This is a genomic window from Lysinibacillus sp. NPDC096382 (assembly GCF_044762845.1).
Taxonomy (GTDB): Bacteria; Bacillota; Bacilli; order Bacillales_A; family Planococcaceae; genus Lysinibacillus.
In genome coordinates, this window is the sequence record NZ_JBIWFC010000002.1 from 189,407 (window position 1) to 247,077 (window position 57,671).

Consider the following 57,671-nt stretch of genomic DNA (forward strand, 5'->3'; position numbering starts at 1 on the left):
AATCGTAAAGCATTAGATCCGCGGGGTTTACATGTCATCTTTAAAGATGTATTGAAAAAGGCTGGACTCCCACCTACCCGCTTCTCGCTACTTCACTTACGGCATACTTTTGCAACATTGATGTTACAGCAAAACAAAGAAAATGTTGATTTACGAATACTTCAATAACTACTCGGCCATGAAAGTATTACATCAACTCAAGTCTATACACACGTTGAATTTGAACAGAAAAAGAAAGCAATTGATTCTTTTGAATTTTTTGATTTCCTCCTAGGGAAGAAACTACCCATAATTATTGGGTAGTTATCTGATTAGTTATAGAATGCTGTTGATATGGATAATTAATATTTGTTGATGGCGTTGTAAATCCTTCTTGTTGATATCCGACTTGTTGATGATTAGTATTAGGGTTTTACTCCAGCGAACTGAAATGGTGATATTTCAATATTACCTTCGATTGAACTAGTAAAATAATTAGTAGAGTAAGTACTTGGATTCGATACCATTGCGTGTTCCATTTTCGAAAAAGTAAAACGAATTAGCTGATCTTTAAATACAATAATATAGGATGAATTTTTTAATAGGTTTTCATATGCATTAGGTAGTTGTTCATAGATAGATTCCAAATCCATTGGTACACCAAATCTATCTTCCATTTCTAATGCAGTCTCTATAACTGTTTCCAATAAAATCTGGGCTGCACGTAGCTGTTTATATTCTCTAGAAAATCTAAAAATATAGCGACTTAAAGGACCTAAAGACTGTTTTTTAGAATGTAAAAGTAGCATGCGAATAGTTCGACTCCAATATCGTGAAATATGCCCGCTATTGAATAACGTAATCCATGTGGTGTGAAATACTTATTGGTCTTAATTTTCTTTTTCATGTCACTTCCATCGGAGACCGGCATTTCTACAATCCATCCTAGATGTTCACAAATTTTTTTCACAATGTAATTCATCTGTTTGTTGGAAAAGGCCTTTCCTTTTAACCCATAAAGTAAAGGATCTTAAAGGTGACTTTCCTTTAGAATATTCACAAAGTACGGCCATTGCTTTTTGTGGTATTGGAAGTACGCCTTCCCTATTTTTTGAATTAATAATTGGTGTTTCTCTATCCTCTCTATCTTCTTTATCTTCTTTATCAAGAATAATATTAATAGAACATTCTTCCCTTTCAAGTGACTTAACCTTTAATTTAATTAAATTCGTGGAACGTAATCCAGTATAAATATCTAACAGCATTGGCGCGAGAATATTAACTCCAACTGCTTGTAATTCATGCGCAGCTTTGTATACTTGGTACAGCTCCATAATATCTAAGTCTTTTGATAAATGCGTATCACCTGAATAATCTTCAATGGTTACGTTCAAAAACGGATTATTATTTATAACTCCCTCATTATTTAAATGTCTAAATAGAGAAGTCATTGTACTTTTTTGTTGGTTAAGTGTACTTGGTTGGTAGTTTCCATAATGATCTTTTAACCATTTTTTGCAGTATGTTCCGAAATCTTTTTAATATTTCTTCGATATACGTTCTTCGAATTTTGTGACCATACACTATCCAGTTCTTGACCTAGATATGCTTCTTCCAACGTGCTTTTTTTAGTAATCGTGTTATTCATAATAAATCCCTCTTTCCTTAAAATCACACGAAAAAACCCCAAGTTAAATACAAATTAACATTTAGAAATAACGTTAATTTGTACAACTTGGGGGTTTCCCTTGTTTATATTAGATTGTTGTAATCATCACATATATGGACTATATGTCAATTAAATATGGCGTTTTTTCCATTGATTGTTGTTTTTATTGTCCTTTGATGATAAATAAAGTTTATTCTACAAACATTTGTGAAAGATAACTTTAAATATAATATTCGTGTTTTATATAATCTATGAAGTGTTCAGCCGATGGGCGGATAGCACTTTCACCACTTTAATACGAATATTCGGGATTATATAATGCAAAATAGTTCGTTAATTATCTTTTCTATCAGAGGACGGACCGTTTTTAAAATTAAATGTTTTGCTCTTTATAATGTCGATTATATTATTTTCGTACAGCTTCAAATGTAATTAGTTGGCTATCCTTTAATGGTTGCTTTTTGTAAGTATAATCGGCAGAACAAGTAACATCAGAAAAACCAACGCTTTCTAATATAAGTTTAAATTCTTCGATTCCGTACCATCTCATTGCAAACTTCTGTAATTCTGTGTTTACGAGCTTACCTTTACTCCATTTCTCGTATTTTAAATAAGATAAGGTATATTGGTCGACCCAGTTGATTTCAATTGATTTGCTTTCTAATGAAATGCCTTCTTCGTTAGAAAGAGGGAAGGTTGCAGTAGTAATTTCTCCTGTACGCCTATTGCTTGGTAATTCCAAATCAACTATTACACGTCCTCCTGGCATTAGATGCTTATAAAAGCATTTCAGAGCATCTTTAGCATCCATTAAATTTTCAATCAAGCAAAAGGAGCCTGTAGGTATTACGACAGCTTCATATTTTGATTCTAAAGAAAAACTACGTAAGTTACCTTCATATAGCTTCGGATTTAAGCCTCTTTCTTTGCATCGTTTTCGACAAGAATCTAACATTTCAGTCGAATAGTCAATGCCATCAACAATAAATCCATTTTCAAGTAAAGGAATTAAGAATCGGCCTGATCCGACAGCAGCTTCAAGAATCTTCCCTTTAGTCCCTTGTAATCTTTCAAGATAATATTCAATATCACCGTCAATTGAATACCCCACTGGTTTGGTAAAATCATATACTTCCGTACTTAATGCACCATAATAACTAAACATTTCATTTCCTCCGATTTTATATGCGGAAGAATTTTAATTGGATTATAGAAACTTCCGCACCTCAATTTTATTGATTAAAACTTATAATTTCTTTTTAATTGGTACATAAATTTCCATTACTGCATTTTCTAAACCATGACAACGTTCATCGTAAAATTCAAAGTCTATTTTTGCTTCGTCAAAAACATATTCACTGTCTTGAAACCATTCTTCAAAAATGTATTTCCATGTTGCCTTTACAACTTCTGATAATGGGTCTGCATTGTATGTTGCTGCTGTTGCAACATTGTCAACAGGCGGAGTTGTGAAAACGGCATATTCCGCTTTTGGAACCTCAATTGTCATCATATCCGACGTTACCTTAGAATAATCATCAACAATAACACCGAACAAATATTTGACATTACTTTGATCAGGTGAAGAAACGCAAATCCCAACTTCTCCATGCTTTGGTGGATTCAATTGTTCATACATTTTGCTCTCTAGATTTTCACCAGTATAAGTATCCCAATATGCAGCAATATCTTTCGTATACCCATTTGAGATATTGGTTTTGATTCCATAACCTGCAACCTTAAAAGCAGATTTTTTAGTAAAGGTAGGATTCATGTTACAACTTTCAATTTTTAACATATTTTCGCTTCTGCTCAAGCTATTGTTTCTAGCAATATAAACAGTTGGGCTGTAACCAAATTCTTTCCGAAACGCTTTGGAAAATCCACTTGCTGTTTTAAAACCATAATCTAAAGCAATGTCAATGATTTTTCTGTTTGATAGAAGTTCTCCTCTAGCTTGAATTAATCTTTTTTTACGAACAAAATCCATAAGAGGTGTTCCTTGATACAAACTGAAAACTCTACAAAAGTGGAAAACAGAATAGCCGACATGTTCTGCAATCTCATTAGCGGTAAGTTCTTCCTTAATGTGCATTTCAATATATGTGATACTACGCTTAATGTCATCATTGTAATTCAATGTATCAACCTACCTTCTTCTGTATGGCGAATTCATTATAACAATTTGTAAAATGAGATGCTGTTCCGTTTTTGCTAAAAAACTATTTACATTTTTTATTTGCTCTTTAAAATTTCAATATACTACTTTAATCTGAAAAATCTTTAGATAATGAAGAATCGCTGTTGTTCGTTCTATTAATAGAAATATCCACTTTCTTATCCAACCACCTTTAATTCATCCCCTGTAATATCTGTTGTAAAAGGACATAAAGTTTACACAGTTAGTCATCCCCAATTTTTTATAATTAAAATAAGTCTCGCTCTATCTTGGAGTTTTACATTAATTTAAGCTGATATAAGGTGCATATAAAATGTATACGTTCCGTTATGGTTGTTAAAGGACAAATATTTTTGCTACTAAAAAATGTTTAAGTTATTTAACTTTTTTATTTTTACGATAAAAATGACGTTATAAAGTGTATCGAGATTCATTTAGGAGTACCGAATCCTTCATAGGAATCTTTTTGATTTTTTCAAAATGGGAAAGTAAATATGCTCCTCCCCCTACTATCAGTCGTTTAAACAACAGAAAAAAATAAAAACCAATAGTAAAAGCATCTACGAAGAAGGCAGAGATGCTTTTATTGAATGAGCTTGATAGTGCGAACAGTCCCTTCTCTTTAATGGAATTTCAATTTGTTTGTTCATATTATTTTAGATACCGTACAATCATTGTTTTTTAAGAGTAGTTAACAAACACATTAGGTAATACTATGTTTGAATATTAATGATTTATTATGTAATATAGACAAGCCTCATAGTTAAAGGAGTTGATAATGGTGGCACAATTAATCAATATATTAGTTGTTGAAGATGATAATGATATCAATCAATTATTATGTAGTATCGTTGAAAAAAGTGGCTATGTTTCTAAATCGGCTTTCTCTGGAACAGAAGCAATGATTTATTTGGAGAAACAAAATTGGGATATGGTATTACTAGATCTAATGCTTCCTGGTATAAATGGAGAAGAAATTCTTTCAAATATAGCTGAAAAAAGTAATACGCCTGTGCTTATTATTTCGGCAAAACTGGAACAGCAAACTAAAATTAATGCGCTAAGATCGGGCGCGGATGACTACATTACGAAACCGTTTGATATTGATGAAGTATCAGCGAGAATTGACTCCCATTTGAGAAGATATCGACGTATGCAGGTACTTCCGACGAAAAAAGAATTAAGTCACAAAAACATAGTGATTGATACAGAAGCTAAAAAAGTAGTTGTGGAGGGGAAATCACTTGCTTTTACAGCTCGTGAATACAATATTTTAGTACTTCTTCTGTCATCACCCAACAAAATCTTCACGAAAGAGAACTTGTTTGAAAATGTTTGGAATGAACCATATTATGGTGATGATAATACCATTAATGTTCATATGAGCAATTTAAGAAGTAAGCTCTCTAAGGCTAGTCCAGGTGTTGAATATATCGAAACGATCTGGGGAATGGGCTACCGTCTTAAATCTTAAGCTTTTCTTTAGATTTAACTTAAGCTTCTCTTATGTTCTTCTTACTATACTAGGTATATCAAGTAAGGGAGGTAAGTATATGAAAGATTATGTACTTAAGACAAATCAATTATCAAAGCAATATAAAAATCAAGTTGCTTTAAATAAAGTGAATCTATCGATTGAAAAAGGTTCTATTTACGGCTTTATTGGGCAAAACGGTGCAGGTAAATCCACGCTAACTCGTATTGTGACTGGATTAGCAATACCCACATCGGGTACAGTAGAGCTGTTTGGAGAAACGAATGAAAGGAAGTTAATTCAAGCTAGAAAACGTATTGGTTCTATGATTGAACAACCAGCAATATATCCACATATGACAGCTGCTGAGAATTTAGAAGCACATAGACTTTTAAAAGGCGTCCCAGGTAAAGAATGTGTTCAAAAAACACTAGCACTTGTTGGTCTTCATGATACGGGGAAAAAGAAGGCGAAGAATTTTTCTTTAGGTATGAAACAAAGACTTAGTCTTGCGATTGCTCTTTTAGGAGATCCAGAATTTTTAATTCTCGATGAACCGATTAATGGATTAGATCCTATGGGTGTTGTAGAAATAAGAGAGTTGTTAAAAAAACTTAATAGTGAAAAAGGCATTACTATACTGATTTCAAGTCATATTTTAAGTGAACTTCATTTGTTAGCTACTCATTATGGCTTCATTCATAAGGGAGAATTGATTGAGCAAATGACACTTAAACAACTAGAAGAGAAATGTCAGCAATATATCCACATTAAGGTTGATAATACCGAAAAAGCTGCAACCTTAATTGAAACTGTGCTTTCTACTAATGATTTTGAAGTCATGCCAGATGGTGTGATTAGACTATACAAGTATCTTGATCAACCAGCCACAGTTTCCGCAACATTAGTTAAAGAAGGGTTGATCATTGAACAGTTTAAGTCAATGGGTCAAGATTTAGAAAGTTATTTTACGAAGCTAATTGGAGGAGTTCAGCATGGATAATCTATTAAAATCAGAACTATTTAAGTTAAAAAAGGATAGATCGTTTAGAAAACTGACACTGGCATTGATGATAATTGCTGCTCTTTTTCCTCTTTTAGCGAGTATTTATAAAGTAGAGCAATTAAGCGTTAACGAATTATTTATAAGTATCATTGGTAGGAATAATTACGTGTTAAAGTTAATCCCATGTCTTTTAGCTGGTTATTTCATCTCTAGTGAATATTCTATGGGTACAATGAAAAGTATTGCATCTTCGGGCAATAGCAGAATTAGAATTTATATCTCCAAACTAATGGTTTTTTCATTTGGAGCAATCATTTTTTCACTAATATTACCAATTGCTATGACAGGAACTGGTGCTATTTATGCTCAATTCAACGATATGCCTGATTTAAAGTACTTTGTTCAAATAATTATTTTTACTATGTTGTATGCAGCAGCATTTGCATCAATTATGATGGTATTTGCAACAATGTTCACGGATAGTGGCAAAACGATCGGCTCACTAATCTTAATATTCTTACTATTCGATGCTGTAATGTTCATGTTAGCTAGTAAGTTCACCTTATTTGAATATATTTATAATTATTCAGTATTTAAGTTATCATATGACATCATTAATATAAATGCTATGGACAGTATAGAAGTATTTAAATTAGCACTGATCCCTATACTAACGTATTTGGTATTTGGATTATTAGGAGTTTTTACATTCCTAAAGAAAGAAATTAAATAAAAAAAGAAAGGCGAGTGAAAATGATGATCTATATAGTAATTATATCTGTTATAGCTGTATTTTTTATCCTCATTCGCTTTTACTTATTGAAACTGGAACTAAAACGAGTTACTCAACAATTAAATCAGTTAAACAATAAAGTAATCTCAAAGAAAATAGACCTAACTTTTTATGACAAAGATCTTGAGAATTTAACAAAAAATATTAATGACCAAATTGATTTAACTAATGAAGCAATTTTTGAGAAATTAAGAACTGAAAATGAAATGAAGCAGGCAATTGCAAATATTTCGCATGATATTCGTACGCCAATGACATCTATTTTAGGTTATATACAATTTTTAGAATCCGATGATATTGGTCCTGAGAAGAGGATAAAATACCAAGAGAACATTAAAAATGGGGCACTGAGATTAAAGGTTTTATTAGATGAGTTTTTTGAACTATCGACTATAGAATCAGCTGATTATCCATTAAAAGTGGAAAATATCAAATTAAATAAATTGCTAGTTGAAGTTTTAATTGGTTTTTATGATGATTTCAATAAAGCACAAATAGAACCATCAATCCTTATTCCAGAGGATGAAATTTATATTACGGGCGATTCATCGGCTGTTAAACGTATAATTGAAAATTTAATTTCCAATGCGATTAAACATTCGAGTGGCAATGTTACTATTCAACTTGTGAATAATTCGTCATCGGTTCAACTTAATATAATGAATCCCGCTAAAGAATTAAAAGAACAAGACCTCCCTCTTCTTTTTGATCGTTTTTATAAAGTTGATCAAACAAGGACTAAACGAAGTACAGGTTTAGGATTATATATCGCGAAAAGTCTAATGATAAAGATGGATGGGAATTTATCAGCAGAATTAAATGGAGAGCAATTACTGATGAAATGTGAATGGGAAAATTAAGATTTTTCTCCGGTGTGCTTCAAATTCTTATTGTCATGAGAATAAGAAAGAGTATCTCCTGTTGTAGATACTTGATACTTCTAAATAAAATTATCGAGTTGAAAATTCCGATATGAAACCCTAAAAGTGTTCAGTATATTTTTGATACAAAACTAAATTAAGAAAATATGTTGTGAGGAAGATATTTTATGAAAAACAAAGGAATAAAAATTTTAGCTATTTTTGCTGGTACTATTGCTCTAGCTCTAGCGGCTTTTTTCCTTATCGATCAAGGTATGCCTAAGGAATTTAGTGAAGAAGCATGGTCAGATACTAAAGAAAAAGCCATACAAACTACTGTGGAGCATTTTAAAAATGAAAACAATATCGATGTTACAATAAATGAAGTTAGTTCTTCAGGTGAATATGCAACACATGAAGTATATTTAGAAGGTCATGTTGTTGGTAATGAGAATAAGAAAATATCTGCTGTTGTAGATACTTCTGAAAAAAATTACCAAGTAAAATCTGTTAATATGAATGCCTAATCTTTTTTATAGAACCCTTTGAACAGTTAACTTAAATGTTAGCGGTTCTTTTTAATGCACACTTTCTTTCGATTGAACCTCATAATGATCAGTAACCGTATTCGGAATTCTAAGTTACGTTTTACTTCGACAACTCCTTTAAAGATATTAGTTACTTCGAAACTATTCTATGTGTTGTTGCTTAGTTACCATTTTAGAAAATAAAACCTTTTGTAGTCTCTTGTCTTAACTTTTCTTTTATTGAAGCATTCAAAAAGGCTTATGAATATCTCCTAACCCTTTCAATCTTTCTAATTGTATAACGTTTGATTTGAAATCGTTTAAAGGTGGTAAAGTTTTCAAATAAGTGAAGAAATATTAAATGCATAAAAAGCCACGCCTTGTTGGACGTGACTTTATGCATTAATTCAAGTAAATATATACTTCTACAGTATTAGATTCTTCTACGTATACAAAGTCCCGTCTTTCTACTTTGTAAAATGCATTTCCTAACCCTACTTTATCTCCTACATTAGGTAATACAGGTATCGTATTTTCAAATTTATTAATCACATGCCCCTTACCGTTTGCTGCGCAATATATTATAGATAACTTCTTCATAAATAATCACTCTCCATCTACATTAATCATATTGTAGATGGATATCAATAATACTCATGCGATAAAATTACTCTTCCCACCAAAACCCTCTCATCTCATAGCAATTGTTCATTTGTATACATTATTATTTTGATGAATTACCAGTTGATGTGTTAACGGCTGCATTTTGTAATGATTGGTTCATTTGTTGTGAAGATTGATTTGTTTGTTGTTGAGGTTGTTTCGATTGTTGTGAAGATTGGTTCATCTGTTGTAAAGGCTGAGACATTTGCTGCAACGGTTGTGTCATCTGTTGTATTGGCTGCATCATTTGTTGAGCATTCTGTAGATTTAACTTATTTGAAATGTTTTTTGTGAACTGTTGAAAAGTGCCATTTTGCATTCCTCTAGCTACACTTAAAATAACAGCTCCTATTACTCCCCATGTTAGAAATCTCACTAATAAAAGCCTCCTTCCTTAATTAAATATTATTTTAATACAGGTTTAGTATTGGAAATAGAGCTAATACTATACTGAACATTTTTTGGGTTATTTTTATGTATTTCGATGCTCTAACCAATTGTAAAAAGGCACTGAACATTTTTTTACTCCTACCATTCCAACAAGTAATAATACGGTACTGGATTCTTTAAAAGTTGTCCTCTACTTACAGATAAATACCCGAGTATAGGTATAGCAAAACAGATAACTAATTACATTTATCTGTATATTAATAATACATTCACCAGAATGATAATACTAAAGGAGGTTATGCAATGAAGAAAATATTTTATATAGGAGTATTGTCTACATTAATACTAACTGCATGTAATGAGGATGAAGCGGCATCGGAAGAAGCTCCAGCTAGTGAGCAAAAAGAAGCTAAAGAAAAAACTGTAAATGCTTATACTAAAGAAGTTTCTGAGAAGAATCTTAGCGATGAAGCAACTAAGTAGCTTCATCTTATTATTATGAACACAAAAAGATCAGGTACTCACCTTGGTTCTAAGGGTCACTTTTATCCCAAGTGGGCGTTTTGCTTTTACTAAACCGTAAAGGGGAAGCAATTCTGAACTTTAGTGTATGAGGACCAGCAACGGATGCTATTACTTATATATAGGTAACAATTTGCACAAATTAATATTGAGTGTACTGCATACACTTATATAGACTGTGGCGTTGGCGAGCGCCACAGTTTTTTATTGCATTTATAAATGTAAAAACCAATATTTTTCTATTGGAGCATAAAATATTAGTGTCACCAATAAATTTCATCTTCGCAACTTTTTTCATGTCAAAACATTAAAATATTATTGGGCTATAATTGGTCACTCCGATTTAGAAAATGACCATTTTTATTGCGTTGTAATGTTCTCGATTACAATTACAATATTTATTTTGGGATAGCAACTTATTGCATCGCTCCAAACTGTTATCGCACACGCTATCCCTTTATTATACATGTGATGGCGATTTATCCCAATATCTACCGATTCTAAGCTTGGCGTCGTCATACGCTGTGGCTTTTTTTATGTATAATTAACCTTAACTTGCTCACATTAGTATTGAGTGTATCGCACGCACTTATTAGGTTGTGGCGTTGGTTGACCGTCACATCCTCCCTCATTTATTACTTAGGGTCACTTCCAACCTAGTGACCCTTTTTTAGTTTCTTTCCTCATATTGTTCTGAAAAATTCCACTTACACTTCCTTAAAACTGTAAAACAACCTCGAGTTATTGTTTTTTATTTTTATTCGATTTATAAGGCCATCCACTATACAAATCATACTATCGCAACATAATTATAGTAGTGTTAAGCAAATTAGCTTAGCTCTGCACATAACTTTTAGGCTTTGGGTTACTCTGACCCAAGTGACCCTGTTGAATTTATTTATTTTTTACAAGATGGAATAAACTGGATATATTATTCTCGGTTGATGTATATTCATCAGGAATTGGTTTCCCTTTAAATAAGGCATCGCCATTACGCACTAAAATGTCTTTTCCTGACTGTGTCCCCCAAACGCCATAACCGGCACCGGGAGCAATCGCAAATCGAACATCTTTAAAGTATTCTCTGACTAAACCAGATCTTTTTTTTAGGCGCTACCATTTTTTTGAATATAAAGGTCGCGTTTGTTTTAGCATGGAGACTTTTTTAGTGCCAGAGATTTTATTTTCATGGGAGTATAAGAAGAACAGAGACGCTAATTAAACAATCGCGCCCGATCGTTGAAATGATTAAACAGTTCTGCTCCCCTTATCATAGGGTAAAGTATTTCTGAAAACTAAAGATGCCATAAACCAACTTTTAATAATCTCCCTTACTTATACCTACTTAATATTTCTTCTGGAATATGACAATAATCATTTGGACATTTAGCTAACCGATCTTGATGTTCTTCTGCACTTCTCATATAGTTTGTAAGAGGTAATACTTCAACAACTATAAGGTCGTAATCATTTCTCTCACAAAGAAACGCCTTCGCCTCTTTTAAGTGTTCAGGCTTTTCACTATATACTCCGGTTCTATATTTCTCGCCAACATCCTGTCCTTGTTTATTCAAACTGTATGGATCAATGATTTCAAATAAATACCCCATTAATTCTCTGATTGTTACAACTGTCGGATCAAATCTTGTTTTTACACATTCGGCATATCCATCATAATCACCCTCAAGTGTATGACTTGTCCCATTAGCTCTTCCTGCTTCTGTAAACTTAACTCCAGGTAAAGTTTTTATAAAAGCTTGTACTCCCCATAAACATCCACCTGCAAAATATACTACTTCCATATTGCCTCTCCTTATTGTTTAAAAAATAAAAAAATGTAATTACTAAGTCTGCTACATATTAAAATAATAACGAATTTTATTATTCCACATTATGGCCCGATTGTTGAGCACAAGTCAAACGACGCTATTCAATAAACTTGCTCCGTTCGGATTATAAGGTCAACTGGATAAATTTTGTTGACTGTTTTTATTCAATTTATAGATTGATAGTAGCCGGGGTAGAACGGACCTGCCCATGGGTCTTGATCCCGATAACTAAACTGTTCGCCCCCTACTTGTTAACACCTGATTAGGCTGGTTGGGGGCAAAGTGATCCCGTATAACAAGCGAAGATATGAATGACAAGATAGATAGAGGTTACTGGTCAATCCACTTTATAAGGAGGAGGTCATAGCATTTATCGCTCCTTATAGCAGATGCGTAATGAATGCTTTCTTCTGTCCCTTTAATACGTGTAGCCGCTGAAGAGACATTCATAATTTTTCGCCTTTCTCGAAATCATTTTGTCTTAATACTGCTTGAGAACATAAGAGAACATTTCTTACACATGTAATTTGAACTTTTTCCCATAGCTCTTCACTCATATCCATAAATGTACGTTGGGGTATGCCACCACCAGCGTTGTTAACTAAAACGTCAATTTTGCCAAATGAAATAGCTTGTTCAACTATCGAGTTCACTGCTTCTTAATTACTAACATTAGCTTGAATTGGCAATGGCGTATCCATCTTTTTCTTGAATTCATTGGACGGCTTCCATCGCCCCCTTAACATTTTAATTAATAATTATTTTAGCCCCTTTAGATGTCATCAACTCGGCCGTGGCTAGCCCAATAACTGAGCTTCCCACGGTGATGAGAATAACCTTTCCTGACAAGTTATGCATAGCTCCTCTCCTAATAAAATGTTTTAATCGTAATTCTGCTTTTTACATCGTTAAACCTTTAGAAGAAATTTTTATATATGAGCAATTGAGGCTTTTGTTAGATTACTACTTAGCTTAGTTCAGTGTTTCTTGTTAAGCTAACCTGCGTCGTTAGTTTAATAGTGGGGAATTTAATGAAGTCTCTGGATAGATAAATTAAAGGAAATGTTAAGATAATCTGGATATGTTACGTCTTTTTTTAATACAAAACTCTCCTATTTTTACTAATTCAATTGAACATACAAAAAATACAATTCTTTCTGATTAAATCATAGAAAGAATTGTATTTTCAATTTAGTAATTTTGTTAACTAGTAAAATACTCAATGATGCCATCAACAATACCCTGTTGCGTTTTTTCTTGGAATTCTGCTGAATTCATTGTTTTTTCATATCTTCGTTAGATGTAAAGCCTAACTCAATTAAAATTGCTGGTGAAGAATTTTTTCTTAGAACAAGGTAATCGCTACCTTGAACACCTCTATCGCGAGTATCTATATTTTGATTAAAAATAGCTTTTTGTACAATTTTAGCCAATTTCTTATCTTTTCTTTTATTAACTCCATAATGAGTTGTTATTCCTTTTACATTTGTATCCTCAAAAGCATCATGGTGAATGCTAATATATAGATCTGCTGAATGGTCTTTAGACTTTGGTGTCTTCTATTAATGTTTATCTTGTCGCATTTTGTTTATTCAACATAAGTAAAATAAACTAAATTATTTACATGTCCTAAATGAAAGCACACATTTAAATTAGATGTTAATCTCCCATACTTAAATAGTACTTTGTTTTTTTTTCTCTAGAGTCTTTTGCTCAGGAAGTAAAAAGGTGAAAGTTGCACCAATTAATAAAATAATTATCGATAGATAAAAAGAAGAATTATAATTGGCATGGAAATTATACATTAGACCTGGAACATATGCCCCTAATGCAGAACCTATTTGATGACTAAGAAATAGCCAGCCTATAATAAAACCTATTGAATAATTTTTAAAATGTTGGGTTGCTAATAATTGAGTAGGAGCTACAGTTGCAAAATCAACTAAACCAAAAATCATAGCAAAAATTATGAATAGATAAGGATTACTATTATCGAAAAGTAATAAAAGAGAAAGTGGCCGAATTATATATAAGACAATTAGGAACTTACGACTACTCCATCGATCAGCTATAACACCTGAAATTATTATTCCTATTATATTAAATGCGGCTAAAACACTGACTGCTATGCCAGTTATGCTTGTTGAAAAACCACATAACTGTGCAATAGAGATTAAGTGAGTGTCCATTAATCCTGTTGTAGTAAAACCACAAATCGCGAAAGGCAAAATAATGAACCAAAATTGTTTTTTTCGATAAACTTCCCAATTAAAAAATGTGTTATTTTTTTTCTTTTTAATTTTTGTACTGTCTTCTTTACTATGGCCTCCTATAGGTTCCAACTCTTTATCTTCAGGATTATTTCGTATGAAAAACAAGACTATTGGAAAGATTACTGTGGCCAGAATTAAGCCTAATACACTAACAGTTCCTTTCCAACCAATCCAATGTATTAAAGCAAGAGACCCTGGTACAAGTAACATTTGCCCTGCACCAAACCCAGTTTCTACTATTGCTAAAGCAAGTCCCCGTTTTTTATTAAACCAGTTTGTAACAACTACCGTTGCAGCTACATTTGATGCTCCTCCAACCCCAATTGATACAAATAGTCCGTAAATAATCATCAATTGCCAAAAATCATTGACAAAAGCGATCAATAAAAAGCTAATTGCCACTAGAATAGTACTTAATGAAAGTATTAAGCGCGGCCCAAACTTATCAACTAATGTTCCAATAAATGGTTGTGATACCCCATAAACAATAAAACTAATTGTTGAGATAAGTGAAATTGTTCCTCGGTCCAATTGAAAGTCATTTTCCCAAGGCTCAATAAATGCACCAAATGATAAACGAACGCCTTGAACAGCCAATAGATTTATAAATATGACTAGTACAATTATCCACGCATAATGAATTTTCAATTTCTTAATGTCACTTCTTTTCTGTTGGATAAATATTTTATAAAATTTCTTTATCTATGAATCTTTTAATTCGTAGCATGGCTTCTTGTAAAAGTTCAAAACGAGTAGCATAACTACATCTTATATACCCTTCACCACCTTTACCGAATACTGAACCTGGTACTACAGCAACATGTTCATCTATTAGTAGTTTTTCAGCAAATTCTTCACTTGATAAGCCTGTTGAAGAAATATTTGGGAAAACATAAAAAGCTCCTCCTGGTAAATGACAGGAAAGTCCCATTTCATTGAATTCTTTAACAATATAACGTCTACGGTCGTTATAACTTTGTACCATTTTTCTAACTTGCCCCCGTCCATTTCTTAAAGCTTCTATGGCTGCAAATTGAGACATTGTAGGAGCGCACATTATGGAATATTGATGTACCTTCAACATTCCTTGAATAATTTCTGATGGTCCACAAGCAAACCCTAATCTCCATCCTGTCATAGCAAAACCTTTTGAAAATCCATTTATTAAAATGGTTCTACCCTTCATACCTGGGATGGAAACCATACTTGTAAAGGGGGCATCATAAGAAATTTCCGCATAAATTTCATCCGAAAGGACCAGTAAATTATGTTTTACTATTACCTCAGCAATTTTTTCAAGGTCTCTCCTATTTAGGACAGTTCCAGTGGGATTATTAGGAGAGCAAATGATTATTCCTTTTGTACTTTCTGTTATAACTTTTTCTAATTGCTCAGGTTGGAGCTTAAAATCAAAATTAGCCAATGCTTGGATAGTTACTACTTTTCCACCCGCCATTTCAATAATTGGAGAGTACGATACATAGCTAGGTTCTATCACTATTATTTCATCACCAGGATTAACGATAGTTCTTATAGCAATATCAAGAGCTTCAGAAGATCCTACAGTTACTAAAATTTCATTTTCAAATGAATATTTTGCATTAAATTTATTGTATAAATAGTCAGAAATTTCTTTTCGAAGTTGAATAAGCCCAGCGTTAGGAGAATAAGCCGTGTAACCTTTCTCTAATGATAAAATGCTTGCTTCACGAAAATTTAATGGCGTTACATAATCAGGCTCACCTACTCCCAGTGATATAACATTGTCCATTTGATAAGCTAAATCGAAAAAGCGTCTAATACCTGATGGCTTAATGGTTTTAATACGATTTGCTAAAAAATTTTCTGGGTCAAAACCTTTGGTATTCATAGTTTAAAATCACCATTCTTATCTTTTACAATCTTGAAAATTGTTTTTTTTTGAAGTCTTTTTCGCTTTTATAATTGTAGATCCGCAATTGAATATAAAACAGCTGAGCCACTAATCTTTACTCTAACATCGTTGTATTTACAGTATAGTGTTCCACCACGTTTAGAAAGTTGTCTAGCAATCATTCCATTTTTTCCTAGTCGTTTTGCCCATAATGGAATTAAACTACAATGTGCTGAACCGCAAACTGGATCTTCATTTACATTTAGTTTTGGCCAAAAGGCTCTAGAAACAAAATCAACTTCATTTCCTTTTGCAGTCACAAAAACAGCAAGTCCCTCCGGAAATTTCGCTAATTTAGTAAAATCAGGAGACAAGTTGCGTACATCTTCTTCTTTTTCAAGTACAAACACCAAATCTCTACCTAAAAAAGTTTCTACAGGTTCTATACCAAGTGCTTCCACCATCTGTTTTGTCAATGTATATTCTTTAAGCTTTATACTTGGGAAATCTAATTCATAAAGATCATTTTTCTTCACAACAAGCAGTTCTCCACTCTTAGTTTGAAATCTGATATTTTTAAGTTCTTTGTCATAAAAGTTAGTGATAGTATAAGCAGTAGCTATGGTAGCATGTCCACAAAGATCAATTTCTCCTCCAGGTGTAAACCATCTTAAATGATAACTGTCTCTATTCTTTTCTTTTACAGCAAATGCTGTTTCAGAAAGGTTGTTTTCGATAGCTATATTCTCCATCACTTTTTCAGGCAGCCACTCATCCATAATACAAACACCTGCAGGATTACCCTCAAATATTTTTTCCGCAAAAGCATCCACTACATAATATTTCATTAAATAAACCCTCCTGTTTACTTTTTATAATTGTTTAAATATTCCGTAATTTCATATAACTCACCTACCTACTGTATACATAGCAAAGCATCCTCCCTAATGTTATAATGTGTTCATTTGAATCACCTTATTTTATACCGAAACTAGGTATAACACTCAATACACTTCTATAACACTTTATGGAGGATAGACATGCATATTGAAATTCAACGAAAATCAGAGACTTCTCTTTCTAAACAAATTTTCCAATCAATAGTTGACCATATACGATCGGGTCTATTACGAGAAGGAAGCCAGTTACCTTCTGTCCGGGAATTATCTAAAAAATTAGAAGTTAGCTTTGTTACTGTAGTCAAAGCCTATAAAGAACTCGAAAAAGAAAATTTTATTATTTCTATTCAAGGAAAAGGAACGTTTGTGAATATTGACGAATCAGATGTAAGTAATTCAAAAACAGATGAACCACCATTTAATTGGCAGTTATCGATACAAGATTATCTCCCAAGAGCGCAGTTTTCTCGCTTTCATCACGTTCAAGGTGAAATTCAACTCTCTTCATCAATGATTGACCCAGGGCTTCTCCCTAACCAATATTTAGAAAAAGAAATTCATAAAATGCTTTCTGAAAATCCAAGGATATTATCTCGATATAGTGAAATCCAAGGTGAGTATAAACTGAGAGAAGCAATGTCTAACTATTTAAAACAATTCGATGTTCCTACTACACCTGAAAACCTTTTAGTTACAAATGGATCTCAACAAGGAATAGATCTTATTGCTCGAACATTTATTGGTCCAAATGATGTTGTGATAATGGAAAGTCCCACGTATCCAGGAGCGATAGACATTTTTAGAGGAAGAGGGGCTACCATACTTACTGTTCCAGTAGATAGTGATGGTATGAATTTAAATATACTTCAAAATTTGTGTGATAAATACAAACCAAAGATTATTTATACAATACCTACCTTTCATAACCCCACTGGTGTAGTTATGTCACATAAGCGACGTAGACAAATTTTAGAAATCGCTAAAAGTATTCAATGTATTATTGTAGAAGATGACCCATGGAGTGAGATTTATTTTGATAAAAAGCCCCCTGCCCCTATTAAAAGTATGGATAATTATGGTCATGTAATTTATTTAAAAGGGTTAAGTAAAACGCTAGCTCCAAGTTGCAGAATTGGAATTCTCTCAGCATCAGGTTCTATTTTCAATCGTCTACTGGCTGCTAAATCTAATGCAGATTTGGGTAGTCCTTTACTAACACAAAAGTCATTATTACCCTTTATTACTTCAAAGAAAATGATAGATCATATGAAAAAATTAAGAACAGCCTTAAAAGTAAGACGGGATTTGTCACTCGAATTACTATCACAATACTCTCCTGACGGGATTACGTGGATGGTACCTAAAGGGGGACTAAACATATGGATTACTCTTCCGAATTGGATGGATACAAATCAACTTCTTATAGAAGCTAAAAAAAATCTCATATCATTTTTACCAGGTTCTGCTTGTTTTCCAGTAGAACATGAAAAATGTCATTTACGATTAAGTTTTTCATTTATGAGTGAACAACAATTACAACAGGGGATTAAAACTTTATGTATGATTTTTAATGCTGAAATATCTTCAAAAAAAAATAACTCGCCATATTTTTGATAATATTCTTATGATTAATATATATAAGGATTTCCAGAAAGAAACGATTACCAAAGATTATTTTATGATCTGAGTAAAATTAAGAGAAGACAAAATCGAAGTTCTAGATTACTAAGGGATATAAAATTGGAGTATCAATTAAGACCGATCAATAGAAGACGTCTATTAGATACTAAACGCCTGTCATTTTGTTAATGTATACAGGCGTTTAGTATTTTAGTTGCTTACACTGTAATGCTAATGCTTTTGTACGGCGCTCATTAAATTCCATAATACGTGTTTCATTATTACCATTATTAATTTGTTCTTCATCACCCATATAAAAAGAGTGAGCTCCCGTTTGGATAAAACCTATTTTCTTGTAAAAACCAATGGCATTATCATTCTTTTCCCAAACACCTAACTAGATGCTTTTTTTGTTTTGTGCTACAGCTATTTCCATCCCTTTGTTAATTAAATGTTTTCCAAGTCCTTTTCCTTGATATTTATTTCTAATGTGAATTCTTTCAATTTCTAGTAAGTCAGTCATCCCCCATATGTTCAGATTGAGCCGCATTGACATTTACCTTTAAATTGCCAGCAGCTTCTTAACTAAAAGAAGTCTTAAATATGAAATATGCTTTTACTGTGGTGGCATTTTAATCTTAACATGGAGGATATCTTTCATTATTCAATCTAACCTTAGTATTTCACCTTTTGATGTACATTTGGTAGAACTGTCTAAAAAATATAGATTTACTTAGTAAGTTGGGAAATCATTTGCTGGCTTAAGCTAAAATGTGACCGCCTTCTACATGAAGAACGGTTCCAGTCACGAAACTGTTTTGTTGCAAGTATAGTACGCTTTGTGCAACATCTTCAGCTCTTCCTATTCGTTTTACAGGAAGTTTGTTTTCAACAGAATTATAGAAGTTATTACGTGCTTCTTCTGGCATTTTGCTACGGGAAGGTGTATCAATTATACCGGGAGAAACGATATTTACTCGGATTGGAGCAAGCTCTAATGCCAAGGTCTGGCCTAGATTCGAAACAGCCGCATTAACTGCACCTAGAATTGCTGAACCAACCATAGACTTGTAGGCTACAACCCCAGAGAATAAAGTGATTGAACCGTTTGGTAAAATTTTTGAAGCACCGTATTTCGCTGCATAATATTGTCCCCAAAATTTGTTTTCAAATAGTTGTCGGGCTTGGGCTGTATCCATTTGGAGGAATGACCCGCCGGATGTTTCTGCCGCACTTACCACAAGATGATCGAACTGCCCGATTTTTTCAAAGAAAGAAAGGACTTGCTGTTCTTGCGTTATATCTAGAGTATAAGCTGTTGCTCTAACTCCTAATTGCTCTTTTGCATTCCGTAATTTATCTTCGGAACGGCTGGCAATGATTACTTCTTCCCCTTCAGCTATTAGCTGTTTAGCTGTTTCTAAACCAATTCCAGAGCTTCCACCGATAATTACAACTTTTTTATCTTTAAACATGTTTTTCTTCCCCCTATAGGTTTACTTAATAGATTAAAAATTCAATACCTCTTGTAGATGTCTATCAAGTTCGGAGACAAACTTTTCAACCTTCGGATTTTTGACTACATCATAACAAGAGAAACTCTTTAAAGGTTTCAATCCGAGAAATTTCTGTATACGATGTAAATGACTTAAGGCATCTTCTAGGCTACACCCTTCGAAAAATTGACTTGGATCGTTAAATGCTTTTTCAGGAGCATTCCAGGTAGTCGAAAACATATATTTCTTTTCAGTCAATAATCCGCCTTTTCCATACTGGTCAGCACCCTTGAAAAATAAACCATAAGTATATACTTCATCCATATACGTCTTCAATAAGCCCGGGACACTGAACCAATAGATAGGTGTCTGGTAAATGACAATATCAGCCCATATAAATTTTTGTTGCTCTTCTTCGATTTTATATCCGTTTTGAATAATTGTTGTTTTGACATTGTACTTGTCACTTAAAAAACTGACCATACTGTTCATGAGTGTTTGGTTCAATGTCCCCTCAGCAGATCTATACTTCTGATGGCCGTTAATAATAAGTATATTTTTCATCTTTTGCTTGCTCCTTCAATTCAGTTCTTAAAGTACCGCCTAGCGTGTAGCTTGTAACCAATAATCCTACAGCACTAAGTTGAAATTCAAATTGTTTGCTCATCTGGAAGAATATCCATGATTACCAAAAGCATTGATTGCAAACGATAGTTTGTTACGTTGATTTCTTGCAATAATTTTGATCACCTCCTCAATAAGGGATTAAATTATAAGTACAACGATATTATAAATATAGTAACTTCATTTATGGAAGTAGTGATATTTAATTCATAAAGTTTCTGGAAGTATACTATTGTGATATGATAAGGTAAATTAATCAAAAAATTTTTTTGGAGGATGCTTCAGATGAGTGTTATTGAACCAGTAGTGTTGACCAAAGGAGCACCAGGTGAGACTTGCCCCATTGCTAAAACGCTCGATGTGATTGGGACTAAATGGACTTTTTTAATTATTCGCGATCTGCTTATAGAAGGAACAATGCGATTCAGTGACCTCTTGAAATCAATGAATGGAATTAGCCCGAAAACACTTTCACTCCGTCTTAAAACACTAGAAGATCATGGGATATTGAATAAAAAGGTATTCCCGGAGGTTCCCCCTCGTGTGGAATATACGTTAACAGAAAAAGGAAAACAATTGGAAGGTATTTTCATTGAATTAAAGAGATTTGGATTAAATTTGTAAAAAATTAATTATTGGAAAAAGCCCTCTACAAATCATTTTGTAGAGGGCTTCACTGTAAAACATGTTTAGTTACCAACTTATAAATTTTTATTTGAATTTTTTCCACTTCTTTTTGCCATTATTATAGTTCATGCCATTTTCCAGTTAACTGAGCAATTTTTTCTCTTATACCAACAATTCTAAAGCCCATTTTTTATGTAATTGAATACTTGATGTATTGCTTGCAAAAAAAGATGCGTCCAAAAAACTTGCTTCTTCACTATTAGAATTTAAACAACATTGATGCAACCCTTCCCTATACTATCATTCGAATTATATATCCTTACTTCTCCAACTCGAATAAACAGAGCGTAAAGGTGAAATTAACCAACCACTCTATTATGTGCTTCTGCTTCAAAACGCAAGGGTGAATGATATCTTTCACCATACTTGTTCACTTGGTACATTTGTTTCAAAGATGCTATCCCTGTTTTGATTCCTTCTTGATAGTTTTTAACGCCTCTACTAGATTTCCTTGTTTCATTGAAAAAATGTGTCCAATCCATTTGCCCCTTATTAAAAGGACTGCTAGCTTTCGCTAACAGTCGAATAATTAACAACATGTATTTGATTGATTGGAAAGATTACTACTGCATATGCCTGTTTCTGGTAGCTCTAATTCCACACGTTGCGAAGCTTACTCATTGTCTGCTAAATAGGCAGCTATTGATCGGACTTGTCATACTACAGATATTATAGACAAGAATGTCCTGACAACCAAAATTACTATCGAGGAGAGGATATATATCAAAAAGCATAAGCTTTTTACGCCTACGCTTTTTCAAAAATTAATGTTAAGACATCGTTATTCTTTTACAAGCTATTTTTGCAGCTGGAATTGCAACACCAGCACCAAGTGCGGCATCTACTGATTCTCCCCAAGAACCACTGCTAGCCTTTATTTCGTTCCCTGCTGTCAAAACGCCTTCTGCTACAATTTCAACACAATCATAATAGTCTGGATTAGGATTACTTTCAAGATACTGTACAGCTAATTCGTCTGCTTTCTTTTGTATTGAAAGTCGACCTTGTTCAGCCAATGAACTAAAAACACTCTCGGCTTGCCCACCAAAATGTACTATTACGTCGTTAATGTCTCGACCAGTACGATGTATTTCTCCCATTTCAGATGACATATTTAGTCCTCCCAATCCTTGAAATTTGAACTTTTTAAGTTCACTAATATTTTATCCAACTGTGATTGGTCTTATCCATCAACAACTATTTCTTTTTGGTTTATATAAAAAATTCAACATGTTCGTTTAGGAATTTTTGTCTCTAGATTTAGGAGAAAATTTCTAGGATTATTCTAAATGACTTTTCGTGTGTCCGTAGATTCATGTCGTCGTTCAATATCTGTACTTTTCGGCTTGTATTTCTGAAGCTCCTTATAATTTTCATGTGAACGATAACGCTCCTTTTTAACTAATACGATATTTGGAGGTATTATACTTGCAACTACATACTGCCATTGAATTTGTATTGTATATTATAATTAAGTTATGAATACAATTTACAGCTATTCTTAACCTTTTTAACGGACTATGGCTGTTCTACCTGTTTAAATGTGCATACTAAGACTCAAGTAATTCGCTTTATCCAATATCTATTAGGATCATTAAAACAAAAACCACGTACGGTCAACCAAAAATTTCTTCATTAAAATCGTTCACCAAATAGAACGATACCTTGCTAATAATTTTACGCGCGGGATTGAAACGCAAAAGACCGATTAAACTTCCTGTCTTTATGACATTAACGGATCTAAAGCAGCTATTTGACTATTTAGAACGCGCCCAAATACGTTTTGCGTTACAGAAAGAGCAAATGTTTAAATTGTTAGCAGCAACAAGTCTAAGACGTTCTGAACTTTTTTCATTAATATAGGAACAAGTTGATTTGATAAATGAAACGATTCATCTAAGTTATTACGAAATACGTTTTCCTCATCAAATGAATACATTTTGTAGTATCCCCCGTGTCTCTTCTAAGATTTTCAGATGTACTTTTTAGTTGTATTGTTTTTAAATACTAGAACATACATTATCTTCGGGATAGCTATGTGTTGAACATGCTTTACCCCGATTTTTAAAAAGCACTACGCTATCCCAATCATAATAATTTAATCAATTCCCTATTCTATATTTTTAAATACAATTTCATGGTTAATACACTATATAATCATAACTTCTAAATCATATTCTAAATATGTAAAGTACATTTGCTTTGCATCCCGATTTCCTTCTAAGGGTCACTCCATCCCAAGTGACCCTTCTATAATTTTATTTTTCTAAACAGAAGTGACAAACAAGCATTGTAATAGTGGTATACAAAATTCTTTTTATCTTTCCTTCATTTCTGTCATGGCCACTTTGAACAAGTGGTCTTTTTAATTGCTAAAAATCGAATTATTTTTCTTTTTTAACCCATACTATCCCTGTTTGAAAATGTTCAAATAAGAGAGGAAGTGCAAGTATGGGAATACTTAGTGGCAACCCAAAAGACGAGCCATTACACTACGGAGAAGTCTTTAGTATCTGGACACATCTCACTGTAAATTATGGCTTTATCGCTGGATATCAAACGTTTTACAATCATTCTGGTGATGAAGATTTAAGAAAAATAATCGAAGATATCATCGACACTTGTAGAGAAGAAGCAAAACAGTTAGAAAAAATACTAAAAACTAACGGCGTTGCTCTCCCGCCTGCACCACCGGAGAGACCAGTTGCACGAATAGAGGATATCCCCCCTGGTGCGAAATTCAATGATCCTGAAATTAGTGCAGCCCTAACAGGTGACCTTGCTGCGGGGTTAGTTACATGTAGTCAAGTTATGGGGATGTCAACTAGGGAGGATATTGCTTTAATGTACGCTCAATTTCACACAGGTAAAGCTCAACTCGGCTCAAAACTGTTACGTCTTAATAAGACTAAAGGCTGGTTAGTTCCCCCACCGATGCATGTGGCTTATCCAGAAAAATAGTATTTGATTAAACCTGACAAACCGTTCCCCAGTTTAACGCTGGGGTTTTTAACTGTTCCATTTATTACGAGGTAATGTTATGCACATATTTTCATGGTTATCAAAAGGAACAAGTTTGTTATACTTCTTACCTTCGATGATTATATTAATAGTTGTTATTTTAGTTTGTGTGAGAATCTACGTTGTAATATTCCTAAAAACTCTTTCACCTAAAATATTTAAAATATTTTTGATACCTGTTGTCCTTTTAGGGTTTATTTTCTGGGCTATTCCATTGAACATGGGATTTATGAGTTTTTTAGAGCGTCTTTTATGCTCTATTTTCATTTAATTCTCAAATTGTTCATTAGTTTACTGTAGCATGGGACAACGCTTTTTTTCTTATCTCAATAAATGATTTTTTATGAAAATCACTTTAAATAATGCTTGGTAAATCAATACTACTTCATTTAGGATATCCTACGAATAATAAAGCGTCTTTTGTACAGACTAATTTTAGGAGGTGAAATACATGAATAAAAACAACCAAAACTTTAACTCGATGAACCAAGAATTCGGGAATGAAACTGATGTTAATCAAATTAAACAACAAATCCAACAAGCAGAAGCTAACAAAAAGCAAGCTTCTGGTACAATGAACTCGATGAACCAAGAATTCGGGAATGAAACTGATGTTAATCAAATTAAACAACAAATCCAACAAGCAGAAGCTAACAAAAAGCAAGCTTCTGGTACAATGAACTCGATGAACCAAGAATTCGGGAATGAGACTGATGTTAATCAAATTAGACAACAAATCCAACAAGCAGAAGCTAACAAAAAACTAGCTTCTGGTCGATTTGAAAATAAAAACGATACAAAATAAAATTGATTATCATCCCAAAACCGGCAACTTTTTTGCCGGTTTTCCCTATTATATCTCCAAGCATATAGACTTTTTTCAGCGTCGGTATGATTTTTTATTTTAAATGTCTAAGTCCATGCTATCCCTCCTATTCCCTTTTCTCCTGTACATTTTCCTCTTTAGAATCATATAGTTTAAAAATAATACATACTTTGCATGTAAGGAGGAATTAACATCAAAAAGATCACCTTTTCCATTATTCTTTTGTTAATTACAATTGGCATCTACGTATTTTATAATCGTAATTCCCAATCTGTTACAGATATTTCCTCATATGCATTTGTTGCGAATTCCGAAGAACAACTAAAAGTAGTAGAAGAGATAAACAAAAAGATTGGAGAAGTTGAATTAACTAAAAAAATTATAGATGGTCTCGTAGAACACGGATTTTCTCCTGACAAAAGAATTCTCTATACAATATATTCACCTGAAAATAAAGTTCTAACAATATCACTATCTAACTTTGATAGGCATGATAAAACAATAAATAAAATAACCAACATTATTAATACAATTTCAAAAGAAAACAATCTCGGCACATTTTCAGTGGAGTTATCAGAAACAAAAAAATAATATTGACTGATAAGATTAGAACAATACTTAGCTCGATTGGGTTTGGCATTATGTTCAGTAACACTTATTTATAAAATTAAAACTTACAAAATTATAAGTTTCATGTAACAAAAATTTAATTGTTATAACTAAAATTTTGTTTTAGAATTGCTCTTGTTGAAAAAAACAAGAAAACATGATGTGAGGAATATTTAATGAAAGACAAACGAATTAAATTTATATCTATTTTGGGTGGTACGACAATTATTGCTCTAGCTCTAATAGCTTTTTTCCTTATCGACCAAGGTATGCCTAAGGAATTTAGTGAAGAAGCATGGGCAAACACTAAAGAAAAAGCAATACAAGCAACAGTTGAGCATTTTAAAAAGGAAAAAAATATCGATATTACAATAAATGAAGTTAGTTCTTCAGGTGAATATGCAACACATGAAGTATATTTAGAAGGTCATGTTGTTGATAATGAGAATAGGAAAATATCTGCTGTTGTAGATACTTCTGAAGAAAATTATCAAGTAAAATCTATTGAATGAACACCTAATAATAATCCACTTTTATAAAACCATTTGAACAGTTTACTTAATTGTTGGCTGTTCTTTTTATTGCACTCTCATAGTGTGCAGTAATAAAAATGGTTTAAATACCCGTTTTGTGTTAACCTTAAATTACATAAATTGGAGGGGTAAAATGTCGGGTAATTTACGTTTCTATACGCAAATTGTTTCAACAATTATTTGTCATCCTTGTTTTCATGAATTTTTTAGGGTATTGGACAGCAGACAGTTTCGTTCAAATAGTATTTTTCTTTAGTATGGTTTTCGCTATTTTCAGTGTGGGTATTGAAACGGAAAAAAACTAAAAACCAGAAGCTGATTGGAATATTCTAATCGGTTTTTTTACTGCACAATATATTTCGGATATTTATTCAATAAAGTGATGGAAATTAAAATTTTGCTTTGGTAAAGTAACCTGTTTTTAAACTAGCCTGCATCGTTAATTCAATAAAAAAGAGCTGCATATGCAACTTAATGATCTTTCATTACTATGGCTACATTAAACAATATGGTTTTTAAATGCTAAGATCCGGCGTATCATCAGAGAGCATGAAGGTTCGTTTAGCTTTCTTACCGAAGTTCAAGTCACAACATTTGAGCATGCACATGACCCTCCTTATGGTAAAGAAACGATGATTTTTGAAGTAAGCCCTAATGGGATGAAAGCAATTAGTTTTCAACATGTAGGAGATAAAGTAGAAAAGTGCATTCTATAGTGCAACACTTTCTGATAGAAGAAATAGGTACCAACATTTTGCTTCCTCAACAAAAGAACCTACAAAAATGTTATAGACCCTGTAACCTTTATAAAAGCAATACTGGTTATATACTCTTTAAACTGTTTGATGGTACAAATAAAAAAAGTAAACAGAGTGAGAAACTGGATTATAAATTACCACCAGTATTTATGGAAAAATGATTGAAGCCTACTGAATCACTAGGCTTCAATTGTTTCAAAAAATTAACTTCGTAACGAATATTGAATTATCAAGCTTTCTGCTCCTTCAAAAAGGATTTTAAACTATGACTTTACACTGTTATCATGAAAAAACTTCTTCTTATCTTCATCTGTAAATTCAGCTAATGTTTTATAGGTATACTGCGGATTTCGATCTTTATCAATGACGACAGAGCGTACACCTTCAAAGAAATCTTCATGTTTTAAAAAGTTTTTTGCTAAGATTAAATCTGTCGCAAAGCATTCTTCTAATGTTTTATCTCGCGCATCTATAAGCTGCTGTAACGTAATTTTTAACGAAGATGGAGATTTAGATAGAAGTAACTGCTTTGTTTCATGTGAAAATTTACTTGGGTCATTATCTAAAGACTCTACTAGTTCTTCCACTGTATAGTTTGAGAAATGTTGATCTATTTTATTTTGAAGGCTGGCAAGTTCACTATTTGTTAATGGGTTGCTTGAATACTCCTCGATTAATTGGTTTAGAGCTGTGCTGATCTCTTTTGTATGCCAGTCAGTTTGTTCGATCCTTGTTAGGAATTTGTGTAGCTTATCGCTTGTCATATAGCTATCAGCACCATTGACAAAAAGAACGTCAGCAGCTTGGATGACAGATGCGGTTAATGCTAAATAGTATCCTACAAAGCCAGGTGCTTTGTTTAAGAAATAGGCTGCTCCAACATCCGGAAAGAAGCCGATATTCATTTCGGGCATTGCCCATTTTGTCCGTTCAGTAACGATTCGGTGGCTAGCCCCAAAGGTTAAACCGACACCACCACCCATGACAATGCCATCAAGGCAGGCAATAATTGGTTTTGGATAGTGATAGATAGCCATATCTACTTGATATTCTTCTTCAAAAAAAACTTCGGCATTTTTGAAAGCTTCCTGACTGGAGCGAGCATTATAAAGTGTTTTAATATTACCACCAGCACAAAATCCCTTCTCACCAGCACCTCTTAGAATAATAAGATGAATTTCATCATTTGCTTGCCATTCCTTTAGTTTCTCGCCGATAGGTTTTAGCATTTCAGTGGAAAGTGAGTTTAAAGCTTTAGGACGATTCAATGTAATGGTGGCTGTTCCACCGTCACTGACCGAAAATAGTACTTCGTTTTCCATATTAAATTCCTCCCTTACGAATGTTTAAATTCTGGCTGTCTTTTTTCAATAAAAGCCTGAACACCTTCTTTAGCATCCTCTGTTAAAAATAGCTCAGCAAAACGTGTTCGTTCAAGTTCCAGTCCTTTTTGAAGATGAACGTTGCCGCCCTGCATTACACAGTCAATTGTACGAGCCACACTTGTCATACTTTTACCATCAACAAAGGACTGAGCAACAGCTTTTGCAGTTGGCAGTAGTTCCTCTGGTTCAGTTACCAGTTGAATAATGCCTAGCTGAAGTGCCTCGTCGGCGCTTAATTGTTTACTTGTTAAAATTAATTGTAGGGCTTTCGCTTGATTCGTTATTCTGCTAAGTCGTTGTGTGCCACCGAATGTTGGAAGTAGCCCAAGTTTTAGTTCTGGTAAGCCAAGAATTGCATTACTCGAAGCGATTCTGAAATGACAGCCTAACGCTAACTCTAGTCCTCCACCAAGGGCTGGACCATTTATAGCTGCAATAACAGGCTTTTTCATAGCTTCAATTTCATCACAAAGAGCTTGACCTGCCTCGGCCATTTGCAATGCTTTTTCCTGTTGCCCAAAAGCAGAAACAAATTCCTTAATATCTGCACCAGCTACAAAAAATCGCCCGGTGCCCGTAATAATGATGGCGTTTGTTTCTTTGTCTTCTGCTAGCTCTTGGAAAATGAGACGAAGATTTTCAATAGTTGCTGATGACAACGTATTTGCTGGTGGATGATCTAAATGAATAATCGCGATGGAACCTTCTTTACTTACATTGGCAAATGTATCGACCATGATCTTTTCCCTCCTGTTTATGAAAATTAACTAATAGATTTTGGATTGTTGATGATACTTCTTGCAATCTCTCTCTTCTTCATAAAGAGATTCTGATGTAGGGGAATGTTTAAGTGTTGAATATCATCCAGCCATGTTTTTCGTATTTGCTCATTTGTTTCAGCAGCAGCAATAATGTCAATTGTTCTTTTTTCTATTTTACGATAACCCTCTTGGCACAATATGTCTGTCATCAAATTTTTCGTTTTTTCACGTGCTGCCTTTTCCGTTCTCAGTAAAGAAGATTCCATGATATAAATATCCTTTGCTATATTAGCCAACAGACGCATGTATTCCTGCTCTTGTTCCAGATTAATTTGTGCAGCTGAAATGACAGTCATTGCCATTTGCATTAAATGCTTGGATAGCTGGATATATTGGTGATTATCATCTGCTGGTTGGCACGCTCCTAAAAAATTTTTTGTAGAAGCTGTTTGCGTATGCTTTTTATAAAATATTTTAGCAATTGTTAAGCGATTGATTTCATTTGTTCCTTCAAAAATACGGCTAATTCTTGCGTCACGATACAAACGTTCTACTTCATAATCTTGCATATAGCCATATCCGCCATGTATTTGAACAGCTTCATCTACAATTTTGCCAAGTGCTTCCGAGCAATTGATTTTATTGAGTGCACATTCCATAGCAAAATCGGCTATTTTTTGAACCATGGACTCTTTACTTTCTAACTCAATAACATCATCCATTTCTCCAGCTGTTCGGTATGCAGCACTTTCTGCGCCATAAATTAAAATCGCCATATTAGCAATTTTTTCTTGAATCATTGTAAAATCAACGATCGGCTTTTGAAATTGTTGCCGTTCCTTACCGTAATTCACTGCTAATTGGAGCGCCTGTTTGGAAGTTCCTATGTTTGAAAAAGCAAGCTTTAGGCGTGCCATATTTAATATATTCATAGCAACTTTATGGCCTTTTCCAACCTCTCCAAGAACATTGTCCCTTGGTACGACAACGTCCTCTAAAATAAGTGTAGCCGTCGAAGACCCTTTAATTCCCATCTTCTCTTCTTCCTGCCCTATAGATACCCCTGTTAAAGTACGCTCTACAATGAAAGCGGTCATTCCTTCGTTTGTTTTTGCAAAAACAACAAAGATATTTGCTAGCTGGGCATTGGTAATCCATTGTTTTTCACCGTTTAATACCCATGCTGTACCATCTTCATTCAAAATCCCATTTGTTTTTGGATGTAATGCATCTGAACCTGCGTCTGGCTCAGTCAGGGCATAGGCTCCAATCCATTCACCTGAAGCCAGCTTAGGTAAGTACTTTAGCTTTTGTGACTCATTCCCAAAATAGACATAGGGCAATGTGCCAACTCCTGCATGAATATTGTAGGAGACACTAAAAGAGCCCCCGTAGCCCATTCTTTCTGCAACAAGCCCCGAAATTTTTTTATTGAGTTCAAGCCCCCCATAGTCTTCGGGTATCTCAATGGCAAGTAAACCAAGGTCACCTGCTTTTTGAAATAATTGACGGGTGACATCATATTGATGCTGTTCAATAGCTGAAATATTAGGTGAGACATCCTGTTTAATGAAAAGCTCTGCCGTTTTTGCTATGAGCTCTTCTTCATCATGAAAGTCCTCAGGTGTAAAGATCGTCATTTTGTTTTCTAGTTTATCCATACAAGCCCTCCTTGAAAGAAAGAGGAGAAAAGCAGATTGCTTTTCTCCTACTTGATTTCCTCTTTAGGTAAGATAGTTTTCGCCAACTCACTATCTAAATCTTCGAATTTGTAATAGGAGATTGTTTCATATAATTCACTTCTAGTTTGCATATCCTCAATAGCTTCCTTTTGAGTCCCCGTATTTTTTATTAAGTCAAACACTCGCTCATATGCTTTGGCTGCTACTCTCATTGATGTAACGGGATAAATAACCATAGAATAGCCCATTTTTTCAAACTCCTTAGCTGTATAATAAGGTGTTTGCCCAAATTCAGTCATATTTGCTAATAAAGGAGCATCTAGCTCACTAGCAAATTGTTTAAACTCTTTTTCTGTTTGCAGAGCCTCTGGAAAAATAGCATCTGCTCCAGCAGCTACATAGGCATTTGCTCTTGAAATAGCTTGTTCTAAACCTTCTACAGATCTTGCATCAGTGCGGGCAATAATAACTAAAGTAGGCGCTATTTGTTTAATCATTTTTATTTTTTGTATCATTTCCTCTTGGGATACGAGTGTTTTACCATTCAAATGTCCACATTTTTTAGGAAGATTTTGATCCTCTAACTGTACAGCAGCTACTCCAGCCTCTACCATTTCGCGAGCTGTACGTGCAACGTTTAATATACCGCCAAAGCCAGTATCAATATCCACTAGTATTGGTAAGTTAGTAGCTTGGATAATTTCACTAGCACGTTGCGCCACTTCATTTGAATAAATTATTCCTAAATCAGGTAAGCCCCTACTTGCTGTGTAGGCAGCTCCAGAAAGATATAATGCCTCAAAGCCCACTTTTTTAGCCATTAAGCCTGCCATCGCATCATGAGCTCCTGGTATTTGCAAAATAGTAGAACGCGTTAGTAAAGCTCGAAATTGGTCAGCCAATTGTTTTTGTGTCATTACTTCATTGACAATCCACGCCATTTTTAAAGACCTCCTATTAATCAATATGCCGCGGCATAATTGAGCCCGGAATCGGCTTTGTGCTTAGCCCTGCAGATGTTTTTTGCGCGAAAGCGAAGCGGCAGCAACAGATGTTTTTGTGCGAAAGCGAAGCGGCAGCAACAGATGTTTTTGTGCGAAAGCGCAGTGCTAACGAAGCTTTAGCAACACCGAAAATGCTGGGCGGTTAGCCGTTATCGCATGGATGTGATGATTTTAAACTAACATCCTCCATTGAACTCCTTTCCGATTCCGTGACATCCGCCGGAGGCACTTCTTTCAGCGGATGTTTGGACACCCGCTATAAAGTGACTTATTCTTTCGATACATAAAACACAGCTGAAAAAAGTTAGATGAATAAATCTACAAATTCATGAACAGCACTATTTTCGAGAATCTCTTTATTAGCACAAAGCTCATTAATTTTACTTAATTGTTTTTGACAATAATGTGTACTAATATTTTGTTGGAATTTATCAATGATTTTAGGGAATGCTTCCTCACGACGGAAACGATGTCCTAAAGGATATTCACACGCTACTAATTCTGATGATGTCCCATCTTTGTAATAAACTTGAACAGCATTAGCAATAGAGCGCTTTTCAGGATCTAAGTAATCGATCGTATATTGTGAATCTTCAACAACAACCATTTTATTTCTTAGTTCATCTATGCGTGGATCTGCTGCCACGTCATCTTCGTAATGGTCTGCGATAATATCACCATAGATCAGTCCAATTGCTGTGATGTATTGAATACAGTGATCACGGTCAGCTGGATTATTCAATGGGCCCTCTTTATCAATAATGCGAATAGCTGATTCATGTGTCGTAATGACAACTTTTTCAATATCATCTAAACGATTTGTCACTTCATGATGTAAATGAACTGCACATTCTGCAGCTGTTTGCGCATGAAATTCAGCCGGGAAAGAAACTTTGAAAAGAACATTCTCCATAACATAAGAGGTAAGCGGTCTTGCAAGCTTTAATTCTTGTTTATTAAAGAGTACGTCTTGGAATCCCCAGCCAGGTGCAGATAAGGCCGTTGCATAACCCATTTCACCTTGCACAGCCATCATGGCTAATTGTACGGCTCTACTTGTCGCATCTCCTGCTGCCCATGATTTTCTTGATCCTGTATTTGGGGCATGGCGGTATGTTCGTAAACTTGAATTATCAATCCAAGCATTTGATAATGCATTGATAATTTCTTGACGAGTTCCACCTAATGCCTTTGTCACAACCGCTGTTGTCGCAATTTTGACATATAATACGTGATCTAAACCAACGCGATTCAGACTATTTTCTAATGCTAATACCCCTTGAATTTCATGGGCTTTAATCATCATTTCTAAAACGTCTTTTATTTTAAGAGGCTCTTTGCCTTCAGCAATACGTACACGACTCAAGTAATCCGCAACTGCTAATATGCCACCTAAATTATCAGAAGGGTGTCCCCATTCAGCCGCAAGCCATGTGTCATTGTAATCTAACCAACGAATCATGCAACCAATATTGAAAGCACCTTTCACTGGATCAAGTACATAGGAAGTTCCTGGAACACGCGTACCATTTGGAACAACCGTACCGGGTACAACTGGTCCGAGTAGTTTCGTACATTCGGGATACTGTAAAGCCAAAATGCCGCAACCTATAGTATCTAATAAAACATAATGTGCTGTTTCGTAGGCTTCTTCACTTGTAATCGTTGTATTTAATACGTAATCGGTAATATCAGTTAGTAATTGATCTGTCTTAGATAGTTCATTTGTTTTTATCATCTATATCTTCCCTCCGTTGCATGAATTTGCTATACTAGTATACTGATGGACATTGGTCAGAATGCCCATCAGCTCTATGGCGAGTTGTTAAACTTGATTATACCGACAATTCTTCAAGGTTATGACGCTCGCCAATATAATTGACACGAGGTCTAAATAATCTATTATTGTCATGCTGTTCAATTACATGAGCACATAAGCCGATCGTTCGTGAGCCAAAAAAGATTGGCGTATATATTTCAATTGGCAATCCAAGCATGTAGTACACTGGTGCCGCATAATAATCTAAATTTGGGTATAACCCTTTTTCCTGTACCATCACTTTTTCACCAGCTTCACACATGTGATATAAGCGATGATCTCCTTGCTGCAAACATAATTTGTGTAAAGCCTTTTTCATAATTTGCGCTCTTGGGTCCATTTTTTTCATATAAACACGATGGCCAAAGCCCATAATCTTTTCTTTATTTTGCAGTTTGTATTTCAGCAATGTTTCAAAGCCTTCTACTGTTTTGGCTTCAAGAAGCATATACATCACTGCCTCGTTTGCCCCACCATGTAAATTACCTTTCAATGATGCGACCGCGCCAGTTAAAGCACCATACAAATCAGATTGTGTTGAGGCAATAACACGAGCCGTAAACGTCGAATTTGGCATCTCATGTTCACTATATAAAACGAGTGATTGATCAAAAATTTCTTCTTCTAAAGCAGTTGGTTTTCTGCCAGTTATCATGTAATAAAAATTGGCACTATAGGAAAGCTGGTTATCAGGCTCCACGACATCTTGACCATTTAATACACGATAGCTATTCGCTACAATATTTGGCATACCACCTAAAAGTCTATATGCTCGCGACAAATTCATTTCAGTAGAACGATCATTGATTTGCTGATCATAGCCTGCTAACACCGAAATGCCTGTTCTAAGCCCATCCATAGCATGCGTCCCATCAGGTAATAACTTGAAAATTTGAAAAATTTCTTGTGGAACCTGGTAATTAGATTTCAATTTAACCTGTAAATTAGCTCGTTGCTCGGTAGTTGGTATTTCTCCATGCAACATTAAGTAGACAATGTCTAAATACGAATATCTTTGTGATAACTCAATCAAATCATAGCCTCGAATCACAATCTGACTTCCTACAGTGTCTAAAAAAGATAGCTTTGTTTCAGCGGCAATGATTCCATCGAGACCTGGTGAATAATTTAACTCCATTCATTACAACCCCTTTGTTTAATTATTCTTGTAAGCGTTACCATTAAAACACGAAAGAACAACAAAAAAACAACTTCTACCCCTTTGAGAAGTTGTTAATCTACAAAAGCATGATAGAGCAAATAAACAGTGAATTTACATGAATTCACAAAGATCATGTAGTAGCTAACACCTCCCTATCCTCGTAGGTCAATTGATGCTTATTTAGTGGCAGGTCTCCTGACTTATGATCAACGCTACAATAACACCTTCCCATTTTGACAAACAAAACAGTGGCCTTGTTATTGAACTCCTAAATACAGTTGCGGGACAGTGTTGGACTCTCACCAACTTCCCTTTTAATCAAATGGAATCAACTCCATTTGAACCACCAAAATTTAGCATATTCAATTTGTCATTTTACCTTAACATAGAGTTTTTAAAACAAGCAATATAAGTAAAACTCGGAAGAGACAGACTATCATTAACTATTTTTCTTTTTTGGTGAACTATTCTACATTTTTTAGCAATATTTCGTATAAAAAAGATTTTTAAAAGGATCCCGCCGAACCGGCATTAGAGAGGTTACTTTAAAAGAAAGGCGATCTCTTTTAAATTTGAGCTTTATTAATCGTGAGAAATTTGGGTACATTTAGGAATTACGAAAATTTATAGGAAGTAGTCCGATTATAAGTGTTGGAGCAACGATTCTTGTGCTGAATGATGAAATGCAAATTCTCTTGATATAATGAATCAGGGGTTATCTGAAGGGCTAAACAAACTATTGAGGAAGTATCAATTTGTTTTAGTGATATTGTGAGTTCTTTTCCTGTTTGGTTACTAAAAACGCCAGGATCAATGATTTACCAATGAGCCTGGCGTTTCGTTTTTTCTATTGACATATGCCGGTTTTATATTTGTGTTCAGCAACTTCGTTTATTGTTCCTATGACTAGCTTGCGATACAACATTTAAAGAAAATAGGAATTGTTATGAATGCTATTAGTTTATCCATTTTTTTATATTAAGTTATTCTTTCAATTGAAAACTAGTGCAAATGATTCGTTGGTCGTTTTACAAATAACGCCAATAACAGACCGATTACTGCCACAATCACAATAGTGCCGAATGTAAATTGTGTACCTACTGCAACTAGTGTTTCAGGGCTTGCTTTTGAATGCTCTACTGTAAAGCGGTGTTGTCCTGTTGTCATAAGTGTAATGGCTAATGCGGTACCTGCTGCACCTGCAATTTGCTGAAGTGTGTTTATGACAGCGGAACCATGAGAATACAACTGTTTTGGTAAATCATTAAGTGAGTTTGTTTGCGCCGGTATAATAGTTGTTGAGACACCTACGTAGAAAATCATACATGAAACTATGATTAACCAAAGTGGTGTTGTGGCACTAATGACAAAGGATAATATACTCGTTGAAATAACTAAGCATAAGAAACCAAAACGTAAGTAAAACTTTGGACCAACACGATCAAACGTTTTTCCGACAATTGGAGCAAAGACGGCATTTAATATGTTTCCTAATAACATCGCAAACCCAGCATTCGTTGCTGAAAGTAATAATGATCCTTTTAAATACAGTGGCATAAGAATCGCAATGGCTAACAGTAATGCGAATACAATAAATATTAAAACTGAACCAATAGCGAAATTACGATATTTGAAAACATGTAAATCAATCATCGGATGCTTACTTGTAAATTGACGCCATATGAAAAATAAAAGAGCTACAATGCCCAATACTATTATGATTGTTGCCAATGTAGAATCTTTCTGAAATAGTACTTAGTCCATAAATAATACTACCAAATGCAATTGTTGAAAGAACGATAGATAAATAATCGATTTTCGGTTTTGTTAGCGTTGAGACATTGTACACTTTTGGCATAAAAGTGAAGAAAATAATGATATATAGGGCAATGCTTATCCAGAAAATATAATGCCAGCTAGATATATCGACGATAATACCAGCGATTGTTGGCCCAGTTGCTGGAGCAAGTGTAATGACCATCCCCATTGTTGCACTACGTTTTGCGATTGGTACAACCATGAAAATTACATTAATCATAAGGGGTAAAATTAACCCTGTACCAACTGCTTAAATCCCGTGATAATAATAAAATTGAAAATGTTGGCGCTAATGCACCAATTATTGAACCAACAATTGAGAATAAAATTGCGATTATAATAATCCAACGTGTTGAAATCCATTGAATAATAAGGGCAGAAATGGGTACTAAAATTCCCAATACTAATAAATAGCCTGTTATTAACCATTGAGCACTAGTTGCACTGACGCCAAAGTCTCTCATAACATCGGTCATGGCTATATTCATGGCTGTCTCTCCAAAAAGGCCCACAAATTTGATTCATAATAACTGTATTGAGTAAATATATGCACTCTATTGCGGAAGAAAAAATTATACCCTTAGTAACACAATAAGATTATAATAAGAGGCTGCCCCGTTAGTTGAATAACAGGTAGAAAAAGTTCCTGAGACTATACTTCTATTAATTATACTCAAACTATATCTTAAAACACACATAAAAGCTGAACTAATATCAAAATTAGTTCAGCTTAAAAAAATAGCATATTATAATGTTGCACATTGTATATAGATCCAGAAATATTAAGTTCATTACTTTAATTATTGACTTTTAATAAAATAAATAAGTATCCTAGAGTTATTTTTATACTAATTTAGCGTGTACCATAATTACCAAATTTATATTTAACTAAAAAACATTATAATAACAGATAAGGCTATCAAAATCACTTTGTCTTACTCATCAATCTTGTTCCCAATCTGCTCAGCAGTTCATTCGATAGGCTGCCAGAATTGTTGGCGACCTCTGGTGCAGTTAGTTCCATTTCACCATCTCTACCAATTATCGTAGCAATATCGTCAACTGCCACATGAGGTATATCCGTTACATCAATTGCTAGGTGATCCATACAAATTCTCCCAACTATTGGTGCTTGATATCCATCTATTAATACATTACCTTTCCCACAAGATAAATTTCTTGGTACTCCATCAGCATAACCAATGGGTAATATTGCAATTAAACTATTTCTGCTTGCAGTAAATGCTCTTCCATAACCAACCGTCTCGCCTTCCTTTATCGCTCGGATAAGAATAACCTTGGATTTCAGTGATAAAACTGGCTTTAAGTCTAATTTTAATTTGGTTTGGTCAGTTGGCGAACTAAGAACTCCATATAAAGCTATACCAGCTCTTACATAATCACATTGGAGTTCTGGATAATTCAGTAATCCATAGCTGCTCTGTATATGCACTTTATTCGGGTTAACCCCGTTTTCCAACAACATACCTATTAAACTATAAAAACGGCTTATTTGAATCTGTGTAAATTCTACATCCTTAGGTAAAAGACTATCTGAAACACATAAATGCGTATAAATTCCACAAACACCTAATTGCTTTGTTTTAAATATCTCGATTATCTCAGCTATATCATCAACATCAAACCCAAGGCGTTTCATACCAGTATCAATCTTAATATGTGATTTAAGATTGTATCCTTGATGACTTAAAGCAACGGCATAATTATAATCAATAAGGCTTTGTATAAGGCTGTATTTATGAAGTTCTTTCGCTCTGGTTGGACAGGTATAGCCCAAAATCAGTATTTCACCTTTAACTCCATATTTACGCAATTTAATACCTTCATCTATGGTTGCTACCGCAAAGGCTTTTACACCTATTTGATTTATGAATGTCGAAACTTCAAAGGTACGATGCCCATATGCGTCTGCTTTTACGACAGCCATCAGTTCGCAATCTTTTGGCATTGATCCCTGTAAGATACGTACATTATGCTCAAGATTGTTCAAATCAACCTCAATCCACGATCTGTTCATACTATTTTGTACCTTTTTCCTGTAACGCAATTTCAGGCGACTATAAAGCCGCAAAATAACAATAGATGCAACGATAGAAAGGACAGATACAACAACATAGTGAATAAGACTATTCTCTACTAAAAGCGGCTGCATACGCAGGATTGTGGCAAGCATTCGTACTAAGACAATGATCATTGGATGAATAATATAAACAATTAAAGTTAACGAGCTGAGTGCCTTAATTCTTTTTCCCTTCCAGTAGGTAAGGGCATTAAATAAAAAGAACATACATGGCAGAAGCATCATATACATACTGTCGTGTCGTTGTACTCCCCACTGATGAAGTGCCATCCCCTCGCCAAACAAAAGTGCTAAAGATATGACAAATCCAATAACACTTTTTTTGAGGCTCACTTTTATTGCTTTATCCGCTATTATGCCACCAAGGACAAAAAATAGTGGGGCAAAGAAAAGTCCATTTCGTGTGTAATCAGCTACCTCAAACATCAGCTCGAACATCTTTTTAAGAAACGGTATTTTTTCTGCAAAGCCGTAATAGCTATCGCCAAGCATACCCACTACATAGAGAATCATAGTAACAATGAGTGCGAAACTCACCCCAACTCTTTTCAACAGATACCATGCAATTGCAGCACCGATGATCGATGCAGGCAGGTACCACAAATGATATAAGGTACCATCGAAAACAATATCTTTCATGATGTTTGGAAGTAGGTTATCCATCGAAAAATAGCCGTTGTAAATGTTTAAAGGTACATACAGCAAGATGGCTATTACATATATAATAGACGTCTTTTTGAGAAAGATTTTCAATTTATCGGAATTGTCATTGTACCGGGAAATCAGAAAAAAGCCTGATGTCATAAAAAAGAAAGGTACGGCAATACGTGCAATAATCCGAGTTAAGATGAAATCGACTGTTTCACTGTATGAGAATAGCGGAGATGTATGGACGGCAATAACTAGTAATGCGGCAGCAAATCTAAAATAGTCAATGCCTACATACGCTCTATTCTTGTTCATTTTTTCACCTCCAAATCGTCACAATAAAACCGTCTACATTATTGCCAGATACTTGATAGATTGCATGCTCAGGTATAGTAATTTCCACGCTTTCTGTATGACAAGGAACGAAAAATAGTTCGATTTCTTTTCCGTCATTGCCCAATATACGAAGATGTTCTTTGTTATAAGTGAAATTCCTCATATATTCAATGTATTCCTCAAGTGACAGATGTTCTTTAGCCATCACTTCGGAATGAGGATACCCAACATAGCGAAAATGCCATGGTTCATGAGAAATCCCTGTTATCGTTTCTTTGTCTGATTGATAACGCTCAATAAAGCCGTAATAAGGTGCTGTTTTGCGAAATTCATTGCAGATACCCTCATACGGAAAATCTGGTCGAATGAAATCTATCACCTCTTGTTTTAATCCTAAGTCAATGGCAAGTCCTGTATGATGCTCACTATGGTTAGGCAAAGCAACATAGCTTTCAGTAAAGCTTCGACCATTGTCACGCATTGAACCATTATATATATCTTCTTGTTCAGCTAACGATCGGTGTCCACTCACTGCAACAATTTGATCCGCACAGCCGATTTTGTCAAAAATGCACTGCAATGCATTTACAGCATTACGCTTCATACGCACATCCGGATACTTTTCATCAACGGCTGAAAATCCTTCCACGCTATGAGAGTGAACGGGATAGTGGGCATTCACAAGGATCAAGTCCCCTGTATAAATTTGAGCTTTATTTAGAATGATCGTTTTCATTTTATTGTGTATAAACCAATCAGCTTGTCCAAAATTTCCTCATAGGACAGACCGATGCCTTTCATCATATTTGGATAACGACTATGAGAAGTGAAGCCAGGGATCGTATTGACCTCGTTAAATACGATCTCTCCCGATGGTGTCAAAAACATATCTACTCTTGCAAAACCTGAACAGCCAAGTATTTGATAGATAGTTTTTGCCGTTTCCTGTATTCTCTTTTCGCAAGTTTCATCAATTCGTGCTGGCATATGAATTTTCGAGGTTTTTAGGCTATATTTCTCTGTGTAGTCAAAGAAACCGTTCGATAATTCAATTTCGTCTACTCTGCCTACAAGCAAGTCATCTATTCCTAAAACTGCACACCCAACTTCAAATCCTTCAATCGCTTCCTCGATAATAACCTCACTATCGTGTTCAAACGCCAAAGCAACGGCTGCCTGTAATTCGGATTGGTCGTAAATCTTTGAAATGCCAATCGATGAGCCTGCTCGGACTGGCTTTACAAACAACGGATACGCTAAATCTTTTGACAAGCTAAGTGCTTCCTGCATTGTGGATCTTCTCATTGTTATTGCTTTTGGCGCAGCAATACCTGCAGCTTGAACAAGTTTATGTGCTCGATCCTTATCCATACATAAAGCCGAAGAAAGGATATCACAACCAATAACTTGTATTCCTGCTATTTCAAACAACCCTTGAACTGTTCCATCTTCACCATTTTTTCCGTGCAATAAAGGCAAAGCAAAATCAAGTTTCGTCACATGGATACCTCCCTCTGAAAGTTCAACAATACCGCCTACTGAACAATTTTGAGAAACAATAATAGGGGTAAGGTTATCGGTGTCATCAAGCCACGAGTTATTAAGAATATGATCGAATTCTCCATCATAACGATACCAATCACCTTGTCTTGTAATACCAATTGGAATAATTGTATATTTCTTTGCATCTAAGTTTTCCAAAATCGAGAAAGCACACTGTAACGATACGGGATACTCCGAAGAATTCCCTCCGAAAATCACTGCAATATTAGGTTTCATTTTTATTTCCTCCATGTTTTGTCGATTTCAATGTCATTAGGTAGCTCGTACCCTATTTCACAAGTATTGTTATATAGAAAAGCTTGTTCGTTTTGCCCTGTTGTAACATCTGTTCTAATGCGATCAACAGAAGCCTTTTGAAACAGTTGGCTACCAACTTTGTCATATGAAACAGATTGATTAAAAATCTTATATTTATAGGTTTGCTCCTTGTCAGAACGGATGTGACCGTACATAAATTCTTCGTCAAAGGAGATGTTGATCTGAAACGTACTATCTGTTTCATTTCTTACTTTCAAATCTAACCAACCTTCATTAATAGTTGCATCCGTTCCAAAGGGTATTTCCTCTGTTGTAGATGGAAAGGATTCAACAGCATGCCCGTGTCGCTCTACAAGTGTTAACGGTGTATGAAGGAACATCCAGAACAGCATGTTACTTAGCTGACTTATCCCTCCCCCATATGAACCTACAATTTTTCCATTCACGAGGTTTAAGCCATCCTTGTATGGTTGAAAGCGGTCTGCATATCGTACAAGTTGCCAGAAAGAAAAAGTTTCATTTGATTTTATAATGAACTTATCGAGCGTTTTTGCGGCGAGTTTCAAATTGTGTACTTTGTTTACTTGGTACTTCATATCAAATCCGCTGTTTTTATTCAGCATCAATGATGATGTTGAAAACACCTCATAAGGCAAATTAATTACGGCGGTTTCCTTTGCATATTCGTCGCCGTCTAAATACATCTTTATATAGAAGAATTGCTTCCTTTGCCATTTCCGTAAAGGAAGCAGAAACGGAAACATCTGCGTTACTCTTTTCCGTGACACTGCATACACTCCTTTGTTTGATTCCACTCAAAACAAAAAGCACTCTTGTTTTGATACGATAATTGTATCCATAACAAGAGTGCCGTTTATTTGTTTACTCCAACGACTTTATACTATTTTTCTATCGAATTTCTTACAATTTTCCTACGAAAGAGGAAGGGTCACTTCAAAACAAGTCAATTCGTTTTCGCTATATGCCATAATCGTGCCTTGATGAAGTTCAACAATATCCTTTGCGATAGCAAGTCCCACCCCAGCTCCGCCATTGCTTGAACTACGGGCAGTATCTAGACGATAGAATTGCTCAAATATTCGTTCAAGTTTTTCTTCAGGTATTGTATTCCCATTGTTCGTGAACTTTAATGTTATATGACGATCATCCTGTTTGGCGGATACTTCGATCGTCGTGTCCTCATAACTGTAATTAACAGCATTGCTTAAAAGATTATCAAAGACACGTTGTATTTTATCCACATCACATTTTAGTATTATATCCGGTACAGTTTGCAACGTACATTTCAATTTTTTCGTTGCGAACATCGTTTGGAATTCAAACACTAATTGTTCAAGCATTCGTGTTACATTCACTTTGCTGTATTCAAGCGTAATATTTGATAGATTAAACCTGGTGATTTCAAAGAACTCATTGATCAAATCTTCAAGACGCTCTGCCTTATCCAATGAAATAGATAAATATTTTTCTCGTAATTCTTCAGAAATTTGGTTTTCATCTCGGAGTAGCGTAAGATACCCTATGACAGATGTGAGTGGTGTTTTTAAATCGTGAGCAAGATAAACGATGAGGTCATTTTTACGTTGTTCTGCGAGCTGGGTATCCATTTTCCTTTTTTCTAAGGTATGTTTAATCTGATTTATCTTTTTTTCAGTAGCAGATAATTCCGGGGATAGTATAACATCTCCAATGTCCTCTTTAATTAACGCATCAATACCACGATTGACCTCAATGAAGTACTTGGTAAATTGATTAAGATAAAATCGTAAAAGGATAATAAATACACCGGCGCATGCGGCTAACATAATTAATTCTTCATTATTCCGAAAGATTTGCTGATATACTGTCATTGCAACATCGTAATCTATTTTTAGCACACGATTAAGAAACCAAACTACACCATTTGCAAATCGCCCTTCTAGCACAACACTAAAGAGTAAAAAGAGAATAACAGCGCCAGAGAAAACGATAATGGCTGCTCTGGAAAACAGTTTATTCCGCAACTCTTTATATTCCCTATTATAATCAATCTTTTTATTTTTCAATTGTGTAACCTACCCCCCAAACTGTTTTAATGAACTTTGGTTTTTTGGCAGGTTCGTTCAGCTTTTCACGCAATCTTCCGATATGGGCCATAACAGTATTATTATTATCAAGATATTTTTCGCCCCAAACAGCTTCAAATAATTCTTCCGAAGAAACTACTTTACCTTGACGTTCAAATAAATACCAAAGGACAGAGAATTCTTTGGGCGTTAACGAAATTTCCTTTCCAAACAAACAGCATTTATGCGTTTCTCTATTAATTAGTAATCCTTTTAATTCATATTCGTTAACGATCACTGTGTTGTTCTCAGATGTATTGTTATACATTGTATAGCGTCTTAGTTGGGTCTTCACTCTTGCTACTACTTCTAACGGATTAAATGGTTTTGTTATGTAATCGTCAGCTCCAATAGTAAGTCCCATTATTTTATCGCCATCTTCAATCTTTGCTGTCAGCATAATAATGGGATAGAAGTACTTCTCTCTGATTTTCTGGCAAATTTGAAACCCTTCAATATCAGGGAGCATAACATCTAAAATAGCCATATCTAGTTTGGTGGACTCTATACATTTTAGAGCATCCATACCATTGTAAAATTTATATACCGTATATCCATCATTTTTAAGATAAACCTCAAGCAAATCGGCAATCTCTTTTTCGTCGTCAACAATTAAAATATGTTCATTCATACTTGCATTTTTCCTTCCTTGTTATCGAAGATCGCCTCCATAATATCACCAAAGTCGCATTCAAGAACTTGACATATGCCAAGTAAGATAGGAAGCGTAACATTTTCATTTTCCCCAAGTTTTGCAAAGGTGCTTTTACTTGCACCGACAGCTACATAAGTTGGCTTTTTTTGCATACCTCGATCTATTAGTAGCTTCCATAGCCTGTTATAACTGACTTTTAATTTAACCTCCACGATTGAATTTTAATAATAATTTCAATATAACACAAATAATCGGTCTTTATACGCAGCCCTTTACACTAGTGAAATTGCTCCTTGTCATCAATTATTTTTTAAAAATCAGGAATGTATAATCCTAGTTTCAACTAACTTTCCATGGATTAAATTGTTGAATTTTTACCTAAAGATATAACGCGTTCTACTTTGACAAAGAAGTTATATTCTTTAAAAAATCGTTAGTATTAATTTTTCATCACCACCAAAGGAATTGTAGTCTAAATTAAAGGGCTTTAGAAATAAATTCTTTGAACTTTTAACTAGAAAATCACTTATTAAATGAACACTATAAAGCATAATATAACAAGAATAATTAACAGGAATCATACATATATTGATTTTAGTATTTCATATTAAAACAGAAGTCTACAATTATCCTAATGATGGAAATATAATATAAGAGAATTCATTTTCACCTCAAAAATTATCAATAAAGATTGGATGATGACAGTTATTGAAAAATCGGTTCTTGCTATGGTTATTTTACGTGTATTGTCTGGAAGTATTGAAGTAAGTGCTGGATTGTTGATGCTAAAGTTGAATAATTTAGAAAAAGCATTCTATATTAATACAATGCTTGCATTGGTTGGACCAACAGTTTTAATCGTAACGACAGCAATTGCATTATTTGGACTAGCTGATAAAATTCCTGTGACGAGAATCATTTGCCTATTTACGGGAATTACACTTATTATTGTTAGCTCACATGTTAAGTAATACTAAAGTCAAGTAATTCAAAAAATAATAAAATTCTTCAAAAAGTATGTTTTGCAATTGATGTTAATTACATTATTATAAATTGACACACTCTAACGGCTGCTCCATTACAACGTACATATCAGTATACCAATGGTAGTTAAAATGCAAATTGAACAAAGTATCATAGCAAAATGGACATTCCATTCATAATCCTTGTTAAACTTTTTATTACAACATCACATTTATTAGCCAAACTTCCTTTCTGAACAATATCTTTTGATTTTTTATCCTAATAATATTCATTAGTTTGCTGTAGCGTATGACGACGATGCGTTTTTCTATGTATAAATAACAACTACTTGCACAAATTAATATTGAGTGTACCGCACACACTTATTCGGTTGTGGCGTTGGTTGACCGTCACATCCTCCCTCATTTAGGGTCACCTTAACTCAGTGACCCTTTTATAATTTTTTCTCAAATTATTCAGTAACATTACATTGTCTCCGATAGTTTTCTACTTGAATAAAGAATGAAAGGCAACTTCTTTCGGCTTAACATGGATCGACAACATTCTTTCGACCTCTACCCATTTGGTAAAATAAGTTCCTCTATCTTATGATATATTTGGCATTGCAGAGCTTACCCTGGTAATTGTTCTGTTGTACATTTTGGTCACTAATAGGAACATCCTATAAAGTGTATTAAGTATCTTTTTTTATGTTTTATGAATGTAATGCTTGCTGAAGCCATTTATACCATATTTTCAAATCGATTAAAGATTCCTTCTTCTTCAAAGAGTTTTTCGTCTGCATAATCCAAAACTATTTAATTTCCTGATGGGACTTTGGCGAATAAACTGTCTATTAAACTTGAAATTTCTTCTTTCGTTAGATAATAAGAAACACCTAAAAGGCTAAAGAAATTTTTTTTACCAAATTCTTGATCTCTTAGATTTGTCCATAGAAACTAAATGAAGATGCTTGGAATTTTAAAATTACGATTTGCAGCTCTTCTTAACCTTTATAGATGTTCAACCCGTTTAAATGAGCTTAGTAAAACAATAAAAAAACGCTGTGAGAGCGATCGAGATTCAGTAACACGTACCGTTGCCCATTTCGATCGCTCTCACAGCGTAAAAATAAAAGCCATCCGTTTTTTACGGAAGACATGAATTAAAAAAAGAAGCTTACAAATCAACATTGTATATAGTATCGATTTTTTATTAGCTATGCCAAATTTAGTCGCGTTATTTATGGCTTGCTAAATTAAGTTTGTTAAGGTTTTACCTCCAGGTACAAATGACCCCACACCACCTAGTTCGGAATATTCAGGATTATTAATCGTTGCGAGATTCCAATCAGTTAATATGACATTATCGTACATCATTTACATTTCATTCTTCAAACGTGATTCACATGTATTTAATAGATAAATAGTAGCAATTGGAAAACCCTCAAATAGACCCTTCATGTGCTACATTCCTTTTTAAATTTTTTTAAAAGAAGGTTTCCATTCTGACAAATCCTGATAAACAAACGTTATATTGTCACATATGTTATCTGCAACTTCGTACATATGTTTTATATCATTAGCCGTAAATAATATATATCCTTTGCGCCCTGTACTGTCTACAATAGTTGGTATGGTGTCGCCCTCTTTTACTAATAGATCAATTAATACGATCTCGGATATGTTAGCGAACCCTTCATACTTAATTTCTTTTAAGCAACCTGGTTTTGGTATCAAGCTTAATGACATAGCTTGACATTTTGAAGGCACGCATCTAAAATCATCTATAGTCTGTGTAGCTAACGCATCATAATAGTATCCAAATTGAGAAATGCCGGTTGTAAGTTCTACCATTTTCCAAATGTTGCCTCCACCTATCCTGACTTGAGACTCTATGATTATTGGCTTATTTTGTTTGTCGATTTTTACCTCTGTATGAGTAATGCCGTCTTTTAGTTGCATCTCATCCAAAAATAGCATTACTTTCTCAATGATTAATTTTTTTTGAAATTCATCTATAGGTGCTGGCATTATAGTATAGTTTATTAAAAACGTATCTTCTTTAAATATTTCAGCTGATATAGCTAATATAGAATGTTTTTTGTTATAAGAAACGGCTTCGACCGTATAAACTACGTCTCCTTCAACGTACTCTTCCACTAAAATAGGTAGTTGAATACCGTTATCTTTAATAAATTCTTCTACGTCATCTCCAATATCTAGCTTAGATACTCCTTTACCACCTGCGCCAATCGGGGGCTTTATTATAATACTATCTTTTTTCTTCAAAAATTCATTGATGTCTTTTATGTTGTTGCAAACTATTGAATCTATAGAAAAGTCTTTTCCTGTTAGAATTTCACGCATCATGTCTTTATTGCGGGTTATCATATTAGCGTTGTAAGAAAATCCTTTAACATTAAAAATCTTTGCAATTATGGAAGCCGTATCTAAGGCTACTTCGTTGAAAGATACAACCACATCAAACGGTTTCTCTTTGTACAATTCTTCAGCATAGTACACACACACAGGTATGTTTGTTGTGTCTATTTCTTTTTTATAGAAACATTTTTCTAAGATAGTTCCATCGAAATATATATGTTTAGTGTAAGATCCTATATACGAAACAGTAAACCCCCTGTCTAAAGCATCTTGTATAGGCTTTGTCCATCCCCCTATAAATAAAACGTGTAGTGTATTTTCAGTTCCTTTTGATACTTTATGCATTATAATCATCTCCTCTAAATTGAACTCGTATTTTCAATGTTGGCTCCATTTAATACGCCTCGCCTTAACAACACTATTAAACACAATGTTGTTCCGAAGCCCCCTATAAATAACGTAGTTTGAAGCCCAAATATAGAAACTAATAATGCACTAGCAAAACTTCCTAATGCCCAAGCTCCCCAATTAAGGGTACGTTGTACAGCATTTACTCTTCCTAGCATGTGACTTGGTGAAGCAAGTTGTCGTATGGTTGCAGCATAAGGGCCAAATACACCTTCTCCCATACCATGTATGATACTTGCAGCTACTATACCGTAAACGGTTCCCAAATAGCCCATTATCGGTATAAAGGACAGACCGATCACTGATACAGTAGCGCTATAAATAAGCATTTTTGTATTATTAATTTGTTGACTTTTTTTTACGAGAATCGTATTGCCTATTAAAAATCCTACTGCTGCCGAACCTACAACAAAGCCTATTTCAAGTTCAGATAGACCCATTACCCTATAGAGGAATATAACTAAAATGCTATTTAATATGTATTTAAAAAAACCGTAAACTGCGCCACAGCTCACAATTGGTTCTAATACAGGGTGACTTTTGAAATATATCAAACCTTCATGTATGTTTTTATAGATCGATTTTATATTTACGTTTTTTAAAGAGCCTTCTGTATGCGGTTTAAACCTTGAAATAAATAGTACACACAAAAAACAAACAAAATATGTTACTGCGTCAACAGTGAATAAGCCTGTTAATCCTACTAGAGTAATTACGATTCCTGCTAGCATAGGACCAATTACAATAGAAAGAGACTCCGAAAGGGCTAGTTGAGCATTTCCTTTTTTTAAGTTGTCTTTATCTGTTAATACTTCCGGTAAGAAAGAAGGAATTGCAATGTTGTAAAACGTAGTAAATATCCCATTTAAAAACATGAGTAACACCAATAGAGGGAACGTTATTATATTTGTTACAGTCAGTATGAATACTGATAAAAATAAAACGCCTTGACATATACTACAAATTAACAAAACCCTTTTTCTATGAAGGATGTCTATTAAAGCACCGGCTACTAATCCAAAAATTAGGTAGGGTATGAATACAATCCCACGAAGTAATGCCGCATTCGACTCACTTGTTTCTAGCACCTCTAATGCAAAAAGAGGCAAAGCTACTACTGTAAACTGGGTACCTAACAAACTTATAGACTGTCCTAGCCAAAGTTTGTAAAAATTTAATTGCTTGTTATTTTTCATAACACACCCCTATTCATTCATATTTATAAATTACCCAAGTGTTTACGATATAAGTAAGATCAGGTGAAACCTATCTTTCATCTAATGTCTGTACCACATACAAATTCGAAACCTGTTGTAAAAGTGATTTTAGTTCCAAAATGAAGACTTGATGAGTACTTTTATAACGCTAAGGTTCGAATCCCTTCTGGCTAATGAAAAGTTCATCTTCCGAAAAATACTGCCGCATTCGTTTATAAACCATTTGATAGACGGATGGATGATACCATTCTTCCATTTCCAGATTTCTATATAACGCTTGTAAGCCCATCCTGTGTGTGCGTTTACCACCACTGCCGTCCCCCATAAAATAATCATCAATACATACTCGGTTAGCCAATGGACGTAATATTTCTGCAAATCCCTCGCTACTTGGTAATACGGGAGCGATGGCAACCTGTGTAGGAATATCGAATTTAGCAAGCTGTTGGAGTGTTTTAAGCCTTGCCGGAATAGGAGGAGCATAGGGCGAAAAATGTTTACGAATATCTTCCCTATCTGTCTCTACTGTCATACTTACCCGAACTTTATCTTTAAAATGTTGCAGTAAATCGATATCTCGACTTACCAGTGGGCTTCTAGTCTGTACTAATAGGAAGTCAGGTGGATCTTCTACCATAACTTCTAGTAAAGATCGCGTCACTTTTTCCTGATACTCAATTGGTTGATATGGATCTGTACTTGATGACATAAAAATGGTTACATTCCCTTTAGATTTGGCGCGATGGAGCTCCTTTTTTAATAAATTCGCAGCTCCGTTTTTAACATCGACCCAATTTCCCCATTCCCCTTCTCGAAAAAGAGCTACAGGCATTTCGCGTACATAACAAAAGGAACACCCAAATGAACAGCCTGTATAAGGATTTAGGGAATGAGTATATCCAGAAAGAAAGCCAGTCCCTTTATTCAGAATGGTTTTCGGACTTTTATAAAATAATTCACTTTTCATGATGAACCTCCATTCAATCAATTACGCCTCGGCGTAATTGCGTCCAAATTTTGAATTGCGCTTGCGCAATTAACTCCCTTCAAAATTTGTGACATCCGCCGGAGGCTTAACTTGAATCAGCAGGGAGTTTGGACCCCCTCTGATTTATATGTATCTTCGTATTCATCCCTCCATTTATAGAAGTGGGGGACTTCTGCTGAATCAAGTTAAACGGCAATATTTACTCATTGCTAGATGAAGCTCGCTTTTCTAGATCCAGGAGCAGTGTCTTCATTTCTAAACCGCCCCGATAACCAGTTAATGAGCCATTCTTTCCTATTACACGATGGCACGGTACAGTAATTAATACCGGATTAGCCCCAATAGCCGCGCCTACAGCACGAACAGCTGCTGGCTTATTTATATTATTTGCAATGTCGGAATAGGATGTCGTCCGTCCATAAGGAATTTCACAAAGGGCATTCCAGACTGCTAGTTGAAATGGCGTACCTACGTACTCAAATGGAACAGTAAAGGTTTTGCGCTTTCCTTCTAAATACTGAGTGATTTCAACGACATAAGGTTCAAGCTTTTCATCATCGTCAACAAGAGGACTTCCTGGAAAGCGTTTCTTAGCCCATTCGAACAATTCCTCGAATGGTTTGTTCGGTGAACCTACAAACACAAGCCCCTTTGAAGTTGAAGCAATATAAAAATGCCAATTCTTAAACTTAAGTAAAGACCAATAAAGGGTTGGTTTATTCTTTGTTTCCATTGTACTTTTCCCCCATTTTACTCATTTGACGAAATTGTGCTGGTGTCTGTCCAGTTTTCTTTTTAAATAAAGTAATAAAATAAGCCGCGTTAGTCATACCCACACATATGGCGATATCTCCAATCGCTTTATTTGTCTGAATTAAATACTTTTTAGCCGCGTGTACTCTCACTTGTTGTATATACTCAACCGGCGTAACGCCTTTAATCTTTTTAAATGTTCGATGCATATGATACGGACTCCCGTGACAAATAGTTGCTAACGATTCTAGCGTTAATTTTTCTGTGAAATTTTTATCAATGTATTCAGTAATTAAATTAACCCACTCGCTATCAGGTAGATTTTCATTAGTAGGCTTGCACCGTTTACAAGGGCGAAAATTTGCGCGGAGGGCTTGTTCTGCGTTTGAAAAAATGCATACATTTTCTTTTTTCGGAACGCGAGATTTACAGGATGGTTTACAGAATATCCCTGTCGACTTTACAGCATAGAAAAATTGATGATTGTACGCTGCATCATTATTTAGTATTGCTTGCCACTTTTCATCTGTTATCATTTCTACATCATTCAAAATTCTATAACCATGGTTTTCTTTATGTCCGTTATTAATTCTATCCGGCATTTATCTCACCTCTCCTTACAATATACTCTCATTAAATTCAGAATGTACAATTCTGGGAATAGAATAGCAAGATATTGAAGTTTAATTTTTATTTAGAGTCGTGAAAAATGATTCAAAGACCGTATCGTTCTCCAAAAGTAACCGTGCTTACACCGTGACGAACCGTATTTTTATAATATCCTTTTTTACCTAGAACAGGTCTATAGTTTGTAGGAAAGATCAACGCACTGCCTTGTTCTAAAGTAATGACGTGTCCCCTACTCTGAGCACGAGGAATTTGTTCCACTATTAGCGATTCTCCACCGCGAAAGTCTTTATCTCGTTGATTTAATACAAATACTACTTGAAACGGGAAAAATATGTCGCCATATAAATCTTGATGCAAACAATTAAACCCGCCTGTTTCATACTTTAATAGTAAAGGTGTCGGTCTCGTTTGTTCATATTCTTCACAGGTGTTCAAAAAATCTTGAAGATGATTTGGAAATTGTTCGGTTTTCTTTAAATAATCCAACCATCGATTAGCTGTTTTGGCCAATTCTAAATAAAAGGACTCTCTTAAACGTTGGATGATTTCAGGTAATGGATAGGAAAAATATTTGTACTCCCCATTCCCAAAGCGATATCTCGTCATATTGATTGTCGTTCTGTATGACTCTTCCTCATAATACAATGCTATGAACAATTCACATTCCTCTTTTGTTAAAATCGCTGGAAGCTTTGCAAATCCTTGCTCATCTAATTCATTTTGAATTGAATCCCAATTTAAGTTCTCGATGCGTGTTTTTAAATCTTGGACCATTGTTATCCACTCCTTTAGCATTCTTGATAAATAACACTATAACCTCATAAATAGAAAAAAATAAGGTGTTTAGAATGTAATAGCAAGATAACAAAATTAGGTAAGATTATTATGTGATAAAGTAAAAGTACAATAGAAAATCGTATTTAGATGAGGAGAATGAAAAAGTGACATGGAACGAAGTCAATGATGTTATTGTAATCACATTACCTGGAAATTTCGACATGAATGCTAACCTAGGCTATCTAACAAGGGAAAAAAATGAATGTATGTATGAAATAGAGAACGATAAAATTACAAAAGTTATTGCCATTGGAGAAATTCGGTCCTTAGTACAGATCAGCGTAATCAATAATAAACAAATGGTTGTTCAATTCCTAAATGATTGTAGACCTATTGACAAGTGGCAGCGGGAAGAGATTGTCAAATATATTCATGAATGGTTTGATCTTGATAACGATTTAACGCCATTTTATGAAATGGCAAAGGCAGACCCATTACTTAAAATGCCCGCCCAAAAATTCTATGGAATGCGAGTTATAGGCATTCCTGATTTATTTGAAGCTTTATGTTGGGGAGTTTTAGGGCAACAAATTAACTTAGCCTTCGCGTACGCCTTAAAGAGGCAATTTGTAGAAGGATTTGGCGATTCAATCGAATGGAATGGTAAAAAGTATTGGGTGTTCCCATCGTACGAACGAATTGCACAGTTAACACCTACCGACCTAGCAGATATTAAAATGACGGTGAAAAAAAGTGAATATATTATTGGAATTGCCAAATTAATGGCAAGTGGAGAATTATCGAGGGAAACATTAATGAAAATGAACTTCAAAGATGCTGAGAAGAGCTTAATTAAAATACGAGGAATCGGCCCTTGGACAGCCAATTATGTTCTCATGTGCTGCCTCAGGTTCCAGACAGCTTTCCCAATCGATGATGTGGGTCTTATTAATTCGATAAAAATTTTACGTAATATGGACCGAAAGCCGACGAAAGATGAAATCTTAAAAATATCGTTTCCATGGAAAAACTGGGAATCATACGCTACCTTTTATTTATGGCGTGTCCTATACTGAATAATTATCACTTAAACCGGAATGTCTCCATCAAGTTAATTAGTTTATTTCGAAAGGAATCATCTTACAACGGTGATTCCTTTCTTTTTTTCCTGGAATATTACCAAAATATAAATTGTTGTCTTTAACAATTTTGCATTATTTCCTACTTCATTCATAGAGCTGTTAGATGGTTTGGTTATTGCTGTCACTTGTTCAACGCCTGTAGCTGTTCCTTTCGTTATTTGAGCCCCCTAGTCTTTCCTTTCTTTATGATTTAAAGCATAGCAAGTTCTTAAGAATTTCTTCATAAATAACCTTTCTAAATATTAATAATTTCCATTTACAATTAGAAAGGTCGACAATATTACCTCAATTTAAGCTAATGGAAGTAATCAATTATTAGATGGTCTCTTTTTTTGTGTAAAACCGCACAATATCAGATTAAATCAGTTAGGAGAGTCTCACTTTGGGAATGACAGAAATTTTTAATAATATTCGGTATTTAATGTTGCCTGTATTAATAATTATTGGAATTGAGTTCATACTTATCGCACTATATTATATTTTTTATTATCGAAAACAGCCGTCAGATCGAAAAAAACAGGTTCCTATAAAGAAACTTGTTCTTGGTGCAGTCTTCATCGGATATATTATTTTTGTGTTGGAGTTAACTATTTTTGGTCGTGGCACTTCCCATTACCTGCAGATGAACCTTCAGCCGTTTAGTGGTTATATTGATGCATGGAAAAAATACTCTTTACGTGATCTTCAAAATTGTATTTTTAATATTTTAATGTTTGTTCCTCTAGGCATTTTTTTACCTTTAATTAGCTCTAAATTCAAAAAATTTAAGTGGCTTCTTCTAATCGTTATAAGTGCTACGGTATCTATAGAAACGTATCAGACACTTTTAGGAGCCGGAATTTTTGAGCTTGATGATTTAATGAACAACTCACTTGGTGGTATTATTGGATACCAGTTATACAGACTAGGGGCTTCCATTGTTCATCACAAAAAAGTAAAAATAAAAAGTCTAGTCGGAAACCTTGCCATACCTCTATTGATGGGTTTGATTTTTGTTGGGATGAATATTGTCTACGCCCAACAGGAGTTTGGTCATTTAGCAATAAACGCTTATACAAAATCGAATATGTCAGATGTGCATATATCAACTTCACTGGAATTAAGCACATTACCAACAGTTGCCCCAGTATATAGGAAAGTCATTAAAAATGATGGTGTTGAGGCCCTATTGCAACAGAAATTAGGATTATCAGCGTTGAATGAACATGTTTATAGTGGTGATCGTGAGATTCTATTGGAGAACAAAGCAGGTTCCCAATACACGTTGTTTATAGGTTCAGAGGGATACTGGTCATTAAAAGAGAATAATTATACGCCAGGGCAAACTACTTTTTCGGGGCAAAAGTCAATGCATGACATGGCAAAGGCAATGATGGACGAATTTACCATACTACCCCAAGACGCTGAAATGACTGTATTGGATACTGGAGAATTTGCATGGAATCTTCAGGATAGTACTAATTTAAATGCTGATTATTGGACTGGAGATATAATGCTTGATCTTAAACAAGATGGCAGTGTTTCTTCGTTAGCATATAATATCCATTTGAATCAATTTAAACGAGAAGTGAACATACTGTCTCCTGCAGAAGTGTATGAGCGAATAAAAAATGGGGAATTTCCCCAAATAAAATATAATGCATTGGTGAATGAGGAAGATCTTGTTATAAAAAAAGGAGATCAACTTGCTATAGAATTAATCGAGCTTTCTTATATGTATGATACGAAAGATTTCTATCAGCCAATATATAGAGTTTCTGGAAAGTATAACGGGAATGATTGGTTTACCTTAATTCAAGCAAGACGGTCGTAATTATGAAGCATTACACACAAGCCCTTTTTTATGTTTCCTCTATGGCTTTTACAATGTTCTATTAAAGCTTTTCACGGCATTGTCAAAGCATCCTTTGGCTTGAAAACAAGCGTGTGACAGCACACTAGAATTTGAGCGTAAACGAGAACCGCTAATTAATCTAAAATATTATTATAAATCTGTACCTCATATACAAAATAAGGTACAGATTTATATCTCACACCATCTTATCTATACCCACCATAGTAAGAGATGGAAATGTACTTGTTTGTATAGCTGTTCTATGTAGTCCAAACTGCAGGATTTTCAATATCATACGCTTGTAGAGCATTCGTTCCATCAGTTTGGTAGATAGTCTAACTTGTATTTCTGCCGAGATTCGATGTAATAGAAAATAATTTTTAGGGTAGATCGATGTTACCGACAACATTCTATTTTTTATTACGAATTACTACTTTTTCTTCTTCTCCTTCCCATTGAATTAGAATAGGTACATTATTAGGAAGGGCATTACACGGACCGCCGCACTTTACATGAATTTCAAATTCCTCTTGGTTTTTAAATTCGCCATCGCCAAATGTTGGGTTGTGAGAAGATTCATATATTTCGTATTTAAAATTTAATGGTTTATTTTCTTGTCCAATATAAGAGATGATATAGCGCCTATTGCTCTCCATTTCGCTTACCATTTTTACATACCAATTATCACTTTTTCCTTCAAAATATTGTTTTTTAAATTCTGACTGACTTGTTTTTTTTTCATTTGCACAAGCACCAAGTAGCATCATTAATACAACCAGCAATAAAATTTTCTTAATGTCTACTCCAATAATTGATCATCACCCTTCCCGATTTATGGTCATCTAAATGTTCTCTTTACTGTAAAATTTCAATTTCAAATAATAACTTCGTTTCTTTATTTTTATGTCAAGGATTCCTCATTTAAAATCCCAAACCGAAAGTTAACACAATGTTTGCAACTAATGTATGTATTACATATATTGAAGATATTGGTTAAATATACTTTAAATAGTAATTACCACAATTTATACGAATAATCCCTTTTTGAACGATAAATTAGGAGCACCATCCGATAATTTGAAGAGTTATGACAATATTAAACTTCAAGTCTGAGACGATCTGAACTCGTTTTCTTTAACATAGGTACAAGAAGATTTAGCGAATCGAATAGATGGAAATGGGAAAAAGAACGGATATTGCCCCTTCACCCGCATTTAATCCCGCTTCTGGCATCCTTTCAAAGTTGTTTAAGATTAAATCAAATTTATCCATCTGGAACCTGTTTTCCTGAAGCTAATATTATTTATAATGTTTGGATATGAAATCAAAGCCCTTGCTGCAGCGACTCTCTGCGCTTAAATACAATAAGTTTAAATGAAGGCGATAACCTTCTTCTTTCTAACCTATATATTACTTCAATCCTCTTTTTTCAAAGGATCTTTCTCAATGATTGTTTAATATAGATTGTTGCTCTTTGATGTTGACTTAGTAGAATAAGAAGATGTATTTTTACAGAGTGCAGAAGTAAATATATGGGGATATATCGACGATTATGGAAGAGGTAATAGAGTAAAAAGAGCATGTTCTTTACTTTATGTAGTAAAAAGCATGCTCTTTAAGTAATTATTTTTATATTGTAATAAAAGTCTGATTTACGTTTATTATTATTGGATTTCGTCAGTATGCTCCTTAGCTATTTCATCGATAGCATTCAGATACTTTATTACCAGCACTTTTTTGTAAATTAGTTTTGATCAGGTTCTATATAGTAAGGATTTATATGAATAAGGACTTCCCCTACATCTGGGTATTTATTTAATATTTCATTTTTTATATCACGAGCTATATCATGGCCTTGTTTAATTGTTAAATCATGATTAAGTGAAAGTCGAACGTCTAGAATCTTATAGTGACCGTGTTCTCTTGCACGGATTTTGTCTATTCGTTTTACTTGATAAAATTCATGAATAGTGGCTTCATAACCGTCTAAAAGATACTGATCCACGCTTTTTTCCATTAAAATATCAATAGAAGGTCTAACTAATTCCATTGCGATTCTAAAAACAAAATAGGCTACTAAAGCACTTGCGATTGCATCCGCGTATAACAAATATGTCCATCCAATTGCATTTCCTATAATCGCTAAG

The 57,671-nt window shown here is 34.4% G+C and carries 59 protein-coding genes, 3 pseudogenes and 1 riboswitch (2 of these 63 running past the window's edge); of the genes and pseudogenes, 17 read left to right on the top strand and 45 right to left on the bottom strand.

Annotation, left to right across the window (positions count from 1 at the left end):
* Nucleotides 1-168, top strand: the final stretch of a protein-coding gene (locus ACIQZA_RS04680; protein WP_402880552.1) for a tyrosine-type recombinase/integrase. Its footprint begins 225 nt before the window's first position; only the last 168 of its 393 coding nucleotides appear in the window; its start codon lies beyond the left edge, outside the window; its stop codon occupies nt 166-168.
* 236 nt (nt 169-404) lie between these two features.
* Here the strand turns inward: ACIQZA_RS04680 and ACIQZA_RS04685 are convergent, their stop codons facing one another.
* From ACIQZA_RS04685 to ACIQZA_RS04700, 4 genes are all read right to left on the bottom strand, one after another.
* A complete protein-coding gene (locus ACIQZA_RS04685) occupies nt 405-788 on the bottom strand; it encodes a hypothetical protein (RefSeq protein WP_400938300.1) in 384 nt (127 codons plus the stop codon).
* Between the two features lie 144 nt (nt 789-932).
* The gene (locus ACIQZA_RS04690; RefSeq protein WP_400938297.1) at nt 933-1,430 is read right to left on the bottom strand and encodes a hypothetical protein; all 498 of its coding nucleotides are present in this window, start codon (nt 1,428-1,430) and stop codon (nt 933-935) included.
* A gap of 624 nt (nt 1,431-2,054) precedes the next feature.
* Complete coding sequence (locus ACIQZA_RS04695; protein ID WP_402880548.1) at nt 2,055-2,813, bottom strand: class I SAM-dependent methyltransferase; 759 nt, start codon at nt 2,811-2,813, stop codon at nt 2,055-2,057.
* Between the two features lie 81 nt (nt 2,814-2,894).
* Entirely contained in the window at nt 2,895-3,788 is an 894-nt protein-coding gene (locus ACIQZA_RS04700) for an AraC family transcriptional regulator (protein WP_400938292.1), read from the bottom strand.
* 817 nt (nt 3,789-4,605) lie between these two features.
* On the opposite strand from ACIQZA_RS04700, the gene ACIQZA_RS04705 reads away from it, so the two are divergent.
* From ACIQZA_RS04705 to ACIQZA_RS04725, 5 genes are all read left to right on the top strand, one after another.
* Nucleotides 4,606-5,301, top strand: a complete 696-nt coding sequence (locus ACIQZA_RS04705; protein ID WP_402880546.1) for a response regulator transcription factor — start codon at nt 4,606-4,608, stop codon at nt 5,299-5,301.
* Nucleotides 5,302-5,380: 79 nt separating this feature from the next.
* On the top strand, nt 5,381-6,304 hold the full coding sequence (locus ACIQZA_RS04710; RefSeq protein WP_402880544.1) for an ABC transporter ATP-binding protein: 924 nt from the start codon (nt 5,381-5,383) through the stop codon (nt 6,302-6,304).
* Nucleotides 6,297-7,040 carry an ABC transporter permease gene (locus ACIQZA_RS04715; protein ID WP_402880542.1) on the top strand — a complete coding sequence of 248 codons (744 nt, stop codon included), beginning with the start codon at nt 6,297-6,299 and terminating at the stop codon, nt 7,038-7,040. Before ACIQZA_RS04710 ends, ACIQZA_RS04715 begins: the two co-directional genes overlap by 8 nt.
* A gap of 20 nt (nt 7,041-7,060) precedes the next feature.
* Nucleotides 7,061-7,960, top strand: coding sequence for a sensor histidine kinase (locus ACIQZA_RS04720; protein ID WP_402880541.1), 900 nt, complete (start codon nt 7,061-7,063; stop codon nt 7,958-7,960).
* Nucleotides 7,961-8,148: 188 nt separating this feature from the next.
* Nucleotides 8,149-8,487 (top strand): phosphoglycolate phosphatase, encoded by a 339-nt coding sequence (locus ACIQZA_RS04725; RefSeq protein ID WP_402880539.1) that lies wholly within the window; start codon nt 8,149-8,151, stop codon nt 8,485-8,487.
* A 402-nt stretch (nt 8,488-8,889) separates the two neighbouring features.
* Here the strand turns inward: ACIQZA_RS04725 and ACIQZA_RS04730 are convergent, their stop codons facing one another.
* Nucleotides 8,890-9,087: a hypothetical protein gene (locus tag ACIQZA_RS04730; protein ID WP_400938286.1), complete on the bottom strand. Its 198-nt coding sequence runs from the start codon at nt 9,085-9,087 to the stop codon at nt 8,890-8,892.
* Between the two features lie 124 nt (nt 9,088-9,211).
* The gene (locus tag ACIQZA_RS04735) at nt 9,212-9,526 is read right to left on the bottom strand and encodes a hypothetical protein (protein ID WP_402880537.1); all 315 of its coding nucleotides are present in this window, start codon (nt 9,524-9,526) and stop codon (nt 9,212-9,214) included.
* A 317-nt stretch (nt 9,527-9,843) separates the two neighbouring features.
* Here ACIQZA_RS04735 and ACIQZA_RS04740 point away from each other — a divergent pair, with 317 nt between their 5' ends.
* On the top strand, nt 9,844-10,023 hold the full coding sequence (locus ACIQZA_RS04740) for a hypothetical protein (RefSeq protein ID WP_402880535.1): 180 nt from the start codon (nt 9,844-9,846) through the stop codon (nt 10,021-10,023).
* Nucleotides 10,024-11,393: 1,370 nt separating this feature from the next.
* On the opposite strand, the gene ACIQZA_RS04745 is transcribed toward ACIQZA_RS04740, so the two are convergent.
* From ACIQZA_RS04745 to ACIQZA_RS04770, 6 genes and pseudogenes are all read right to left on the bottom strand, one after another.
* Entirely contained in the window at nt 11,394-11,864 is a 471-nt protein-coding gene (locus ACIQZA_RS04745) for a peptide-methionine (S)-S-oxide reductase (protein WP_400938279.1), read from the bottom strand.
* 473 nt (nt 11,865-12,337) lie between these two features.
* Nucleotides 12,338-12,544 carry an SDR family NAD(P)-dependent oxidoreductase gene (locus ACIQZA_RS04750; RefSeq protein WP_402880533.1) on the bottom strand — a complete coding sequence of 69 codons (207 nt, stop codon included), beginning with the start codon at nt 12,542-12,544 and terminating at the stop codon, nt 12,338-12,340.
* A gap of 550 nt (nt 12,545-13,094) precedes the next feature.
* Nucleotides 13,095-13,438: pseudogene (locus ACIQZA_RS04755) on the bottom strand (N-acetylmuramoyl-L-alanine amidase family protein); the annotation flags it as partial.
* Nucleotides 13,439-13,564: 126 nt separating this feature from the next.
* Nucleotides 13,565-14,821 (bottom strand): MFS transporter, encoded by a 1,257-nt coding sequence (locus ACIQZA_RS04760; protein ID WP_402880733.1) that lies wholly within the window; start codon nt 14,819-14,821, stop codon nt 13,565-13,567.
* A 28-nt stretch (nt 14,822-14,849) separates the two neighbouring features.
* The gene (locus ACIQZA_RS04765; protein ID WP_402880531.1) at nt 14,850-16,034 is read right to left on the bottom strand and encodes an aminotransferase; all 1,185 of its coding nucleotides are present in this window, start codon (nt 16,032-16,034) and stop codon (nt 14,850-14,852) included.
* A gap of 68 nt (nt 16,035-16,102) precedes the next feature.
* Nucleotides 16,103-16,885 (bottom strand): PhzF family phenazine biosynthesis protein, encoded by a 783-nt coding sequence (locus ACIQZA_RS04770; protein ID WP_402880529.1) that lies wholly within the window; start codon nt 16,883-16,885, stop codon nt 16,103-16,105.
* A gap of 192 nt (nt 16,886-17,077) precedes the next feature.
* Here ACIQZA_RS04770 and pdxR point away from each other — a divergent pair, with 192 nt between their 5' ends.
* Entirely contained in the window at nt 17,078-18,550 is a 1,473-nt protein-coding gene (gene pdxR, locus ACIQZA_RS04775; RefSeq protein ID WP_402880528.1) for a MocR-like pyridoxine biosynthesis transcription factor PdxR, read from the top strand.
* A 208-nt stretch (nt 18,551-18,758) separates the two neighbouring features.
* Here the strand turns inward: pdxR and ACIQZA_RS04780 are convergent.
* From ACIQZA_RS04780 to ACIQZA_RS04795, 4 genes and pseudogenes are all read right to left on the bottom strand, one after another.
* A pseudogene (locus ACIQZA_RS04780) lies at nt 18,759-19,137 on the bottom strand (GNAT family N-acetyltransferase); the annotation flags it as partial.
* A 180-nt stretch (nt 19,138-19,317) separates the two neighbouring features.
* The gene (locus tag ACIQZA_RS04785; RefSeq protein WP_402880526.1) at nt 19,318-20,031 is read right to left on the bottom strand and encodes an SDR family oxidoreductase; all 714 of its coding nucleotides are present in this window, start codon (nt 20,029-20,031) and stop codon (nt 19,318-19,320) included.
* A 33-nt stretch (nt 20,032-20,064) separates the two neighbouring features.
* Nucleotides 20,065-20,616: an NAD(P)H-dependent oxidoreductase gene (locus tag ACIQZA_RS04790; protein WP_402880524.1), complete on the bottom strand. Its 552-nt coding sequence runs from the start codon at nt 20,614-20,616 to the stop codon at nt 20,065-20,067.
* A complete protein-coding gene (locus tag ACIQZA_RS04795) occupies nt 20,594-20,719 on the bottom strand; it encodes a hypothetical protein (protein ID WP_402880522.1) in 126 nt (41 codons plus the stop codon). Before ACIQZA_RS04795 ends, ACIQZA_RS04790 begins: the two co-directional genes overlap by 23 nt.
* 242 nt (nt 20,720-20,961) lie before the next feature.
* On the opposite strand from ACIQZA_RS04795, the gene ACIQZA_RS04800 reads away from it, so the two are divergent.
* Entirely contained in the window at nt 20,962-21,300 is a 339-nt protein-coding gene (locus ACIQZA_RS04800; protein ID WP_402880521.1) for a winged helix-turn-helix transcriptional regulator, read from the top strand.
* A 362-nt stretch (nt 21,301-21,662) separates the two neighbouring features.
* On the opposite strand, the gene ACIQZA_RS04805 is transcribed toward ACIQZA_RS04800, so the two are convergent.
* From ACIQZA_RS04805 to ACIQZA_RS04815, 3 genes are all read right to left on the bottom strand, one after another.
* The gene (locus ACIQZA_RS04805; RefSeq protein WP_402880519.1) at nt 21,663-21,845 is read right to left on the bottom strand and encodes a hypothetical protein; all 183 of its coding nucleotides are present in this window, start codon (nt 21,843-21,845) and stop codon (nt 21,663-21,665) included.
* A gap of 288 nt (nt 21,846-22,133) precedes the next feature.
* Complete coding sequence (locus ACIQZA_RS04810) at nt 22,134-22,475, bottom strand: hypothetical protein (protein ID WP_400938268.1); 342 nt, start codon at nt 22,473-22,475, stop codon at nt 22,134-22,136.
* A gap of 695 nt (nt 22,476-23,170) precedes the next feature.
* Nucleotides 23,171-23,302 carry a hypothetical protein gene (locus ACIQZA_RS04815; RefSeq protein ID WP_400938266.1) on the bottom strand — a complete coding sequence of 44 codons (132 nt, stop codon included), beginning with the start codon at nt 23,300-23,302 and terminating at the stop codon, nt 23,171-23,173.
* Nucleotides 23,303-23,814: 512 nt separating this feature from the next.
* Between ACIQZA_RS04815 and ACIQZA_RS04820 the strand changes: the two genes are divergently transcribed.
* The 5 genes from ACIQZA_RS04820 to ACIQZA_RS04840 all read left to right on the top strand — a co-directional run bounded on the left by ACIQZA_RS04820 (nt 23,815) and on the right by ACIQZA_RS04840 (nt 27,068).
* Entirely contained in the window at nt 23,815-24,324 is a 510-nt protein-coding gene (locus ACIQZA_RS04820) for a DUF3231 family protein (protein ID WP_402880517.1), read from the top strand.
* Between the two features lie 511 nt (nt 24,325-24,835).
* Nucleotides 24,836-25,189, top strand: a complete 354-nt coding sequence (locus ACIQZA_RS04825) for a gamma-type small acid-soluble spore protein (RefSeq protein ID WP_403009856.1) — start codon at nt 24,836-24,838, stop codon at nt 25,187-25,189.
* Nucleotides 25,190-25,432: 243 nt separating this feature from the next.
* Nucleotides 25,433-25,801: a hypothetical protein gene (locus ACIQZA_RS04830; protein ID WP_400938260.1), complete on the top strand. Its 369-nt coding sequence runs from the start codon at nt 25,433-25,435 to the stop codon at nt 25,799-25,801.
* Between the two features lie 194 nt (nt 25,802-25,995).
* Nucleotides 25,996-26,331 (top strand): phosphoglycolate phosphatase, encoded by a 336-nt coding sequence (locus ACIQZA_RS04835; RefSeq protein ID WP_402880513.1) that lies wholly within the window; start codon nt 25,996-25,998, stop codon nt 26,329-26,331.
* Nucleotides 26,332-26,879: 548 nt separating this feature from the next.
* A complete protein-coding gene (locus ACIQZA_RS04840) occupies nt 26,880-27,068 on the top strand; it encodes a DUF3888 domain-containing protein (RefSeq protein WP_403009861.1) in 189 nt (62 codons plus the stop codon).
* Between the two features lie 305 nt (nt 27,069-27,373).
* On the opposite strand, the gene ACIQZA_RS04845 is transcribed toward ACIQZA_RS04840, so the two are convergent.
* From ACIQZA_RS04845 to ACIQZA_RS04920, 16 genes are all read right to left on the bottom strand, one after another.
* Nucleotides 27,374-28,432 (bottom strand): enoyl-CoA hydratase/isomerase family protein, encoded by a 1,059-nt coding sequence (locus ACIQZA_RS04845; protein ID WP_402880512.1) that lies wholly within the window; start codon nt 28,430-28,432, stop codon nt 27,374-27,376.
* Between the two features lie 14 nt (nt 28,433-28,446).
* Complete coding sequence (locus ACIQZA_RS04850; protein WP_402880510.1) at nt 28,447-29,232, bottom strand: enoyl-CoA hydratase-related protein; 786 nt, start codon at nt 29,230-29,232, stop codon at nt 28,447-28,449.
* A gap of 26 nt (nt 29,233-29,258) precedes the next feature.
* The gene (locus tag ACIQZA_RS04855) at nt 29,259-30,917 is read right to left on the bottom strand and encodes an acyl-CoA dehydrogenase family protein (protein WP_402880509.1); all 1,659 of its coding nucleotides are present in this window, start codon (nt 30,915-30,917) and stop codon (nt 29,259-29,261) included.
* Between the two features lie 47 nt (nt 30,918-30,964).
* The gene (prpB, locus tag ACIQZA_RS04860; protein WP_400938248.1) at nt 30,965-31,879 is read right to left on the bottom strand and encodes a methylisocitrate lyase; all 915 of its coding nucleotides are present in this window, start codon (nt 31,877-31,879) and stop codon (nt 30,965-30,967) included.
* A gap of 367 nt (nt 31,880-32,246) precedes the next feature.
* Nucleotides 32,247-33,680 carry a 2-methylcitrate dehydratase gene (gene prpD / locus ACIQZA_RS04865; protein WP_402880507.1) on the bottom strand — a complete coding sequence of 478 codons (1,434 nt, stop codon included), beginning with the start codon at nt 33,678-33,680 and terminating at the stop codon, nt 32,247-32,249.
* Between the two features lie 97 nt (nt 33,681-33,777).
* A complete protein-coding gene (mmgD, locus tag ACIQZA_RS04870) occupies nt 33,778-34,899 on the bottom strand; it encodes a citrate synthase (RefSeq protein WP_402880505.1) in 1,122 nt (373 codons plus the stop codon).
* A gap of 192 nt (nt 34,900-35,091) precedes the next feature.
* A riboswitch (cobalamin riboswitch) is annotated at nt 35,092-35,286 on the bottom strand.
* A gap of 639 nt (nt 35,287-35,925) precedes the next feature.
* A complete protein-coding gene (locus tag ACIQZA_RS04875; RefSeq protein ID WP_402880504.1) occupies nt 35,926-36,654 on the bottom strand; it encodes an MFS transporter in 729 nt (242 codons plus the stop codon).
* Nucleotides 36,584-36,961, bottom strand: a complete 378-nt coding sequence (locus ACIQZA_RS04880) for an efflux MFS transporter permease (RefSeq protein WP_402880503.1) — start codon at nt 36,959-36,961, stop codon at nt 36,584-36,586. The genes ACIQZA_RS04875 and ACIQZA_RS04880 overlap by 71 nt, the downstream gene beginning before the upstream one ends.
* Entirely contained in the window at nt 36,954-37,229 is a 276-nt protein-coding gene (locus ACIQZA_RS04885) for an MFS transporter (RefSeq protein ID WP_402880501.1), read from the bottom strand. Before ACIQZA_RS04885 ends, ACIQZA_RS04880 begins: the two co-directional genes overlap by 8 nt.
* 437 nt (nt 37,230-37,666) lie before the next feature.
* Nucleotides 37,667-39,805: a serine racemase VanT catalytic subunit gene (vanT, locus tag ACIQZA_RS04890; RefSeq protein ID WP_402880500.1), complete on the bottom strand. Its 2,139-nt coding sequence runs from the start codon at nt 39,803-39,805 to the stop codon at nt 37,667-37,669.
* A gap of 4 nt (nt 39,806-39,809) precedes the next feature.
* Nucleotides 39,810-40,508: a D-alanyl-D-alanine carboxypeptidase family protein gene (locus tag ACIQZA_RS04895; protein WP_402880499.1), complete on the bottom strand. Its 699-nt coding sequence runs from the start codon at nt 40,506-40,508 to the stop codon at nt 39,810-39,812.
* Between the two features lie 50 nt (nt 40,509-40,558).
* Nucleotides 40,559-41,605 carry a D-alanine--D-serine ligase VanG gene (gene vanG / locus ACIQZA_RS04900; RefSeq protein WP_402880498.1) on the bottom strand — a complete coding sequence of 349 codons (1,047 nt, stop codon included), beginning with the start codon at nt 41,603-41,605 and terminating at the stop codon, nt 40,559-40,561.
* Between the two features lie 2 nt (nt 41,606-41,607).
* Complete coding sequence (gene vanW / locus ACIQZA_RS04905) at nt 41,608-42,435, bottom strand: glycopeptide resistance accessory protein VanW (RefSeq protein ID WP_402880497.1); 828 nt, start codon at nt 42,433-42,435, stop codon at nt 41,608-41,610.
* Between the two features lie 144 nt (nt 42,436-42,579).
* Nucleotides 42,580-43,713, bottom strand: a complete 1,134-nt coding sequence (gene vanS / locus ACIQZA_RS04910) for a vancomycin resistance histidine kinase VanS (protein WP_402880496.1) — start codon at nt 43,711-43,713, stop codon at nt 42,580-42,582.
* A complete protein-coding gene (gene vanR, locus ACIQZA_RS04915; protein WP_400938221.1) occupies nt 43,703-44,404 on the bottom strand; it encodes a VanR-ABDEGLN family response regulator transcription factor in 702 nt (233 codons plus the stop codon). The genes vanS and vanR overlap by 11 nt, the downstream gene beginning before the upstream one ends.
* On the bottom strand, nt 44,401-44,640 hold the full coding sequence (locus ACIQZA_RS04920; protein WP_402880494.1) for a helix-turn-helix domain-containing protein: 240 nt from the start codon (nt 44,638-44,640) through the stop codon (nt 44,401-44,403). The genes vanR and ACIQZA_RS04920 overlap by 4 nt, the downstream gene beginning before the upstream one ends.
* A gap of 483 nt (nt 44,641-45,123) precedes the next feature.
* On the opposite strand from ACIQZA_RS04920, the gene ACIQZA_RS04925 reads away from it, so the two are divergent.
* The gene (locus ACIQZA_RS04925) at nt 45,124-45,399 is read left to right on the top strand and encodes a YqhV family protein (protein WP_400938216.1); all 276 of its coding nucleotides are present in this window, start codon (nt 45,124-45,126) and stop codon (nt 45,397-45,399) included.
* A gap of 738 nt (nt 45,400-46,137) precedes the next feature.
* On the opposite strand, the pseudogene ACIQZA_RS04930 reads toward ACIQZA_RS04925, so the two are convergent.
* The 8 genes and pseudogenes from ACIQZA_RS04930 to ACIQZA_RS04965 all read right to left on the bottom strand — a co-directional run.
* Nucleotides 46,138-46,350, bottom strand: a pseudogene (locus tag ACIQZA_RS04930) (class I SAM-dependent methyltransferase); the annotation flags it as partial.
* 294 nt (nt 46,351-46,644) lie between these two features.
* Nucleotides 46,645-46,770, bottom strand: a complete 126-nt coding sequence (locus ACIQZA_RS04935) for a hypothetical protein (protein WP_402880492.1) — start codon at nt 46,768-46,770, stop codon at nt 46,645-46,647.
* 99 nt (nt 46,771-46,869) lie between these two features.
* The gene (locus ACIQZA_RS04940) at nt 46,870-48,120 is read right to left on the bottom strand and encodes an ATP-grasp domain-containing protein (RefSeq protein WP_402880490.1); all 1,251 of its coding nucleotides are present in this window, start codon (nt 48,118-48,120) and stop codon (nt 46,870-46,872) included.
* A gap of 14 nt (nt 48,121-48,134) precedes the next feature.
* Nucleotides 48,135-49,379 carry an MFS transporter gene (locus ACIQZA_RS04945; protein ID WP_402880488.1) on the bottom strand — a complete coding sequence of 415 codons (1,245 nt, stop codon included), beginning with the start codon at nt 49,377-49,379 and terminating at the stop codon, nt 48,135-48,137.
* Nucleotides 49,380-49,548: 169 nt separating this feature from the next.
* Nucleotides 49,549-50,367 carry an SPL family radical SAM protein gene (locus ACIQZA_RS04950; RefSeq protein WP_402880487.1) on the bottom strand — a complete coding sequence of 273 codons (819 nt, stop codon included), beginning with the start codon at nt 50,365-50,367 and terminating at the stop codon, nt 49,549-49,551.
* Between the two features lie 220 nt (nt 50,368-50,587).
* Nucleotides 50,588-51,121: a methylated-DNA--[protein]-cysteine S-methyltransferase gene (gene adaB / locus ACIQZA_RS04955; RefSeq protein WP_400938205.1), complete on the bottom strand. Its 534-nt coding sequence runs from the start codon at nt 51,119-51,121 to the stop codon at nt 50,588-50,590.
* Nucleotides 51,105-51,743 carry a bifunctional transcriptional activator/DNA repair enzyme AdaA gene (locus ACIQZA_RS04960; protein ID WP_400938202.1) on the bottom strand — a complete coding sequence of 213 codons (639 nt, stop codon included), beginning with the start codon at nt 51,741-51,743 and terminating at the stop codon, nt 51,105-51,107. The genes adaB and ACIQZA_RS04960 overlap by 17 nt, the downstream gene beginning before the upstream one ends.
* A 112-nt stretch (nt 51,744-51,855) precedes the next feature.
* Nucleotides 51,856-52,545 (bottom strand): 2OG-Fe(II) oxygenase, encoded by a 690-nt coding sequence (locus tag ACIQZA_RS04965; RefSeq protein ID WP_402880485.1) that lies wholly within the window; start codon nt 52,543-52,545, stop codon nt 51,856-51,858.
* Between the two features lie 167 nt (nt 52,546-52,712).
* On the opposite strand from ACIQZA_RS04965, the gene ACIQZA_RS04970 reads away from it, so the two are divergent.
* Complete coding sequence (locus ACIQZA_RS04970) at nt 52,713-53,624, top strand: DNA glycosylase (RefSeq protein ID WP_402880483.1); 912 nt, start codon at nt 52,713-52,715, stop codon at nt 53,622-53,624.
* A 454-nt stretch (nt 53,625-54,078) separates the two neighbouring features.
* Nucleotides 54,079-55,503: a VanZ family protein gene (locus ACIQZA_RS04975; protein WP_402880730.1), complete on the top strand. Its 1,425-nt coding sequence runs from the start codon at nt 54,079-54,081 to the stop codon at nt 55,501-55,503.
* Between the two features lie 431 nt (nt 55,504-55,934).
* Here the strand turns inward: ACIQZA_RS04975 and ACIQZA_RS04980 are convergent, their stop codons facing one another.
* On the bottom strand, nt 55,935-56,291 hold the full coding sequence (locus ACIQZA_RS04980) for a hypothetical protein (protein ID WP_402880481.1): 357 nt from the start codon (nt 56,289-56,291) through the stop codon (nt 55,935-55,937).
* 977 nt (nt 56,292-57,268) lie between these two features.
* Nucleotides 57,269-57,671, bottom strand: the end of a protein-coding gene (locus ACIQZA_RS04985; RefSeq protein ID WP_402880479.1) for a cation diffusion facilitator family transporter. 503 nt of this gene lie beyond the right edge of the window; only the last 403 of its 906 coding nucleotides appear in the window; its start codon lies off the right edge, out of view — the gene reads right to left on this strand; it ends in the stop codon at nt 57,269-57,271.

What these genes read in the sequence shown, in the direction of transcription:
- ACIQZA_RS04770 (WP_402880529.1), bottom strand. Translation starts at nt 16,885, where the DNA reads ATGAAATATTATGTAGTGGATGCTTTTGCGGAAAAAATATTTGAGGGT.
- ACIQZA_RS04685 (WP_400938300.1), bottom strand. Translation starts at nt 788, where the DNA reads ATGCTACTTTTACATTCTAAAAAACAGTCTTTAGGTCCTTTAAGTCGC.
- adaB (WP_400938205.1), bottom strand. Translation starts at nt 51,121, where the DNA reads ATGGAAACAAAGAATAAACCAACCCTTTATTGGTCTTTACTTAAGTTT.
- ACIQZA_RS04745 (WP_400938279.1), bottom strand. Translation starts at nt 11,864, where the DNA reads ATGGAAGTAGTATATTTTGCAGGTGGATGTTTATGGGGAGTACAAGCT.
- ACIQZA_RS04695 (WP_402880548.1), bottom strand. Translation starts at nt 2,813, where the DNA reads ATGTTTAGTTATTATGGTGCATTAAGTACGGAAGTATATGATTTTACC.
- ACIQZA_RS04710 (WP_402880544.1), top strand. Translation starts at nt 5,381, where the DNA reads ATGAAAGATTATGTACTTAAGACAAATCAATTATCAAAGCAATATAAA.
- pdxR (WP_402880528.1), top strand. Translation starts at nt 17,078, where the DNA reads ATGCATATTGAAATTCAACGAAAATCAGAGACTTCTCTTTCTAAACAA.
- ACIQZA_RS04850 (WP_402880510.1), bottom strand. Translation starts at nt 29,232, where the DNA reads ATGGTCGATACATTTGCCAATGTAAGTAAAGAAGGTTCCATCGCGATT.
- prpB (WP_400938248.1), bottom strand. Translation starts at nt 31,879, where the DNA reads ATGGCGTGGATTGTCAATGAAGTAATGACACAAAAACAATTGGCTGAC.
- ACIQZA_RS04715 (WP_402880542.1), top strand. Translation starts at nt 6,297, where the DNA reads ATGGATAATCTATTAAAATCAGAACTATTTAAGTTAAAAAAGGATAGA.
- vanR (WP_400938221.1), bottom strand. Translation starts at nt 44,404, where the DNA reads ATGAATGAACATATTTTAATTGTTGACGACGAAAAAGAGATTGCCGAT.
- ACIQZA_RS04805 (WP_402880519.1), bottom strand. Translation starts at nt 21,845, where the DNA reads ATGGATTGGACACATTTTTTCAATGAAACAAGGAAATCTAGTAGAGGC.
- ACIQZA_RS04790 (WP_402880524.1), bottom strand. Translation starts at nt 20,616, where the DNA reads ATGAAAAATATACTTATTATTAACGGCCATCAGAAGTATAGATCTGCT.
- ACIQZA_RS04725 (WP_402880539.1), top strand. Translation starts at nt 8,149, where the DNA reads ATGAAAAACAAAGGAATAAAAATTTTAGCTATTTTTGCTGGTACTATT.
- ACIQZA_RS04960 (WP_400938202.1), bottom strand. Translation starts at nt 51,743, where the DNA reads ATGCCGGATAGAATTAATAACGGACATAAAGAAAACCATGGTTATAGA.
- ACIQZA_RS04800 (WP_402880521.1), top strand. Translation starts at nt 20,962, where the DNA reads ATGAGTGTTATTGAACCAGTAGTGTTGACCAAAGGAGCACCAGGTGAG.
- ACIQZA_RS04935 (WP_402880492.1), bottom strand. Translation starts at nt 46,770, where the DNA reads ATGATGTACGATAATGTCATATTAACTGATTGGAATCTCGCAACGATT.
- ACIQZA_RS04975 (WP_402880730.1), top strand. Translation starts at nt 54,079, where the DNA reads ATGACAGAAATTTTTAATAATATTCGGTATTTAATGTTGCCTGTATTA.
- ACIQZA_RS04855 (WP_402880509.1), bottom strand. Translation starts at nt 30,917, where the DNA reads ATGGATAAACTAGAAAACAAAATGACGATCTTTACACCTGAGGACTTT.
- vanT (WP_402880500.1), bottom strand. Translation starts at nt 39,805, where the DNA reads ATGAACAAGAATAGAGCGTATGTAGGCATTGACTATTTTAGATTTGCT.
- ACIQZA_RS04810 (WP_400938268.1), bottom strand. Translation starts at nt 22,475, where the DNA reads ATGTCATCTGAAATGGGAGAAATACATCGTACTGGTCGAGACATTAAC.
- ACIQZA_RS04705 (WP_402880546.1), top strand. Translation starts at nt 4,606, where the DNA reads ATGGTGGCACAATTAATCAATATATTAGTTGTTGAAGATGATAATGAT.
- ACIQZA_RS04720 (WP_402880541.1), top strand. Translation starts at nt 7,061, where the DNA reads ATGATGATCTATATAGTAATTATATCTGTTATAGCTGTATTTTTTATC.
- ACIQZA_RS04765 (WP_402880531.1), bottom strand. Translation starts at nt 16,034, where the DNA reads ATGAATACCAAAGGTTTTGACCCAGAAAATTTTTTAGCAAATCGTATT.
- ACIQZA_RS04730 (WP_400938286.1), bottom strand. Translation starts at nt 9,087, where the DNA reads ATGAAGAAGTTATCTATAATATATTGCGCAGCAAACGGTAAGGGGCAT.
- ACIQZA_RS04940 (WP_402880490.1), bottom strand. Translation starts at nt 48,120, where the DNA reads ATGCATAAAGTATCAAAAGGAACTGAAAATACACTACACGTTTTATTT.
- ACIQZA_RS04740 (WP_402880535.1), top strand. Translation starts at nt 9,844, where the DNA reads ATGAAGAAAATATTTTATATAGGAGTATTGTCTACATTAATACTAACT.
- ACIQZA_RS04835 (WP_402880513.1), top strand. Translation starts at nt 25,996, where the DNA reads ATGAAAGACAAACGAATTAAATTTATATCTATTTTGGGTGGTACGACA.
- ACIQZA_RS04980 (WP_402880481.1), bottom strand. Translation starts at nt 56,291, where the DNA reads ATGATGCTACTTGGTGCTTGTGCAAATGAAAAAAAAACAAGTCAGTCA.
- ACIQZA_RS04925 (WP_400938216.1), top strand. Translation starts at nt 45,124, where the DNA reads ATGATGACAGTTATTGAAAAATCGGTTCTTGCTATGGTTATTTTACGT.
- ACIQZA_RS04845 (WP_402880512.1), bottom strand. Translation starts at nt 28,432, where the DNA reads ATGGAAAACGAAGTACTATTTTCGGTCAGTGACGGTGGAACAGCCACC.
- ACIQZA_RS04785 (WP_402880526.1), bottom strand. Translation starts at nt 20,031, where the DNA reads ATGTTTAAAGATAAAAAAGTTGTAATTATCGGTGGAAGCTCTGGAATT.
- mmgD (WP_402880505.1), bottom strand. Translation starts at nt 34,899, where the DNA reads ATGGAGTTAAATTATTCACCAGGTCTCGATGGAATCATTGCCGCTGAA.
- ACIQZA_RS04815 (WP_400938266.1), bottom strand. Translation starts at nt 23,302, where the DNA reads ATGTATTCATTTGATGAGGAAAACGTATTTCGTAATAACTTAGATGAA.
- ACIQZA_RS04880 (WP_402880503.1), bottom strand. Translation starts at nt 36,961, where the DNA reads ATGATTAATGTAATTTTCATGGTTGTACCAATCGCAAAACGTAGTGCA.
- ACIQZA_RS04945 (WP_402880488.1), bottom strand. Translation starts at nt 49,379, where the DNA reads ATGAAAAATAACAAGCAATTAAATTTTTACAAACTTTGGCTAGGACAG.
- ACIQZA_RS04965 (WP_402880485.1), bottom strand. Translation starts at nt 52,545, where the DNA reads ATGGTCCAAGATTTAAAAACACGCATCGAGAACTTAAATTGGGATTCA.
- prpD (WP_402880507.1), bottom strand. Translation starts at nt 33,680, where the DNA reads ATGATAAAAACAAATGAACTATCTAAGACAGATCAATTACTAACTGAT.
- ACIQZA_RS04885 (WP_402880501.1), bottom strand. Translation starts at nt 37,229, where the DNA reads ATGAATATAGCCATGACCGATGTTATGAGAGACTTTGGCGTCAGTGCA.
- ACIQZA_RS04690 (WP_400938297.1), bottom strand. Translation starts at nt 1,430, where the DNA reads ATGACTTCTCTATTTAGACATTTAAATAATGAGGGAGTTATAAATAAT.
- ACIQZA_RS04820 (WP_402880517.1), top strand. Translation starts at nt 23,815, where the DNA reads ATGGGAATACTTAGTGGCAACCCAAAAGACGAGCCATTACACTACGGA.
- ACIQZA_RS04825 (WP_403009856.1), top strand. Translation starts at nt 24,836, where the DNA reads ATGAATAAAAACAACCAAAACTTTAACTCGATGAACCAAGAATTCGGG.
- ACIQZA_RS04950 (WP_402880487.1), bottom strand. Translation starts at nt 50,367, where the DNA reads ATGAAAAGTGAATTATTTTATAAAAGTCCGAAAACCATTCTGAATAAA.
- ACIQZA_RS04795 (WP_402880522.1), bottom strand. Translation starts at nt 20,719, where the DNA reads ATGAGCAAACAATTTGAATTTCAACTTAGTGCTGTAGGATTATTGGTT.
- vanG (WP_402880498.1), bottom strand. Translation starts at nt 41,605, where the DNA reads ATGAAACCTAATATTGCAGTGATTTTCGGAGGGAATTCTTCGGAGTAT.